General features: G+C 64.3%; 48 protein-coding genes, 1 tRNA gene, 8 pseudogenes and 1 riboswitch (2 of these 58 only partly in view). Of the genes and pseudogenes, 32 read left to right on the top strand and 25 right to left on the bottom strand.

What is annotated here, in order from left to right:
- Together ACIU1A_RS14155 and ACIU1A_RS14150 are read left to right on the top strand one after the other, a co-directional pair.
- On the top strand, window positions 1-156 hold the 3' portion of the coding sequence (locus ACIU1A_RS14155) for a hypothetical protein (protein WP_404927550.1). The gene continues 153 nt to the left of window position 1, outside the view; only the last 156 of its 309 coding nucleotides appear in the window; the start codon falls outside the window, past its left edge; the stop codon is at window positions 154-156.
- A 49-nt stretch (window positions 157-205) separates the two neighbouring features.
- Window positions 206-727 (top strand): GNAT family N-acetyltransferase, encoded by a 522-nt coding sequence (locus ACIU1A_RS14150; protein WP_404927549.1) that lies wholly within the window; start codon window positions 206-208, stop codon window positions 725-727.
- A gap of 3 nt (window positions 728-730) precedes the next feature.
- Here the strand turns inward: ACIU1A_RS14150 and ACIU1A_RS14145 are convergent, their stop codons facing one another.
- A complete protein-coding gene (locus ACIU1A_RS14145) occupies window positions 731-1,618 on the bottom strand; it encodes a LysR family transcriptional regulator (protein ID WP_404927548.1) in 888 nt (295 codons plus the stop codon).
- A gap of 118 nt (window positions 1,619-1,736) precedes the next feature.
- Between ACIU1A_RS14145 and ACIU1A_RS14140 the strand changes: the two genes are divergently transcribed.
- Together ACIU1A_RS14140 and ACIU1A_RS14135 are read left to right on the top strand one after the other, a co-directional pair.
- Window positions 1,737-2,888, top strand: coding sequence for a gamma-butyrobetaine dioxygenase (locus ACIU1A_RS14140; protein WP_224619810.1), 1,152 nt, complete (start codon window positions 1,737-1,739; stop codon window positions 2,886-2,888).
- The gene (locus tag ACIU1A_RS14135; RefSeq protein WP_140495362.1) at window positions 2,885-3,475 is read left to right on the top strand and encodes an HD domain-containing protein; all 591 of its coding nucleotides are present in this window, start codon (window positions 2,885-2,887) and stop codon (window positions 3,473-3,475) included. Before ACIU1A_RS14140 ends, ACIU1A_RS14135 begins: the two co-directional genes overlap by 4 nt.
- Before the next feature lie 73 nt (window positions 3,476-3,548).
- On the opposite strand, the pseudogene ACIU1A_RS14130 reads toward ACIU1A_RS14135, so the two are convergent.
- Window positions 3,549-5,351: pseudogene (locus ACIU1A_RS14130) on the bottom strand (NAD(P)-binding domain-containing protein).
- Window positions 5,352-5,796: 445 nt separating this feature from the next.
- On the opposite strand from ACIU1A_RS14130, the gene ACIU1A_RS14125 reads away from it, so the two are divergent.
- The 9 genes from ACIU1A_RS14125 to ACIU1A_RS14085 all read left to right on the top strand — a co-directional run bounded on the left by ACIU1A_RS14125 (window position 5,797) and on the right by ACIU1A_RS14085 (window position 16,568).
- On the top strand, window positions 5,797-7,578 hold the full coding sequence (locus ACIU1A_RS14125; protein ID WP_140656826.1) for an acetolactate synthase 3 large subunit: 1,782 nt from the start codon (window positions 5,797-5,799) through the stop codon (window positions 7,576-7,578).
- An 82-nt stretch (window positions 7,579-7,660) separates the two neighbouring features.
- Window positions 7,661-8,233 carry an acetolactate synthase small subunit gene (gene ilvN / locus ACIU1A_RS14120; RefSeq protein WP_023676680.1) on the top strand — a complete coding sequence of 191 codons (573 nt, stop codon included), beginning with the start codon at window positions 7,661-7,663 and terminating at the stop codon, window positions 8,231-8,233.
- Between the two features lie 109 nt (window positions 8,234-8,342).
- The gene (locus ACIU1A_RS14115; RefSeq protein WP_404927547.1) at window positions 8,343-8,939 is read left to right on the top strand and encodes a LysE family translocator; all 597 of its coding nucleotides are present in this window, start codon (window positions 8,343-8,345) and stop codon (window positions 8,937-8,939) included.
- A 215-nt stretch (window positions 8,940-9,154) separates the two neighbouring features.
- Window positions 9,155-10,441, top strand: coding sequence for an efflux RND transporter periplasmic adaptor subunit (locus ACIU1A_RS14110; RefSeq protein WP_404927546.1), 1,287 nt, complete (start codon window positions 9,155-9,157; stop codon window positions 10,439-10,441).
- Window positions 10,438-13,599, top strand: coding sequence for an efflux RND transporter permease subunit (locus tag ACIU1A_RS14105; RefSeq protein ID WP_404927545.1), 3,162 nt, complete (start codon window positions 10,438-10,440; stop codon window positions 13,597-13,599). Before ACIU1A_RS14110 ends, ACIU1A_RS14105 begins: the two co-directional genes overlap by 4 nt.
- 73 nt (window positions 13,600-13,672) lie before the next feature.
- A complete protein-coding gene (nthA, locus tag ACIU1A_RS14100) occupies window positions 13,673-14,296 on the top strand; it encodes a nitrile hydratase subunit alpha (RefSeq protein WP_404927917.1) in 624 nt (207 codons plus the stop codon).
- Window positions 14,293-14,952, top strand: a complete 660-nt coding sequence (nthB, locus tag ACIU1A_RS14095; protein WP_140516476.1) for a nitrile hydratase subunit beta — start codon at window positions 14,293-14,295, stop codon at window positions 14,950-14,952. Before nthA ends, nthB begins: the two co-directional genes overlap by 4 nt.
- Window positions 14,939-15,301 carry a nitrile hydratase accessory protein gene (locus ACIU1A_RS14090; protein ID WP_181172091.1) on the top strand — a complete coding sequence of 121 codons (363 nt, stop codon included), beginning with the start codon at window positions 14,939-14,941 and terminating at the stop codon, window positions 15,299-15,301. Before nthB ends, ACIU1A_RS14090 begins: the two co-directional genes overlap by 14 nt.
- A gap of 139 nt (window positions 15,302-15,440) precedes the next feature.
- Entirely contained in the window at window positions 15,441-16,568 is a 1,128-nt protein-coding gene (locus ACIU1A_RS14085) for an ATP-dependent RecD-like DNA helicase (protein ID WP_140516474.1), read from the top strand.
- Here ACIU1A_RS14085 and ACIU1A_RS14080 read toward each other — a convergent pair.
- Window positions 16,561-16,962: an STAS/SEC14 domain-containing protein gene (locus ACIU1A_RS14080; RefSeq protein WP_404927916.1), complete on the bottom strand. Its 402-nt coding sequence runs from the start codon at window positions 16,960-16,962 to the stop codon at window positions 16,561-16,563. The genes ACIU1A_RS14085 and ACIU1A_RS14080 overlap by 8 nt on opposite strands.
- Before the next feature lie 112 nt (window positions 16,963-17,074).
- On the opposite strand from ACIU1A_RS14080, the gene ACIU1A_RS14075 reads away from it, so the two are divergent.
- The 3 genes from ACIU1A_RS14075 to ACIU1A_RS14065 all read left to right on the top strand — a co-directional run bounded on the left by ACIU1A_RS14075 (window position 17,075) and on the right by ACIU1A_RS14065 (window position 20,919).
- Window positions 17,075-17,815, top strand: coding sequence for a pyridoxine 5'-phosphate synthase (locus tag ACIU1A_RS14075; RefSeq protein WP_140879874.1), 741 nt, complete (start codon window positions 17,075-17,077; stop codon window positions 17,813-17,815).
- 103 nt (window positions 17,816-17,918) lie between these two features.
- Window positions 17,919-19,838 (top strand): potassium transporter Kup, encoded by a 1,920-nt coding sequence (locus tag ACIU1A_RS14070; protein ID WP_140495382.1) that lies wholly within the window; start codon window positions 17,919-17,921, stop codon window positions 19,836-19,838.
- Between the two features lie 40 nt (window positions 19,839-19,878).
- Window positions 19,879-20,919 carry an aldehyde reductase gene (locus ACIU1A_RS14065; protein WP_140559566.1) on the top strand — a complete coding sequence of 347 codons (1,041 nt, stop codon included), beginning with the start codon at window positions 19,879-19,881 and terminating at the stop codon, window positions 20,917-20,919.
- A 38-nt stretch (window positions 20,920-20,957) separates the two neighbouring features.
- Here ACIU1A_RS14065 and ACIU1A_RS14060 read toward each other — a convergent pair whose 3' ends face one another.
- A complete protein-coding gene (locus tag ACIU1A_RS14060; RefSeq protein WP_404927544.1) occupies window positions 20,958-21,851 on the bottom strand; it encodes an SDR family oxidoreductase in 894 nt (297 codons plus the stop codon).
- A 134-nt stretch (window positions 21,852-21,985) separates the two neighbouring features.
- On the opposite strand from ACIU1A_RS14060, the gene ACIU1A_RS14055 reads away from it, so the two are divergent.
- Window positions 21,986-22,396 carry a helix-turn-helix domain-containing protein gene (locus ACIU1A_RS14055; RefSeq protein WP_140495388.1) on the top strand — a complete coding sequence of 137 codons (411 nt, stop codon included), beginning with the start codon at window positions 21,986-21,988 and terminating at the stop codon, window positions 22,394-22,396.
- A 79-nt stretch (window positions 22,397-22,475) separates the two neighbouring features.
- On the opposite strand, the gene ACIU1A_RS14050 is transcribed toward ACIU1A_RS14055, so the two are convergent.
- Complete coding sequence (locus ACIU1A_RS14050) at window positions 22,476-23,213, bottom strand: glutathione S-transferase family protein (protein WP_140554986.1); 738 nt, start codon at window positions 23,211-23,213, stop codon at window positions 22,476-22,478.
- Between the two features lie 99 nt (window positions 23,214-23,312).
- Here ACIU1A_RS14050 and ACIU1A_RS14045 point away from each other — a divergent pair, with 99 nt between their 5' ends.
- The 3 genes and pseudogenes from ACIU1A_RS14045 to ilvC all read left to right on the top strand — a co-directional run bounded on the left by ACIU1A_RS14045 (window position 23,313) and on the right by ilvC (window position 25,619).
- Window positions 23,313-23,771, top strand: a complete 459-nt coding sequence (locus ACIU1A_RS14045) for a MarR family winged helix-turn-helix transcriptional regulator (protein WP_404927915.1) — start codon at window positions 23,313-23,315, stop codon at window positions 23,769-23,771.
- 153 nt (window positions 23,772-23,924) lie between these two features.
- A pseudogene (locus tag ACIU1A_RS14040) lies at window positions 23,925-24,574 on the top strand (TetR/AcrR family transcriptional regulator).
- 25 nt (window positions 24,575-24,599) lie between these two features.
- Window positions 24,600-25,619 (top strand): ketol-acid reductoisomerase, encoded by a 1,020-nt coding sequence (ilvC, locus tag ACIU1A_RS14035; protein ID WP_404927543.1) that lies wholly within the window; start codon window positions 24,600-24,602, stop codon window positions 25,617-25,619.
- Between the two features lie 69 nt (window positions 25,620-25,688).
- Here the strand turns inward: ilvC and ACIU1A_RS14030 are convergent, their stop codons facing one another.
- A complete protein-coding gene (locus tag ACIU1A_RS14030; RefSeq protein WP_140879876.1) occupies window positions 25,689-26,273 on the bottom strand; it encodes a BA14K family protein in 585 nt (194 codons plus the stop codon).
- Between the two features lie 188 nt (window positions 26,274-26,461).
- On the opposite strand from ACIU1A_RS14030, the gene ACIU1A_RS14025 reads away from it, so the two are divergent.
- Genes ACIU1A_RS14025 through ACIU1A_RS14015 form a run of 3 tightly spaced genes read left to right on the top strand, consistent with a single transcriptional unit; the run spans window position 26,462 to window position 28,628 of the window.
- Window positions 26,462-27,574, top strand: a complete 1,113-nt coding sequence (locus ACIU1A_RS14025; protein ID WP_404927542.1) for an endonuclease/exonuclease/phosphatase family protein — start codon at window positions 26,462-26,464, stop codon at window positions 27,572-27,574.
- 3 nt (window positions 27,575-27,577) lie between these two features.
- Window positions 27,578-28,294 (top strand): hypothetical protein, encoded by a 717-nt coding sequence (locus tag ACIU1A_RS14020; RefSeq protein WP_140495404.1) that lies wholly within the window; start codon window positions 27,578-27,580, stop codon window positions 28,292-28,294.
- A gap of 25 nt (window positions 28,295-28,319) precedes the next feature.
- Window positions 28,320-28,628: a PIN domain-containing protein gene (locus ACIU1A_RS14015; protein WP_404927541.1), complete on the top strand. Its 309-nt coding sequence runs from the start codon at window positions 28,320-28,322 to the stop codon at window positions 28,626-28,628.
- A gap of 24 nt (window positions 28,629-28,652) precedes the next feature.
- On the opposite strand, the gene ACIU1A_RS14010 is transcribed toward ACIU1A_RS14015, so the two are convergent.
- The 3 genes and pseudogenes from ACIU1A_RS14010 to ACIU1A_RS14000 all read right to left on the bottom strand — a co-directional run bounded on the left by ACIU1A_RS14010 (window position 28,653) and on the right by ACIU1A_RS14000 (window position 31,873).
- Window positions 28,653-29,870 (bottom strand): ABC transporter permease, encoded by a 1,218-nt coding sequence (locus ACIU1A_RS14010; RefSeq protein ID WP_140516447.1) that lies wholly within the window; start codon window positions 29,868-29,870, stop codon window positions 28,653-28,655.
- A 1-nt stretch (window position 29,871) separates the two neighbouring features.
- Window positions 29,872-30,510: an ABC transporter ATP-binding protein gene (locus ACIU1A_RS14005; protein ID WP_404927540.1), complete on the bottom strand. Its 639-nt coding sequence runs from the start codon at window positions 30,508-30,510 to the stop codon at window positions 29,872-29,874.
- Between the two features lie 72 nt (window positions 30,511-30,582).
- Window positions 30,583-31,873, bottom strand: a pseudogene (locus tag ACIU1A_RS14000) (efflux RND transporter periplasmic adaptor subunit).
- Window positions 31,874-32,003: 130 nt separating this feature from the next.
- Between ACIU1A_RS14000 and ACIU1A_RS13995 the strand changes: the two are divergent.
- Both ACIU1A_RS13995 and ACIU1A_RS13990 read left to right on the top strand, forming a co-directional pair.
- Window positions 32,004-32,936: a PhzF family phenazine biosynthesis protein gene (locus tag ACIU1A_RS13995; protein WP_140495414.1), complete on the top strand. Its 933-nt coding sequence runs from the start codon at window positions 32,004-32,006 to the stop codon at window positions 32,934-32,936.
- 107 nt (window positions 32,937-33,043) lie between these two features.
- Window positions 33,044-33,119 (top strand) — tRNA-Lys (locus ACIU1A_RS13990).
- 129 nt (window positions 33,120-33,248) lie between these two features.
- On the opposite strand, the gene ACIU1A_RS13985 is transcribed toward ACIU1A_RS13990, so the two are convergent.
- The 8 genes and pseudogenes from ACIU1A_RS13985 to cbiE form a co-directional block, all read right to left on the bottom strand.
- Complete coding sequence (locus ACIU1A_RS13985) at window positions 33,249-33,512, bottom strand: hypothetical protein (RefSeq protein WP_404927539.1); 264 nt, start codon at window positions 33,510-33,512, stop codon at window positions 33,249-33,251.
- 39 nt (window positions 33,513-33,551) lie between these two features.
- Window positions 33,552-34,561, bottom strand: a pseudogene (gene cobT / locus ACIU1A_RS13980) (nicotinate-nucleotide--dimethylbenzimidazole phosphoribosyltransferase).
- Between the two features lie 24 nt (window positions 34,562-34,585).
- Window positions 34,586-35,362, bottom strand: coding sequence for an adenosylcobinamide-GDP ribazoletransferase (gene cobS, locus ACIU1A_RS13975; protein ID WP_140554992.1), 777 nt, complete (start codon window positions 35,360-35,362; stop codon window positions 34,586-34,588).
- Window positions 35,363-35,365: 3 nt separating this feature from the next.
- Window positions 35,366-36,680: pseudogene (locus ACIU1A_RS13970) on the bottom strand (cobyrinate a,c-diamide synthase).
- Window positions 36,677-37,495 carry a uroporphyrinogen-III C-methyltransferase gene (gene cobA, locus ACIU1A_RS13965; protein ID WP_404927538.1) on the bottom strand — a complete coding sequence of 273 codons (819 nt, stop codon included), beginning with the start codon at window positions 37,493-37,495 and terminating at the stop codon, window positions 36,677-36,679. The pseudogene ACIU1A_RS13970 and the gene cobA overlap by 4 nt, the downstream one beginning before the upstream one ends.
- Window positions 37,492-38,256 carry a precorrin-4 C(11)-methyltransferase gene (cobM, locus tag ACIU1A_RS13960; protein WP_140495563.1) on the bottom strand — a complete coding sequence of 255 codons (765 nt, stop codon included), beginning with the start codon at window positions 38,254-38,256 and terminating at the stop codon, window positions 37,492-37,494. Before cobM ends, cobA begins: the two co-directional genes overlap by 4 nt.
- Entirely contained in the window at window positions 38,253-38,639 is a 387-nt protein-coding gene (locus ACIU1A_RS13955) for a cobalamin biosynthesis protein (RefSeq protein WP_140579854.1), read from the bottom strand. The genes cobM and ACIU1A_RS13955 overlap by 4 nt, the downstream gene beginning before the upstream one ends.
- The gene (gene cbiE, locus ACIU1A_RS13950) at window positions 38,636-39,871 is read right to left on the bottom strand and encodes a precorrin-6y C5,15-methyltransferase (decarboxylating) subunit CbiE (protein WP_404927537.1); all 1,236 of its coding nucleotides are present in this window, start codon (window positions 39,869-39,871) and stop codon (window positions 38,636-38,638) included. The genes ACIU1A_RS13955 and cbiE overlap by 4 nt, the downstream gene beginning before the upstream one ends.
- 1 nt (window position 39,872) lies before the next feature.
- Here cbiE and ACIU1A_RS13945 point away from each other — a divergent pair, with 1 nt between their 5' ends.
- Window positions 39,873-40,634 (top strand): cobalt-precorrin-6A reductase, encoded by a 762-nt coding sequence (locus ACIU1A_RS13945; protein WP_140564190.1) that lies wholly within the window; start codon window positions 39,873-39,875, stop codon window positions 40,632-40,634.
- Here the strand turns inward: ACIU1A_RS13945 and ACIU1A_RS13940 are convergent.
- From ACIU1A_RS13940 to ACIU1A_RS13905, 8 genes and pseudogenes are all read right to left on the bottom strand, one after another.
- Window positions 40,598-41,362: a precorrin-3B C(17)-methyltransferase gene (locus ACIU1A_RS13940; RefSeq protein WP_404927536.1), complete on the bottom strand. Its 765-nt coding sequence runs from the start codon at window positions 41,360-41,362 to the stop codon at window positions 40,598-40,600. The genes ACIU1A_RS13945 and ACIU1A_RS13940 overlap by 37 nt on opposite strands.
- Window positions 41,359-42,129 (bottom strand): precorrin-2 C(20)-methyltransferase, encoded by a 771-nt coding sequence (locus ACIU1A_RS13935; RefSeq protein ID WP_140554997.1) that lies wholly within the window; start codon window positions 42,127-42,129, stop codon window positions 41,359-41,361. Before ACIU1A_RS13935 ends, ACIU1A_RS13940 begins: the two co-directional genes overlap by 4 nt.
- Window positions 42,126-42,758, bottom strand: coding sequence for a precorrin-8X methylmutase (locus tag ACIU1A_RS13930; RefSeq protein ID WP_140554998.1), 633 nt, complete (start codon window positions 42,756-42,758; stop codon window positions 42,126-42,128). Before ACIU1A_RS13930 ends, ACIU1A_RS13935 begins: the two co-directional genes overlap by 4 nt.
- 2 nt (window positions 42,759-42,760) lie before the next feature.
- Window positions 42,761-44,234, bottom strand: a pseudogene (gene cobG, locus ACIU1A_RS13925) (precorrin-3B synthase).
- A pseudogene (gene cobN, locus ACIU1A_RS13920) lies at window positions 44,231-47,969 on the bottom strand (cobaltochelatase subunit CobN). The pseudogenes cobG and cobN overlap by 4 nt, the downstream one beginning before the upstream one ends.
- Window positions 47,970-47,985: 16 nt before the next feature.
- Complete coding sequence (cobW, locus tag ACIU1A_RS13915) at window positions 47,986-49,038, bottom strand: cobalamin biosynthesis protein CobW (RefSeq protein ID WP_140495572.1); 1,053 nt, start codon at window positions 49,036-49,038, stop codon at window positions 47,986-47,988.
- 2 nt (window positions 49,039-49,040) lie between these two features.
- Window positions 49,041-49,469, bottom strand: a complete 429-nt coding sequence (locus ACIU1A_RS13910) for a DUF1636 family protein (protein ID WP_404927535.1) — start codon at window positions 49,467-49,469, stop codon at window positions 49,041-49,043.
- A gap of 37 nt (window positions 49,470-49,506) precedes the next feature.
- Window positions 49,507-49,711, bottom strand: a riboswitch (cobalamin riboswitch).
- A 29-nt stretch (window positions 49,712-49,740) separates the two neighbouring features.
- Complete coding sequence (locus tag ACIU1A_RS13905) at window positions 49,741-50,940, bottom strand: winged helix-turn-helix domain-containing protein (protein WP_140521144.1); 1,200 nt, start codon at window positions 50,938-50,940, stop codon at window positions 49,741-49,743.
- Between the two features lie 333 nt (window positions 50,941-51,273).
- Here ACIU1A_RS13905 and ACIU1A_RS13900 point away from each other — a divergent pair, with 333 nt between their 5' ends.
- The 6 genes and pseudogenes from ACIU1A_RS13900 to nuoF form a co-directional block, all read left to right on the top strand.
- A complete protein-coding gene (locus ACIU1A_RS13900) occupies window positions 51,274-51,639 on the top strand; it encodes an NADH-quinone oxidoreductase subunit A (RefSeq protein ID WP_140495575.1) in 366 nt (121 codons plus the stop codon).
- The gene (locus ACIU1A_RS13895; RefSeq protein ID WP_140495576.1) at window positions 51,630-52,211 is read left to right on the top strand and encodes an NADH-quinone oxidoreductase subunit B family protein; all 582 of its coding nucleotides are present in this window, start codon (window positions 51,630-51,632) and stop codon (window positions 52,209-52,211) included. Before ACIU1A_RS13900 ends, ACIU1A_RS13895 begins: the two co-directional genes overlap by 10 nt.
- A 4-nt stretch (window positions 52,212-52,215) precedes the next feature.
- Window positions 52,216-52,818, top strand: a complete 603-nt coding sequence (locus ACIU1A_RS13890) for an NADH-quinone oxidoreductase subunit C (RefSeq protein WP_404927534.1) — start codon at window positions 52,216-52,218, stop codon at window positions 52,816-52,818.
- Entirely contained in the window at window positions 52,818-54,008 is a 1,191-nt protein-coding gene (locus ACIU1A_RS13885) for an NADH-quinone oxidoreductase subunit D (RefSeq protein WP_140495578.1), read from the top strand. The genes ACIU1A_RS13890 and ACIU1A_RS13885 overlap by 1 nt, the downstream gene beginning before the upstream one ends.
- Window positions 54,009-55,284, top strand: a pseudogene (locus ACIU1A_RS13880) (NADH-quinone oxidoreductase subunit E).
- A gap of 10 nt (window positions 55,285-55,294) precedes the next feature.
- Window positions 55,295-55,394, top strand: the 5' portion of a protein-coding gene (gene nuoF / locus ACIU1A_RS13875) for an NADH-quinone oxidoreductase subunit NuoF (protein WP_140521143.1). Its footprint extends 1,205 nt past the window's final position; only the first 100 of its 1,305 coding nucleotides appear in the window; it begins with the start codon at window positions 55,295-55,297; its stop codon lies off the right edge, out of view.

The raw sequence follows: 55,394 nt of genomic DNA, 5'->3' as shown, positions 1-55,394 counted from the left end.
ATGCGCGTGGACAAGGCGGAACGGCTGGGACTTACCTATGAGGAATACACGCTCGAATTCCTCGAACGCGGACGCCACCTTCAGGAAGAGGACACCGAACGCATCGCCGCGATCAAGGCGGCGCGCAAGGGAAAGCGATTCAGCGCTTTCGATTGACGCCAGTTCGACCGTATCGATCCTTCCATCTCAGCCAGGCAGAACGAGCATGCATTCCATCGAGATCAGAATGTTGACGCAGGACGCGCGGACACAGGCGTTGCTTGGCGATCTTCTGGTCGAAACGGTTGCCGCGGGCGGGTCGGTGAGCTTCATGCATCCGCTGGCGTCGGAAACCGCCCGCAGGTTCTGGGACACGTCGCTGACGGCGGCCGCAAGAGGTGAGCGGGTGGTGCTTGGCGCGTGGGAGGCAGACACGCTGGTCGGCACGGTCACGCTGCTGCTCGACTGTCCGCCCAACCAGCCGCACCGGGCCGAGATCGCCAAGCTGATGACGCGCCTCGATCGTCGAGGCAAAGGCGTGGCGACCCGCCTGATGCAAGCGGCCGAGGCCCTTGCGGTGGAGAGGGGCCGCACGCTTCTGGTTCTGGATACGGCGACCGAAGAGGGGGCGTCCGGGCTCTATGAGAGGCTGGGCTTCACGCTCACCGGGGAAATACCGGACTATGCATTGAAGCCCCATGGCGGGCTGACCGGCACGCTCATCTACTGGAAGCGCATCGGCCGGTGAACGTCATGTCGGAGATGGCTCGCCGAGGCGCGACAGCAGCCATTGGCGGAAATCCTGCTCGGCACCGGTCAGTCGCGCGATCGGTGCCTTGGTCAGAAAATGCCCCGATGTGCTCGGGAGCTCGAAATCGGAAAGCCTGGCCAGGGCCTTGCTTTCGAGTGCCGCGTCAATCAGCGGCCGCGAGCCCAGAAGCACGCCCGCGCCGGCTCGCGCAGCCTCCATCGCAGCCACGAAGCTGTCGAAGCGATGCGAGCGCCTGGGGTGACCGACCAATCCCGCCGCGGCGAACCATTCCGCCCACATCTCGCGCGCACCGGCGACCAGGAGCAGCGGCAGGGATGTCCAGTCGGCATCACTGGCCAAGGCCGGGGCGGCCACCGGCACAAGCCGCTCGGCGGTCAGCCTGTCGGCCAGGCGTCCGGGAAAGGATCCGTTGCCGAAACGGATGTCCAGCGCTGAGCCCGGCAGGTCATAGTCGGTCGGGCGATGGATCGTCACCAGGTCGACATGGATGCGCGGCAGCGCCTTGGCAAGGTCGGGCAGCTTCGGAACGAGCACCAGCAAAGCGAAAGAGATCGGCGCCCGCAAGGTGACGGTCTCGACGGCGCGGGGCTCGAACAGTTCCGCCGTGCTGCTGCCGATGGTGGCGAAGGCTGATTGGATGTGGGGCAAGTAGGCGGCGCCCTCCGGCAACAGTGCGACGCCCCGCGCCAGCCGTGAGAACAGACGCGTCTTCAGCCGATCCTCGAGGAGCCGGACATGCTGACTGACGGCCGCCTGGGTCAGGCCGAGCTCGGCGGCGGCCGCCGTAAAATTCGAAAGCCGCGCCGCTGCCTCGAAGCTGCGCAGCCAGTCGAGTGGGGGCAAGGTGGGGATGGTTCTCGCAGGCATTACGATTTTGCAGCCATTGACCGAAAAATGATAATTTCAATTATACCTTTCGCTCGATCAACATGCAATCGAGGCCCCGCTGAGCGGACTGCGGGGCGCAATGGACAGGAACATCTCCATGTTGACCGATGCGCTGATAGGCGACGCAGGAAGAATGATCGAACTGGGCTGGAAGGACGGGACGCGCTGCCGGTTCCATGCCATGTGGCTTCGCGACAACGCACTCGACGACAAGACACGCAGCGCCGGCAACGGCCAGCGACTGATCACCATCCTCGATATTCCAGCCGAGACGCGGATCGGTGCCGCTTCGATCAAGGGCAATGCCGTGGAGATCAGATTCGTGCCCGAGAAGAAGACGGTCAGCTTTCCCGAGGCGTGGCTTCGAGCCAATGCCTATGATCGCGCCGAGGCCCGTCAGTCCGGATGGACCGCCGACGCGGTGCAGCGCTGGACAAGGGCGACGATGCAGAATTCGGTGCCGCGCGCCGGTTATCCGAAGGCAAGCCGCAGCCGCAGTGTGCTGCGGGAATGGCTCTTGGCGGTGAGGGCCTACGGTTTTGCAGTGATGGACGGACTGCCGGCCGAATCCGGCGCTCTGTGCAAGGTCTCCGACCTGTTCGGCTACATCAGGGAGACCAATTACGGGCGCTGGTTCGAAGTGCGCGCCGAGGTCAATCCGAACAATCTGGCCTACACCAATCTCGGCCTCCAGGCGCACACCGACAATCCTTATCGCGACCCGGTGCCGACGCTGCAGATCCTGTCCTGTATCGAGAACACGGTGGAGGGTGGTGAGTCCAGCGTGGTCGACGGGTTCGCCGTGGCGGCCGCCTTGCAGGCCGAGAATCCCGAAGGCTTCCGACTCCTGAGTTCGCATCCTGCCCGTTTCGAATATGCCGGATCGTCCGGCGTGCGGCTGCAGGCGAAGCGGCCTATGATCGAACTCGGGCCGGACGGCGAACTGATCTGCATCCGCTTCAACAACCGCTCGCTGGCGCCGACCATCGACGTGCCTTTCGCCGAGATGGATGCCTACTACGCCGCCTATCGCCGCTTTGCGGAGTTGATCGAGGATCCGGCTTTCGAAGTAACGTTCAAGCTCGAGCCGGGGCAGGCCTTCATCGTCGACAACACCCGCGTCATGCATGCGCGCAAGGCGTTTTCGGGAACCGGCAAACGCTGGCTGCAGGGCTGTTATGCCGACAAGGACGGCCTGCTGTCGACGTTGGCGGCGATCGAGCACGGTTTCAAGGAGGCGGCGGAATGAACGCACATGATCTGAACGCCGGCAACATCGTCGAATTCATCGCCGATATCTTCGAGCGCCGGGGAGCCGAATCCTATCTCGGCGAGCCGGTGACGATGTCCGAGCATATGCTGCAGGGCGCCTGGCTCGCAGAGCAGGATGGTGCGCCGGAAGAACTGGTGGCAGCAGCCCTGCTGCACGATATCGGCCACTACACCAGCGAGTTCGGTACCTATTCGCCCGATGACGTCGAGGACAAGCACCATGACGAGGCCGGCGGCGAGGTGCTGGCGCCGTTCTTCCCGCCGGTCATCGTCGAATGCGTCAGGCTGCATGTCTCGGCCAAGCGCTATCTCTGCGCCACCGACCCGACCTATTTCGACAAGCTGTCGCCGGCTTCGGTTCATACGCTGTCGTTGCAGGGCGGGCCGATGAGCCCGGACGAGGTGGCCGGGTTCCGCAAGAACCCGTTTCACGAAGAGGCGGTGCGCGTCCGCATCTGGGACGAGGGCGGCAAGGTCGCGGACATGAGGACGCGCACGTTTCGCGACTATGTGCCGTTGCTAGAACGCGTGGTGGCGCGGTTCGCGGCCGACCAGGCGGCGTAGCCGATCGCACCGATCAGGAAAGGGAGGCGCGGTCCAAAACCGCGCCTCCCTCGGTTTTTCGCCACGATCTGGCTTATCCCTTGTGGTGAACCTGCTGCAGCCCATAGACGGGCGTCGCAATGCCTTCCTGCCTGGCCTTCAACTGCAGCGACAGGAACTGCGAATAATGGCGCGACTGGTGCAGGTTACCGCCATGGAACCAGAGCGCCTCCTGCTGCGTCGGCTTCCACATGTTGCGCTGCTCACCTTCCCATGGGCCGGGATCCTTGGTGGTGTTCGAGCCGAGTCCCCAGCATTTGCCGACCTTGTCGGCAACCTCCTTGAGATCAGCTCCGCCGCCCAGCCATTCATCGAGCCGTATCCGGTGGCGTAGACGATGACGTCCGCCGGCAGTTCGGTGCCATCGCTGAGCAGGACGGAATGTTCTTTGATCTCGGCCACATCGACGCCGCTCTTGAGCTTGATGGCGCCATCGATGATCAGCTGCGAGGCGCCGATATCGATGTAGTAGCCGGAGCCACGCCTGAGATATTTCATGAACAGGCCGGAGCCGTCGTCGCCCCAGTCGAGCATGAACCCCGCCTTTTCCAGGCCCTTGTAGAACGCCGCGTCGCGCTCCTTCATCTTCTCATAAAGCGGAATCTGGAACTCGTGCAGGATCTTGTAGGGCAGGGAGGCGAAGATGAGGTCGGCCTTGGCGGTGGTCATACCATTCTGCACCGCCTGCTCCGAGTAGAGCGCGCCAAGCCCGATATCCATGAGCGTGTCGGATCTGACGATGTGGGTGGTCGATCGCTGCACCATGGTGACATCGACGCCGGCTTCCCACAGCGCCGCGCAAATGTCGTGCGCGGAATTGTTCGAGCCGATGACGACAACCTTCTTGCCGGCATATTGGTCGGGGCCGGGGTGCTTGGAGGAGTGGTGCTGATCCCCCTTGAAATTCTCCATGCCCTTGAACTTCGGCAGATTGGGACGGCCGGACATGCCGGTGGCCAGCACCAGCTGCTTCGGCTTCAGCGTGATGTCCTTGCCGTCGCGGTGGACGACAACCGTCCATTCCTTCTTCTCCTCGTCGTAGGAAGCGCTCTTGGCCTCGGTCGAGGACCAGTAATTCAGCTCCATCACCTTCGTGTACATTTCCAGCCAGTCGCCGATCTTGTCCTTGGGCGAGAAGACCGGCCAGTTCTGGGGGAAATCGATGTAGGGCAAATGGTCATACCAGACCGGATCATGCAGGCAGAGCGACTTGTAGCGTTTGCGCCAGCTGTCGCCGGCACGTTCATTCTTCTCAATGATGATCGTCGGCACGCCGAGCTGCCGGAGCCGCGCGCCAAGCGCGATGCCGCCCTGGCCGCCGCCGATGATGACCGTATAGGGCTGCATCTTGAAGCCAAGCTCGGCCGCTTCCTTCTCGCGCTCTTCCTTCCAGGTCGGGCGGTTCCTGCCGGAGCCGTGCTTGGCGCCCATGGGCCGGGCGAAGCCGGCCGGCTCTTCGTGCCCTTTCAGCTCGACCATCGTGGTCAGCAGCGTCCAGATCTTGCCGTCCTTCAACCTGATATGGCCGAAGCCGCGCGCCACGTCGGTCTCGAAGCTGATCCAGCCGTCGATCACCCCGTTCGCCTCGGTCGCGTCCTCACCCCCTGGCGATCGCGAAATGCGATGGCTTCGTCTTCGACAGCTGGCTTTCCAGCATGTCACGCACCTGATCGCGGCCTTCCATGGTCTTGATGTTCCAGGTGAAGGTGACGAGGTCGCGCCAATAACAATCTTCCTGGAAGCATTCGATCGCCTTGTCGATGTCGCCGGCGGCGAGGGCCGCGCCAAATCGTTCTAGAAGGTCGGAAAGCTTCCTGTTCGGGGCCTTGTCGAGCATCAGTTTCCTCCGCGTTTTTGTTGATCGGCCTCGTTGCGAGCTGCCTTTGCCGAGCTTGGGGTCCGGCCTCGGGCAGTATCGCGGCAAACCATGGGCCGCGTCACGTCGCCAAATAGTTCGCTTTGTTTTCAAGGGTTTGACAAGCGACCCGACGTCGAGCCGGGTCTAAATGACGGCGTGCGCGTGCTTCGTGCCATGCACCGGGCAAGCCGGCATGAAAGCGGAATCGACCCCATTGACGAACGGCTGCTTTCACCCTTATGGTTCGCCACCATGAAAAAGGCACTCATTCTCGTAGGAAGGCGCGTGGGCAAGGCGGTGTAACCGCCGGGCGAAAACCTCCCATGCGCAACACACAGGCTCCCTCGGGGGCCTTTTTTATTGCCCAAAACACGACTAAACGACAGCAAAATCGCCGGATGGCGGACAGTACGGGACCAAACCGATGAGCAACGGACAGAGCGAGCGGCGCGAAATGACTGGCGCCGAAATGGTGGTGCAGGCGCTGAAGGACAATGGCGTCAAGCATGTCTTCGGTTATCCGGGCGGCGCGGTTCTCCCGATCTATGACGAGATTTTCCAGCAGGACGACGTCGAGCACATCCTGGTGAGGCACGAGCAGGGCGCCGGTCACGCGGCCGAGGGCTATGCGCGCTCGACCGGCAAGGCAGGCGTCATGCTGGTGACATCGGGTCCGGGCGCGACCAACGCGGTGACGCCTTTGCAGGACGCGCTGATGGATTCGATCCCGCTGGTTTGCCTGACCGGCCAGGTGCCGACCTCGCTGATCGGTTCGGACGCTTTCCAGGAATGCGACACGGTCGGCATCACGCGTCCCTGCACCAAGCACAATTGGCTGGTCAAGGACGTCAACGAACTTGCCGCAACCATTCATGAGGCCTTCCATGTCGCCACCACCGGCCGTCCCGGTCCTGTCGTGGTCGACATCCCGAAGGACGTGCAGTTCGCCAAGGGTTTTTACGTTTCTCCGCAAACCGCGCCACGCACCAGCTATCAGCCGAAGGTGCAGGGTGATCTGGAGAAGATCAAGGCGGCGGTCGAGCTGTTGGCCGGTGCCAGGAAACCGATCATCTACAGCGGCGGCGGCGTCATCAACTCCGGTCCGGAAGCGAGCCATCTGCTGCGCGAACTGGTCGACCTCACCGGTTTCCCGATCACCTCGACGTTGATGGGGCTCGGCGCCTATCCGGCATCGGGCAAGAACTGGCTCGGCATGCTCGGCATGCACGGCACCTACGAAGCCAACATGGCCATGCATGATTGCGACGTGATGGTCTGCATCGGTGCGCGCTTCGACGACCGCATCACCGGCCGGCTCAACGCGTTCTCGCCGAACTCGAAGAAGATCCATATCGACATCGATCCGTCCTCGATCAACAAGAACGTCCACACCGACGTGCCCATTATCGGCGATGTCGGCCGGGTTCTGGAGGATCTCGTGCGGCTGTGGCGGGCAACCGCCAAGGCCGACAAGAAGGCGCTCTATCCCTGGTGGGAGCAGATCGCCAAATGGCGCGCGCGCGATTCGCTCGCCTACAAGATGAACAACGACGTGATCATGCCGCAATATGCCATCCAGCGGCTCTATGCCCTGACCAAGGACATGGACACCTACATCACGACGGAGGTCGGCCAGCACCAGATGTGGGCGGCCCAGCACTACCATTTCGAGAAGCCGAACCGCTGGATGACGTCCGGGGGGCTCGGCACGATGGGTTACGGCCTGCCGGCGGCACTGGGCGTGCAGATCGCGCATCCGAACGCGCTGGTCGTCGATATCGCCGGCGACGCTTCGGTGCAGATGACGATGCAAGAGATGAGTGCCGCGGTGCAGTTCGACGCGCCGATCAAAATCTTCATTCTCAACAACCAGTATATGGGCATGGTGCGGCAATGGCAGCAGCTGCTGCACGGCAACCGGCTGTCGCATTCCTACACCGAAGCCATGCCTGATTTCGTCAAGCTGGCCGAAGCCTATGGCGGCCACGGTATTCGCTGCGACAAGCCGGACGAGCTGGACGATGCCATCAAGGAGATGATCTCGGTCAGGAAGCCGGTGCTGTTCGACTGCCGCGTGGCGACGCTCGCCAACTGCTTCCCGATGATCCCGTCGGGCAAGGCGCACAATGAGATGCTCTTGCCGGACGAGGCGACGGACGAAGCGGTGGCCAACGCCATCGACGCCAAGGGCAGGGAACTGGTTTAGCAGCGGACAGAGGCAGGGCTGTCGCGAGAAGCCGTGCGTAAACAGAGATTAGATCCAAGAGTTTGAAGTCGAGATTCACATCATGAACGCACAGCTACAACCGACCGGCTCCGCCTATTTCATCGCCAAGGAAACGGAAAAGCCCGAGAACCACACGCTTTCCGTGCTGGTCGACAACGAGCCGGGCGTGCTTGCCCGGGTCATCGGCCTGTTTTCCGGGCGCGGCTACAACATCGAGAGCCTGACGGTCTCGGAAACCGAGCATGAGAAACATCTGTCGCGCATCACCATCGTGACGCGCGGCACGCCGCATGTGCTGGAGCAGATCAAGCACCAGCTCGAGCGCATCGTGCCGGTCCACCGCGTCGTCGACCTCACCGTGCGCTCGCAGGAGTTCGGCCAGGAGCGGCCGCTGGAGCGGGAACTGGCGCTGGTCAAGGTCGCCGGCACCGGCGAGGCCCGCGTCGAGGCGCTGCGCCTGGCGGATGCCTTCCGCGCCAGCGTCATCGACGCCAACACCGAGCATTTCATCTTCGAGATCACCGGCAAGGGCTCCAAGCTCGACCAGTTCATCGCCATCATGAAGCCGCTCGGCCTGGTAGAGATCTGCCGCACCGGCGTGGCGGCGATGAACCGTGGCCCGCAGGGGATGTAGCACCGGTAAGTTTCTCCACAGCGTGACGACGGGATCGGCCACCGGCCGAGGGTGGCATTTGTGCGGTCGTTGGAAGAGACAATAATACTGGCTTATCTGGGAGGATATCATGTCGCTCGACGCATTCCTCGCCTTGCTTGTCTACGCCTTCGTGACCTCGATCACGCCCGGGCCTAACAATCTGATGCTGCTCGCCTCAGGTGTGAATTTCGGCCTGGTGAGGAGCGTGCCGCATATGTTCGGCATCAGCATCGGGTTTCTTGTCTTGCTGCTGGCGGTCGGCCTTGGTCTTGGCGCCGTGCTGACGGCGTTCCCGGCGCTGCACACCGCGCTCAAGATCGCCGGCGCCGCCTATCTGCTCTACCTTGCCTGGAAAATCGCCATGTCACGCTCGCTCAGCGGCAAAGGCGAGACGGAGGCGCGGCCGATGCGTTTCATCGAGGCGGCGGCGTTCCAGTGGGTCAATGCCAAGGCCTGGGTGATGGCGATCACCGCCATGGCCGTCTACTCCAATCCGGAGCATCCGTTCCTGTCGGTGGCGCTGATCTCGGTGGCCTTCACCATCGTCAACCTGCCGAGCGTTTCAGTGTGGGCGGGATTCGGCACGGCGCTGCGCGGTTTCCTGTCCGATCCAGTGCGGCTGAAATGGTTCAACATCGCCATGGGCGTGTTGCTGGCCGCGACGCTTTGGCCGATGCTGCGGTGAGTTGTCCAGGTTCGCGATCCGCCTTTTGCACGCGATCATGGTGGCCAGCCCATCCATTGTGCAGTGCACATTAAATCTTCGTAATGCCGTGTTTTGGCCCTTTTCCGCCAAAGCCCTGTCCTATCTATTCAGCGAAATCGCGGCAGGGCGTCGTGATTTGAGCTAGAATACGACCACCTGGCTATGGCGTGTCGGACGGAGAGGGTCTTTTGTCGATGCGTGGAAAAGTCATTCTTTCATTGCTTGCGGTCGCCTGCGCAGGCGCGGCCTGGCTCTATCTGTCTCCCGATGCGCTGAGCAGGGCCCGGCAGATCATCGGTGTAAATCAGGTCGCGTCGGACAAGCCGGCGCCGGATAGCCAGGATCCGCAGGCAGGGGGCAAGCAGGCGGCTGGCGGCACTGGCGCCCGTTCGGCCTCGATCATCTCGGTCACGGCAACGACGGCCGATTTCCCGGTCCGGCGCTACGCCATCGGCTTCGTCTCCTCTCCCGCCGTGGTCAGCATCAACGCGCGCGTGTCCAGCCAGATCGTGTCGATCGACGTCAAGGACGGGCAGATGGTGAAAACCGGCGATCTCCTGTTTTCGCTGGATGACCGTGCCTTGAAGGCGCAGCTCGCCAAGGATCAGGCGACGCTCGCCAAGGATCAGGCGCTGCTTGCCAGTTCGAATTCCGATCTTCAGCGCGCCAAGGATCTTGTCGCCAAGCAGGCCGGTACGCAGCAGACCTACGACCAGGCCGTTGCCGCGCAGAAGGCGGCGGCAGCGACTGTCGATGCCGACAAGGCGACAATCGATGCAGACAATGTCCAGCTTGGCTTTGCCAGGATCACCGCGCCGATTTCCGGCAGGCTTGGCGCGGTCAACGTTGCCGTGGGCGATCTCGTGACCACGAGCAATGGCAGCAGCAGCACCTCGACCCCGCTCGTCACCATCACCCAGATGGATCCGCTGCAGGTGAACTTCAACCTGCCCGAAAGCAACCTTGCGCTGCTGCACAAGGCACTGGCAAAGCCACAGCAAGGGGCAGTGACCCTGACCCAGGACGGCGACCCGACACCCATTGGCAAGGGCACGCTCGATTTCGTCGATTCCAGCGTCGATACCGCTTCCGGCACCATCGCAACGCGAGCCAGCATACCCAACGCCGATCTGTCGCTGTGGCCGGGCCAATATGTGAATGTCGTGCTCGACGCCGGCATCATGCCGCAGATGACGTCCGTCCCCACGGTCGCGGTGCAGCCCAGCCAGAAGGGGCCGTTCGTCTATGTGGTCAAGCCTGACAACACAGTCGAAATGCGGCCGGTGCAAGTGGCGCTGACCGTGGGTCAGAGCGCCGCCATCAGCGATGGCCTGAAAAGCGGCGAGAAGGTTGTTATCGAAGGCCAGACGCGACTGAAGAACGGGGCTGCCGTGCACGAAGGCAAGGCATCCGCCGGATCCGGCGACCAGGCAGCACCCAAGGTCGCGCAAGCGGACAAGGCCGGCGAGGCCGCCCAATGATCTCCGAGTTCTGCATTCGCAGGCCTGTCGCCACCCTCCTGATGTCGTTCGCCCTCGTTCTGGGCGGGCTGTTCGCCTACAAGTTCCTCCCGGTGGCCGCGCTGCCCAGTGCCGAATTCCCCGTCGTCAACGTCTCGGCTCAGCTGCCCGGAGCCTCGCCGGAGACGATGGCAACGTCGGTGGCGACGCCGCTGATCAAGCAATTCGCCACCATTGCCGGCATCGACTCGATCTCGACCACCAACTCGCTCGGCCAGACCTCGATCGCCATCCAGTTCGTGCTCAACCGCGACATCGATGCCGCGGCCGCGGACGTGCAGGCAGCGATCGCGCGCACGCAAAGATCGCTGCCGCCCCAGATGACCTCGCCGCCGAGCTACCGCAAGGTCAATCCGGCCGACGCGCCGATCCTTTTGATGTCGCTGGTCAGCGATACGGTTCCGCTGACCGATCTCGATGCTTTCGCCGAAAACGTCATCTCGCCGTCGCTGTCGACCATCGACGGCGTGGCGCAGGTCTCCATCTTCGGCCAGCAGAAATATGCAGTCCGCATTCAGATCGATCCGACCGCGCTTGCCGCGCGCGGCATTTCGATCGACCAGCTGCAGGCGGCGATCGCATCCGCCAACTCCAACACCCCGCTGGGCGTTCTGAAGAACAACAAACAGCAGCTGACGATCACGGCCAATACGCAGCTGACCGACGCCGCCGGATTCTCCAACCTCATCATCGCCACCAAGAACGGTCATCCGGTGCGGCTGGGCGAGGTGACACGCGTCGTCGATTCGGTGCAGACCACGACGACTGCGAGCTGGTATGACGGCACGCGCGCGATCATCATGGCGGTGCAGCGCCAGCCCGACGCCAACACTGTCGACGTCGTCGACAAGGTCAAGGCGATGCTGCCGTCCTTCCAGGACCAGATGCCGGCCGCCGCCCAGATCAAACTGCTCAACGACCGTTCGACCTCGATCCGCCAGGCCGTGGATGACGTGCAGTTCACGCTGCTGTTGACCATCGCGCTGGTGGTCATGGTGATCTTCGTGTTCCTGCGCCGCGTTACGGCGACCATCATCCCGGCCGTGGCGGTGCCGATCTCGTTGATCGCCACGCTCGGCGCGATGTTCCTGTTCGGCTTTTCCATCGACAACATCTCGCTGATGGGCCTGACGCTTGCGGTCGGCCTCGTCGTCGACGACGCCATCGTGATGCTGGAAAACATCTTCCGCCATATGGAGGAGGATGGCTTGTCGGCGTTCGATGCTTCGCTGAAGGGCGCGCGCGAAATCGGCTTCACCATCATCTCGATTTCGATCTCGCTCGTGGCCGTGTTCATCCCGGTGCTTCTGATGGGCGGCGTGATCGGGCGCATCTTCAACGAGTTCGCCGTCGTGGTGACGGTCGCCATCCTGGCGTCAATGTTCGTGTCGCTGACGCTGACGCCGATGCTGTGCTCGCGGCTGCTGTCGGTGACCAAGGCCGACCGCGAGGCGCATGGCGATGGCCACAGGCGCGATTTCATCACCCGCGGCTACGACCGGATCCTGAGCTTCTGTCTGCGGCACACTTTCCTGGTGTTCCTGGTCTTCATAGGCACCGCGGCGGCGTCGGTGTGGCTGATCGAGGTCTCGCCGAAGGGCTTTTTCCCGCAGGAGGATATCGGCCAGATATCGGTGACGACCATCGCGCGCCAGGACATCTCGTTCGACGCCATGGCAAAGCTGCAGGGGCAGGTGGCCAGCGTCTTCTCGCATTCGCCCTATGTCGACCATGTTGCGTGGTCGGCGGGCAGCGGCAACAATGCGCTCAACCAGGGGCAGCTTTTCGTCCAGCTCAAGGGCAAGGACCAGCGGCCCAATATCGAGAAGGTGCTTGCGGATCTGCGCAAGCAACTGGCCGGCGTGGCGGGCATCGAGACCTACATGCAGCCGGTGCAGAATTTGAGGCTGGGTTCGCGCTCGTCGGCCAGCGCCTACCAACTCGTGGTTCAAGGCCTCGACACCGGCCAGACCGATATCTGGGCGCAGAAACTGAACGACGCGATGGCGGCCGACCATGCGACCTTCACCGACGTCACCAGCGACCTGCAGAACAATGCGCTGCAGGCGACGCTGGTGGTGGATCGCGACAAGGCGGCCCAGCTCGGCATCGACACCGACACGCTGCGCTCGGCGCTGTATGGCGGGTTCGGCACCGACCAGGTTTCGACCATCTTCGGCTCCGCCGACAGCTACGAAGTCATCACCGAGCTCGATCCCAAGATCGAGTGGTCGCCGGAGCGGATGCTGGCCATCCAGATGAGGACGGCGAGCGGCTCCCTGGTTCCGCTTGGCGCCTTCGCCCGGGTCGATCGCACGGCCGGCGCCTTGACGGTCAACCAGCTCGGCCAGCTTCCGGCCGTGACGATCTCCTACAATCTGCCGCAAGGCGTGGCGCTCGGCGACAGCGTGAGCCGCATCAACGCGCTCAAAGAGCAGATCGGCATGCCGGAGACGATCTCGACCAGCTTTGCCGGCACGGCCAAGACCTTCCAGGACTCGCTCGCCAACCAGGGCCTGCTGATCGGCGGCGCGATCCTGACCATCTATATCGTGCTTGGCATTCTCTATGAGAGCTTCATCCATCCGCTCACGATCCTCACAGGCTTGCCATCGGCTGTGCTGGGGGCGGTTGTCGCCTTGCGCTTCGCCGGCATGGACCTGTCCGTCATCGCGGTGATCGGCATCCTGATGCTGATCGGCATCGTCAAGAAGAACGGCATCATGATGGTCGACGTCGCGCTCGAATTGCGACGAGAAGGAATGTCGGCCACCGAGTCCATCCACAAGGCCTGCCTGATGCGGTTCCGGCCGATCATGATGACGACGCTGGCCGCCTTGATGGGCACGTTCCCGATCGCGCTCGGCACGGGCGCCAGCGCGGAGCTGCGCCAGCCGTTGGGCGTCGCCGTCGTCGGCGGCCTGCTCGCCTCGCAGGCTCTGACCCTGTTCGTCACACCGGTGATCTATGTTTACATGGAGCATTTCTCGGGTTGGCTGCTGGGGCTATTTCCGAAGCGAAAGGCCGAGTTGCACCTGGTCGAAGCGGGGGATCAGCCTTCGCTGTTCGACGGCGATGACGAGAGGCAGGGCGAACCGCAGAAAGCGGCTGCGGAGTAGTGTATCCGCGTCGCGCCCACTGGCCCAAGCCGTCATGCTTGCGGCCGGCGGATCCCAGCCGTAGTTTATGACCATGTCCCACGATCATGACCACGACAACGAACTCGATCCGTTTGCCGCCCGCGTGCGCGCGCTGGAAACCATTCTCACCCGCAAGGGATTGATCGATCCGGCCGCGATCGATGTCATCGTCGATACCTACGAGACCAAGATCGGTCCGCGCAACGGCGCGAGGGTGGTGGCCAAGGCCTGGAGCGATCCCGCTTTTGCCGAGTGGCTGAAGCGCGATGCGACGGCGGCGATCGGATCGCTGGGTTACACCGGCCGCCAAGGCGAGCACATGCAGGCGGTGTTCAACACCGAAGAGACTCACAATCTCGTCGTCTGCACGCTGTGCTCCTGCTATCCGTGGTCGGTGCTCGGCCTGCCGCCGGTCTGGTACAAGGCGCCGCCCTATCGCTCGCGCGCGGTCATCGATCCGCGCGGCGTGCTTGAGGAATTCGGGCTGACGCTGCCGGCCTCAACAAAGATACGCGTCTGGGATTCGACGGCGGAGTTGCGCCATCTCGTCGTCCCGATGCGGCCTCAAGGAACCGAAGGCTGGAGCGAGGAGCGCTTGTCCGAATTGGTAAGCCGCGATGCCATGATCGGCACTGCGCTGGCCCAAAAACCGGAAAAAACGGGGGATCCGGCATGAACGGCCCGCAGGATGTCGGCGGACAGATGGGATTCGGGCCGGTGGCGCCGGAACGGGACGAGCCGTATTTCCATACCGACTGGGAGCGGCGGGCGCTCGGCGTGACGCTCACCGCCGGCGCCATGGGCGCCTGGAATATCGATGAGAGCCGGCATGCGCGGGAATCGCTGCATCCGGCCGACTACTATGCCTCCAGCTACTACCAGATATGGATCAAGGCGCTGGAAACCCTGCTCAAGCGCCATGATTTCGTCAGCGAGCGTGATCTCAAGGCAGGCGAGGCGATCGATCCGGCGGCGACGCCCAAAAGAGTGCTGAAGGCCCATGACGTTCCGGCAGTGCTTGCCAAGGGCGCTCCGTGTAACCGGCCGGTCGAAACGGCGCCGCGGTTCAGGGCCGGCGACCGCGTGCGGACCAGGAATTTCAATCCGATCGGCCACACCAGACTGCCGCGCTACGCGCGCGGCAAGCATGGGAGGATCGAAGCGGTGCGCGACGGCTTTGTGTTCCCCGACACCAACGCGCATGGGCAGGGCGAGAACCCGCAATGGGTCTATACGGTGGTTTTCGACGGAGCCGAGATCTGGGGCGACGGGGCCGATCCGACGCTGACCGTGTCCATCGATGCCTGGGAGAGCTATCTTGAACCGGCCTGAGGCGAACGGGCCTGCCGGTCTGCCCGCCGGCCTCGATGCGCCCGTCTTCGCCGAGCCCTGGCAGGCCGAAGCCTTCGCGATGACGGTGGCGCTGCACGACAAGGGCCTGTTTTCGTGGAGCGAGTGGGCGCAGGCACTGTCGGCCGAAGTGAAGAAACCCGGCGCCGCGGCTGACGGCCATGACTATTACGAACATTGGTTGGCGGCGCTGGAAGCGCTGCTGGCGTCGAAAGGATTGGCCGCCAAGCCCGATGTCGATGCGATGGCACGGGCCTGGGAGCGCGCCGCGCACGCCACGCCGCACGGCAAGCCGATCCTGCTGGAGAACGATCCGCACGCCGTCGGGTGATCGCGCGGACATGGCGCCCGTTCCCTTTACGTTCCCGTTCTCGCCTGATAGGCTGAAGCGCAGGGAGTTCGCCACCAGGCCGCGTCGATGGCGGTGGCGCTATCTTGTCTTTCTCTCGCGAATCCGGTCACACGATCAGATGGAATTTTCACCCCAACAGGACGAGGCGCTGCAGGCGGTCGCGCGCTGGCTCAAGGCCGGCAAGCCGCAATTGTTCCGGCTGTTCGGCTATGCCGGCACCGGCAAGACGACGCTGGCGCGCTATTTCGCCGAACATGTCGACGGCCAGGTGCAGTTCGCCGCCTTCACCGGCAAGGCGGCGCAGGTGCTGCGCTCCAAGGGCGCGGTCAATGCCCGCACCATCCATTCGCTGATCTACAGGCCCAAGGGGGAGGAATCGGTCGAAGACGAGGTGACTGGCAAGACGTCGATGTCGCCGACTTTTTCGCTCAACCGGCAGAGCCCGATCTCGCGTGCGAAACTGGTCATCATCGACGAATGCTCGATGGTCGACGAGCAGCTTGGCCGTGACCTCTTGAGCTTTGGCACGCCGATCCTGGTGCTGGGCGATCCCGGCCAGTTGCCGCCGATCTCGGGCGGTGGCTTCTTCACCGACCACGAGCCGGATTTCCTGCTCACCGAAATCCACCGGCAGGCGCGCGACAATCCGATCCTGCGGCTGGCGCTCGACGTGCGCGAGGGGCGCGAATTCATGCGCGGCGACTACGGCACGGCGCAGGTGATCGGCAAGGAAGACGTCAACCAGGACCTAGTGCTGAGGGCGGACCAGGTGCTGGTCGGCACCAACCGCACGCGCCGCCGCTACAACCAGCGCCTGCGCGAGCTCAAGGGGTTCAATGCCGACTATCCGCAGGCCGGCGACAAGCTGGTGTGCCTGCGCAACGACCCGGCCAAGGGCCTGCTCAACGGTTCGCTGTGGAAGGTGATGACCTCGTCGCGCGAGACGGTGAAACCTGGCATCAACCTCCTGGTGTCGCCCGAAGAGGATGATCCGGACCGCGGTGTCGCCAAGATCAAGCTGCTCAAGGCGGCGTTCGAGGATCCCGACGCCGATATCCCGTGGCAGCAGAAGAAGCGGTTCGATGATTTCGACTATGGCTATGCGCTGACCGTGCACAAGGCGCAGGGGTCGCAGTGGAACGAGATCGTGCTGTTCGACGAGAGCTGGGCGTTCAAGGAAACGCGCCAGCGCTGGCTTTACACCGCGATCACCCGGGCGGCCGAACGGTTGACGATCGTCAGGTAGCGGAGCCCATTTGCCTGGCGCCGAGCCATTGCCAGGCATCGGCCTCGTCTTTGAAGTGCCTGAGTTCGACCGGCGGCGGGGTAGGGAGGAAGTCTCGCGCCTGCGCCGTCCAGTCCGGCTCGCCGATCGCGGCACAACGACCTATATGCTCTGCGGCCTGCACCGCGCCCTGTCGCAGCGTCTCGTCCGATATGTCGCTCCAGTCGACGCCGTCATGATCGATCACGCGCACCAGCACGTCGATTCGCGGGTGAAGCGCGTAAGCCGCTTCGAGCAGGCCGAACAGGTTTTCCGCGTCGGCCGCCGAGACATGGCCGACGATATCGATGGCGAAGAGATCCTCACGGTCCGTATCGATGCGCCGGATTGCCGGCACGGCTTCGAGGAAATTCAAGGGATCGTATCCTTTCACAAACGTCATCCGATCTTCTGGAACACCGGAAACCCCCTATCTGTTCCCGTCAAAGGCGGTATAGATGCGCCGAAATCGAGCAGGATCCGAAGCCATGCCCGCAAAGCTTTCCGTCAATCTCAACGCCATCGCCATGCTGCGCAACCGGCGCGACCTGCCGTGGCCTGATGTGATCAGGCTTGGCCGCATCGCGCTTGCGGCGGGAGCACATGGGCTGACGGTGCATCCTCGCCCGGACGAGCGCCATACCCGCCGTTCAGACCTGCCTGAGATCAGGGCCTTGATCGACGATGAGTTCCCGCGGGCCGAATTCAACATCGAGGGCCATCCGACCGAGCATTTCCTGGCGCTCGTGGAAAAGCACCAGCCGGAACAGGTGACCCTGGTGCCTGACGATCCCTCCCAGGCAACCTCGGACCATGGCTGGAACTTCATCGCCGATGCAGCGTTCCTGACACCGATCGTGAGACGCCTGAAGAAGGGCGGTTTCCGGGTCTCGTTGTTCTCCGATGCGGATCCTGCCGGCATAAACGCCGCGCGCGATACCGGCGCCGACCGTATCGAGCTTTACACGGGACCTTATGGCAGTTGCCATGCCGATTCCGCCAAGGCGGCCAAGGAGCTGGAAAGACTGGGAAAAACCGCCGATGCGGCCTTTGTCGCGGGCCTTGAGGTCAATGCCGGGCACGATCTGACGGTGAGCAACCTGCCGGCCCTGGCGCGACGCGTTCCGGCATTGGCCGAAGTGTCGATCGGACATGGGTTGACAGCCGACGCGTTGGAGTATGGCATGGCCGGCACGGTGGGCCGCTTTCTCAGGGCTTGCGGGTGGTAATGGTGGCAGCCTCGCGTGCAAAGCATGGCAGCCATAACGCGACGGTACTTGATATTGCATCGCAGCAAGCGTAGAGCACCGCCCGCTTATCGGAGTGTCGTTCATGGCCCTTGCCAACACTGGTAGTGAGGCAGAAACCGTCGAACAATCGAGCCATCCTGAAATCGAGCAGCACAGCACCAAGGTGTTGATGCTCGGCGCGCTCGGCGTTGTTTACGGCGATATCGGCACCAGCCCGATCTACGCGTTCCGCGAGGCGCTGGTGGCGTCGTCGGGCGGCGAAGTGGCCGACCGTGGCGACATTCTTGGCGTTCTCTCGCTGATCATCTGGTCACTGACGATCATCGTCACCATCAAATACATCATGTTCGTGCTGCGCGCCAACAACCGCGGCGAAGGCGGCGTGCTGTCGTTGATGGCATTGGCGCGCGGCAGTTTCCCGAAGCGCTCGGCGATCATCCTGGGCATCGGTATCGTCGGCGCCTCGCTGTTCTTCGGCGACGCCGTCATAACCCCGGCAATTTCGGTGCTCTCGGCGGTCGAGGGCATGAATGTCGTCACGCCGACCTTCCAGCCTTATGTCGTGCCGCTGACACTGGTCATCCTGGCGGTTCTGTTTTCGGTGCAGCGCTTCGGCACCGGCGGCGTGGCGCTGATCTTCGGCCCGATCACCGCGGTCTGGTTCCTGGCTATCGGCCTGTCCGGCCTCAACCATATCATCGCCGATCCGGAAATCCTGTGGGCGATCAGCCCGCACTATATCGTCGCCTTCCTGATCAATTCGCCCGATGTCGCCTTCGTCACCATCGGCGCCATCTTCCTTGCGGTCACCGGCGCCGAAGCGCTTTATGCCGATCTCGGCCATTTCGGCCGCAAGCCGATCGTGCTCGCCTGGCTGGCGATCGTGTTCCCTTGCCTGCTGCTCAACTATGCCGGCCAGGGCGCCTTCGTGCTGGCCAAGAACGGCGTGGTCGGACATCCCTTCTTCGAAATGAACGAAGGCTGGACGCTGATCCCGATGGTGGTGCTGGCGACCGCCGCGACGGTGATCGCCAGCCAGGCGGTGATTTCAGGCGCATTCTCGCTGACCAGGCAGGCGGTGCAGCTCAACATGCTGCCACGGCTGGAAATCCTGCACACGTCGGAAAAACAGTCCGGCCAGATCTACATGCCGCGCGTCAACCTGTTGCTGGCGCTGGTGGTGATGATGCTGGTGGTGGGCTTCGGCGAATCCAGCAGGCTGGCTTCGGCATACGGCATCTCGGTGACCGGCAACATGCTGGTGACCACGGTGCTGCTGTTTGTCGTCATGACCCGCATCTGGAAATGGCGGCTGTGGGTGGCTGTCGCGATGACAGCCTTGTTCGGTTTCATCGATGTCGGTTTCTTTGCTTCCAACATCGTCAAGGTGTTCGAAGGCGGCTGGGCCTCGCTGGCGGTGGCCTTCACCATCGTTCTGGCGATGTGGACCTGGGTGCGCGGCAGCCGTTATCTCTTCGACAAGACCCGCCGCAACGAGATCCCGCTCGATTTCCTGGCCGGCAATCTGTTGAAGAAGAAGCCGCAGCTGGTATCCGGCACCGCGGTGTTCCTGACCAGCGATCCGCTCAGCGCGCCGACCGCGCTGATGCACAGCCTGAAGCACTACAAGGTGCTGCACGAGCAGAATGTGATCCTCTCGGTGGTGACCGCGCCGCAACCGGTGGTGCCCGACAGCGACCGGGTCAAGATGGAGACGGTCAACGAGCTGTTCATGCGGGTGACGCTGACCTTCGGCTATATGGAGCAGCCCAACATCCCGCGCGCGCTGGCGATCTGCCGCAAGCAAGGCTGGAAGTTCGACATCATGACGACGTCCTTCTTCCTGTCCCGGCGCTCGCTGAAAGCCTCGCCCAATTCCGGCATGCCGGTGTGGCAGGACCGGCTGTTCATCGGGCTGGCGCGCACGGCGGCCGACGCCACCGAATATTTCCAGATACCGACCGGCCGTGTGGTAGAGATCGGCACGCAGGTGGCGATCTGACTGTCTCGATCGCCTTGGGCTGACGCTTCGGGGGGCGGGCATGAGCGGCGAATTGGTGCTTGTCACCGGCGGATCTGGCTTTCTCGGCGCCCACTGTATCCTTGAACTGCTGAAGGCGGACTACCGCGTGCGCACGACTGTGCGCTCGGCCAGGCGGCAAGCCGATGTCCTGGCCATGCTCAAGGCAGGTGGCGTCGAGCCGGATGACAGGCTCTCCTTTGCAATCGCCGATCTCATGAGCGATGCCGGCTGGCCGCTAGCCGCTGCGGGCTGCGACTATGTCCTGCACGTCGCCTCGCCGTTCCCGCCCGGAGTGCCCAAGCATGATGACGAGCTGATCATTCCGGCCCGTGAAGGCGCGTTGCGGGTGCTGCGGGCGGCACGAGATGCCGGCGTCAGACGCGTCGTGCTGACGTCCTCCTTCGCGGCTGTCGGCTACGGCAAGATGCCGCCCGACGGCCGTCCGTTCACCGAGGAGAGCTGGACCGATCCGATGGGAAGGGTCAGCGCCTATGTGAAGTCGAAGACGCTCGCCGAGCGCGCGGCCTGGGATTTTATCGCCGCCGAGGGGGGCGGGTTGGAGCTTGCTGCCGTCAACCCCGTCGGCATCTTCGGGCCTGTGCTTGGCCCGGACCATTCGACCTCCACCGAATTTGTCCAACGCATGATGAATGGCGCCATGCCGGGCCTGCCGCGTCTGTCCTTCGGCGTCGTCGATGCACGCGACGTGGCGGACCTGCATGTCCGCGCCATGACCGATCCAGCTGCCAACGGCGAGCGCTTCCTGGCGGTCGCCGGCGATTTCATGACCGTGCGGGAAATCGCGCAAACCTTGAGAAAGCGGCTCGGCAACGCGGCGAAGCGCGTTTCGACCAGAGAGCTTCCCGATTGGCTGGTGCGCATGGTGGGACTGTTCAATCCGGAAGTCGCGCAGCTCGTGCCTGAGTTGGGCAAGGTCAAGAATGCCACCAATGCCAAGGCGGTGCGCATGCTCGGCTGGAAGCCACGTTCGCGCGAAGACGCGCTGGCTGCGACCGGAGAGAGCCTTATTCGGCACGGCCTGATCAAAACATCGAAGTAGGGCGGAGAGTCGAGAACAGACTTCCCGCCGCGTGGATTTCAACCTGCCAGGGCAGCCTTGTTCGCCTCGAGGAATTGTCTCAACGTCCTTGGCGTCCTGCCGGAAAGCATCTCGATCGCGTCCGTCACCATGGCGATGCGGCCGGCCCGCGTGTTGACGTCGAAGGAAACGATGACGCCGGCAAAATCCTCGGGAACGCCTGATGCCTTTACCCCTTCGGTCAGGACATCATCCGAAACCTGCACGACATCGAGCGGCTTGCCGGTGACTTCGCTGACGAGGGCGGCGATCTCTGCCGTCGTGTACGCTTGCGGGCCAGTCAGCGTGTAGGTTTTGTTGTCGGTCGTGCCAGAAGCGAGACCGGCGGCGATCGCCGCTGCCATGTCTTCGCGTGCGCCATGGGCGATGCGGCCTTCGCCGGCGGACGTGTACCAGTGCCCCGAGGCGATCGCGTGCGGCAGCGCCATGAACAGGTTCTCCTGGTACCAGCCGTTGCGGAAGATCGTGTAGGGGATGCCGCTCGCCTTGATTGCCTGCTCGGTGCTGTAGTGGTCACCGGCAAACAGGACCGGCGACACCGGTTCCGGGTTGGGCATCGAGGTGTAGAGCAGGTGCAAAACGCCGGCGTTTTTGGCCGCCGCGACTGCATTCTCGTGCTGCTTCAGGCGCTTGCCGCTTTTGAGATCGAGATCGCCGGTCGAAATGATCAGCGCCTTGTCGGCGCCCTTGAATGCGGTTTCCAGCGAAATGGCGTCGTTGAAGTCTGCGGCCCTGACAACGAGGCCGCGCACCGCCAAATCTGCCAGGCTTTCGGGATTGCGCGTGGTGGCGATGATCTTTGCAGGCGGAGTTTTATGCGCGTCCAGGAGATAGCGGATGACGCCGCGGCCAAGCTGGCCGGAGGCGCCGGTGACGAGAAGGGTTTCGGTCATCGGAGATCCTGATTTGTGCCGAAGCGGCGGGTGCTCTAGTGGTCTCAGAAAGAGACCAGCACTAAAATAGGAATTGACCTGCCACCGTAAAGGAGGCAGTTTTTCGGGAGGTAGGCACATCCAGGGAACCAGCGATGGACGGCAAGGTCACCAATCTGAAATCGAAGCTGGAGACCTACAAAGCGATGAGCGGGGGCGGTAATTTTGCCGACTGTCCGGTTCGCAATGTCATCCAGGGCGTCAGCGGCAAATGGAGATCGCTGCTGGTGATGGCGCTGGCTGAAAGGCCGTATCGCTTCGGTGAGTTGCGGCGGCTGGTGCCCGACATTTCGCAGCGCATGCTGACCCAGACACTGCATGATTTGCAGCGCGACGGCTATGTGCATCGTGAAGTGTTCCCGACCAAACCACCGAGCGTTGAATACAGCCTGACCGATCTCGGGCGCTCGATGTTCGGCGCCTTTCATCAACTGATCCTATGGGCCGAACTCAACCATGATGCGGTGCGCGAAGCGCGTGCGGATTTTGATGCCGCCCAGGCATAAGCCGCGGGGTGGCGCCGCGACGCCGCGCATTCGCCGCAGTTCCTCGCCTCAATGGTGGCCGGCACGGTGGTCCATCCGTTCAGGCGAACTGGGCTGGCGGAAGCGCGCTGGCCGGATCGTTCTTGCGAATGACCGTCGAAAGATACGATCCCTTCGCCCGCAGGAAGGCATGCAGGCGCAGTGGATAGTCCTGCGCCACGGCATGCTTGACGGACGGGCGTCCACTCAATGCCTGGCGCCAGGCCTGGACGAGCGGTTTGCCGTCCAGAATGCCGAAATCGCCGATCCGGTCGAAGGTATCGATGTAGCGGAAGACAGGGCCGTAGACTGCGTCGACGAGCGAAAAGCGCCCGCCTTCGAACCATGGTCCAGTCCGGCCGGCTTCGCCCGCCAATTCGGTCTCCACACGATCGAACATTTCCGACAGCGTCCGAGACTCGGCAAGGAATCCTGCCTCGGTCGACGCCGAATAGAATCGGCCGACGGCGTTGAGGATGGCTGAGCCATACTCGATCCAGGCACGATGCCGGGCACGGGCATAGGGGTCGGCCGGGTGGAGGGGATTGGCCTCAGTTTCTTCGAGGAATTCGAGGATGACGGCGGATTCGAAGATCACCGTCTCATCGTTCCCCCGCTGCACGCGCAGCAGCGGCACCTTGCCGAGCGGCGAGACCGCCTTGAACCAGTCAGGCTTGTTGGCGAGGTCGATGTCGACGCGCTCGAACGGCACGCCTTTCTCGGTCAGCGAGATCGCCGCACGCTGGACATAGGGGCAAAGGGGATGGCTGACGAGAATGAGGGTGTTGGCATGTTTCATTGGGGTTTGCCTCTCGATCGATGCATTCGCATCTATCTAGATGCAAATGCATTTATCGTCAAGCTTGATGCAATTGCATCTATCTCGTATGCTGCCGTCATGACCGACACAGCCATGCCATCGCCGGAGGCCATCAAGACCTGGGCACGCCTGATGCGGGTATCGCGCCAACTGGTGGAACGTGCCGAAGACGCGCTGAAGGAAGGCGGCCTGCCGCCGCTTGCCTGGTATGACGTGCTGCACGAACTCGCTGAGGCGGGCGAGGGCGGCTTGCGGCCGTTCCAACTGATCGAACGAACCCTGTTCGCGCAGTACAATATTTCGCGGCTGCTGGCCCGACTTGAAGCCGATGGGTTTGTCGAGAAGCTGCCGGTGGCTGATGACGGCCGCGGCCAAACCGTCCGCATCACGGCCAAGGGACGAGAGACGCGCCGCCGTATGTGGGCCGTCTATGGCAGGTCGATCGCGGAGCTGGTTGGCGACAAGCTCTCGCCGCAAGAACTGAACACGGTATCGGCCTTGGTTGGGCGGTTGCGCGATCCGCCAGCCGGCGACTGAACATACGCGTTGCGCGGCTGCGGGGACACGGGAAAGACATTTCATCATTTTGCCCTTGCGCCGATCTTCGGATTGCGCAATATGCCGAACCGTAACGTACGGTACTGAGCTCGGGCGATCTACGGCTCTACCATCAAACGGGAACAGAGCGTGTTGCAGGCAAATGCCGATATCGACAACGGCGAAGCGCTGACGGAGCGTCAGAAGGCGGTCCTGGATGCAGCGCTCCGCCTGCTGGTCGAAGAGGGCGACAATCTGACCATGACCGCAGTGGCGCGGCGGGCGAGCTGCTCCAAGGAAACGCTCTACAAATGGTTCGGCGACCGCGACGGACTGCTGACGGCGACGGTGCAATGGCAGGCCTCGAAAGTGCGGGTGACGGCGGTCGACGGCAGGGGGCTCGACCTTGCGTCGTTGGCCGCGAGCCTGGAGCGATTTGCTTCCGACTGGCTGAAGGTCATTTCCAGCGACACTTCTGTCGCGCTCAACCGAGTGGCGGTCGGCCATGCCGGTTCGGGCAAGGATGATCTTGGCGCGGTGGTGCTGGAGAACGGGCGCTTTGCCCTCGCCAAGCGCCTGAAGCCGGTGCTGGAGGCCGGCCGCCAGGTCGGGCTGCTCGATTTTTCGGACGCCGAGACGGCGTTCCGTACCTTTTCGGGCTGGTCGCCCGCGACGTGCAGATCCGTCTCCTGCTCGGCGACCGGCTGGAATTGACTGAGGCGGCGATCGGCGGTGATGCCGTCCGCGCGACGCAGCAGTTTCTCGCTCTTTTCGGAGCAAAAACCGGGCCGCGAGGCCTCTGATCTTCAAACGGGAAGGAAGACAAAAATGCGCGTCTATTACGATCGTGATGCCGATCTCAACCTGATCAAGGGCAAGAAGGTCGCCATCATCGGCTATGGCAGCCAGGGCCGGGCGCATGCGCTCAACCTCAAGGATTCCGGCGCCAAGGAGATCGCCATCGGCCTCAAGGCCGGATCGGCGACCGCCAAGAAGGTCGAGGCCGACGGGCTCAAGGTGATGAGCGTGGCCGACGCCGCCAAATGGGCCGACCTGATGATGATGGCGACGCCCGACGAATTGCAGGCCGACATCTACAAAAACGAGATCGCGCCGAATATCCGCGACGGCGCGGCAATCGCCTTCGCGCATGGCCTCAACGTGCATTTCGGCCTGATCGAGCCGAAGTCGACGGTCGACGTCGTCATGATCGCGCCGAAGGGGCCCGGCCATACGGTGCGCGGCGAATACCAGAAGGGCGGCGGCGTGCCGTGCCTGGTCGCCGTCAACCAGGATGCTTCGGGCAACGCACTCGACCTCGCGCTCTCCTACGCCTGCGGCGTCGGCGGCGGCCGTTCGGGTATCATCGAGACCAATTTCCGGGAGGAATGCGAGACCGATCTGTTCGGCGAGCAGGTCGTGCTGTGCGGCGGCCTGGTGGAGTTGATCCGCGCCGGGTTCGAGACGCTGGTGGAAGCCGGCTATGCGCCCGAAATGGCCTATTTCGAGTGCCTGCACGAGGTCAAGCTGATCGTCGACCTGATCTATGAAGGCGGCATCGCCAACATGAATTACTCGATCTCGAACACCGCCGAATGGGGCGAATATGTCTCGGGGCCGCGCATCATCACCGCAGAGACAAAGGCCGAGATGAAGCGGGTGCTGAAGGATATCCAGACCGGCAAGTTCACCTCGGAGTGGATGCAGGAATACCGTGCCGGCCTGTCGCGTTTCAAGGGCATCCGCCGCAACAACGACAGCCATCAGATCGAGGAAGTCGGCGCCAAGCTGCGCTCGATGATGCCGTGGATCTCCAAGAACAAGCTGGTCGACAAGGCGAAGAACTGAGCGATCCACGCTCCAAAAGAAACGGCGCCGCGCGGCGCCGTTTTTTATTGCAGGATTGTGCGGCCTGGCTCAGCGATAGGGCGAGTAGCACTGCTGGCGTGGGCCGTTGTAGGGCTGGAAGGTGTTGTCGTAAGCGCGATACGAGCGGTATCTATTGTAGCACCACCGGACATGGGCGCTCGACAGCCGGCCGGCGCGATAGTAGCGGCGCGGCGGTGCATCGTAGTAATTGTAGTTGTTGTACATGCTGCCGAGGCCGAGCCCCAAGCCAAGCCCCAGGATCGCGGCGCCGGCGCTGTCATCATAGTAGCGGCCGCGATAATGGTGGCGGCGCCAACGCCAATCATCGCCGCCGTTCCAGTGACGGCCGCTCCAGTGACGACCGCTCCAGTGACGGCCGCCCCAATCGCCGCGGTTCCAATTGCCGTGGTTCCACCCGCCCGACCGGCGCCATCTCCAGTCGTTGTTGAAGCTCCGGTTGTTGCCGCCGGCCCAGCTGTCACGCACAGGCGTAACCGTCGGCGCCGCGGTGCTGGCTGGGATCGACAGCTCCGGCTGAAGGATTGGTCCGGCAGCGGATGGTGCCGTGATGCCGGAGAAGATACCGAGCGCTATCAGCCCGGATTTGACTGTGGAAGAAAAGAGCGCGTTCATTGCACTTCTCCAAGAGAACAGGCCCCACGCCGACCCTGGGATGGGCCCACTGTGGGTCTTTGCGTCTGAACGGCGGATGAACGGAAAGGTTCCCTCAACCATGGCGCGAGGCGCGCCAGGATCAATCGATTCCAGCTGGTGGTTGCCCGGCCTTGTTTTCTGTCGCGCTTGCGGGCAAAGCTCATGATATGTCGCTGCGCCTTGCAACCTTCAATGTCGAGAACCTGATGAACAGGTTCGATTTCTCCGGATACCGCAACCAGCTCAACGAGGACCGGACGCTGGCTCTCTTCGATATCCAGAGCGAGGCCGAGTACAAGATGCTGGAGCAGGCCCGCGCCATCGCGCAGTCGGACGACATGCGGCAGCTGACGGCGCTGGCCATAGCGGCCACGCGCGCGGATATCATCTGCATGCAGGAGGTCGACAATATCGAAGCCCTCAAGGCGTTCGAATATGGCTATCTTTTCAAGATGGTGGGGCAGGGCTACCGCCAGAAGTACACCGCTACCGGCAATGATTCGCGCGGCATCGACGTCGCCGTGATGATGCGCAGCGAGACCGCGCAGGGCCAGCCCATCGAATTCGTGCGCATGACCAGCCACGCCTATGTGACCTATGAACAGTTCGGGCTGCACACGCCGGAGCTGGCGGCGCTCGGCAACCAACCCAATGAACGCATCTTCCGGCGCGACTGCCTGGAAGTGGACATTACCGTGGGCGGCTCGCCGCTGACGCTCTATCTCGTGCACTTCAAGTCGATGGGCTCGCCCCGCAACGGGCTCGACGGGCGTGAAGCGACGATGCCGATCCGCATCGCGGAGGCGCAGGCGGTGCGCCGGATCATCGAGGAGCGCTTCGGGGCGGATCATGCAGCCGACAAGCGCTGGGCGATCTGCGGCGACATGAACGATTACCGCCAGCGCGTGAAGATCGCCGGCGACGAATTCGACGGCTATCGTTTCGAGGTGGTCGACGAGAACCTGTCCTGCATCAACGTGCTGACGGCTGGCGGTTTTTGCGAAAACGTGGTCGAGAGGCGGCCGGAAATGAACCGCTGGACCTTCTACCACACGCGTGGGCCGCAAGAGCGGCATTTGTGCCAGCTCGATTATATCCTGCTGTCCAAGGGATTGGCGGCTAAGAACGCCACCGCCGTCCCGGACATCATCCGCAACGGCCAGCCCTGGCGCACGATCTTCCCCGCCGGCCAGGAAGTGGAGCGCTTTCCGCGCGCCGGCTGGGACCGGCCCAAGGCATCGGACCATTGTCCGGTGGCGACCACGCTGGACATGGCCTGAGCCGTGAGCTTCGACCTGCCGCGCAACGTTATTTTGCCGGTCGACGCCGTCGACGTCAGGCTCGATCCCGGCCCGCATCCTTTCGCGCTGGACAACGCCGAGGCGATTGCCGCGAACTGGCAGCACGAGATCGCGGCCAACCCTGCGCTGTTCGACGGTCCCGTGGTGCTGCTTTCGCGACTTGCCTGGCGCGACAATCGCCTCGTCGGCCGGTGCCACGCGGTCAACTACTCCACGTTCATGCTTTGGCGTAAACGGCGCGAGAATTCCGGCGCCGAGCACGCCTATGCCCATGCCATGCTTGTGGCCGGCGACAATGCGCTGGTGGCGATCCGCATGGCAGCCCACACCGTCACTGCCGGCCGCGTCTATTTCGCCGCCGGTTCATTCGAACCGGCGGATTTTCGCGACGGCCTCGTCGATGTCGATTTCAACATGATCCGCGAGGTGCGGGAAGAAACCGGCCTCGACATTTCAGGCGCCGCACGCGGCCTGCACTACCATGCCCTGTCGACGGAAAGCGGCACGGTGATCTTCCGCCGATACAGGGTTCCCGAGCCCGCCGAGGAGATCGCGCGGCGCATCTCGGCCTTCGTCGCAACCGAGGCCGAACCGGAGATCGTCGGTCCGGTCATCATCCGCCACGCCGCCGACCTGCCGCACGGGCTGATGCCGCACATGAAGCCGCTGATCGAGTGGCATTTTGCGAACGCGGACTAAACCTTACCTTCCGTGCTGATCGCCAATGCCGGCATACGAAGGTCTGAGTGGCTGCCTGCAACCCCAAACATCGGGTGCGTGCGCGGACAATCGTCTCGATCAGGATGTGTTGCCACTGTTTGCAGGCCGCATTCTGCCTTTCGACCTCGACGCGTCGCGCGCCTATGCCGACCTCGTGGTAAAGGCGAGAGCCTCAGGCAAGGCGATCGGCAATGCGGATGGCTACATCGCGGCCACGGCCGCAGCAAACGGTCTTACGGTCGCCACCCGCGACACCAGTCCATTCGCGGCCGCCGGATTGAATACCATCAATCCCTGGGAAACAGCGTCGTAGCCGCGCCTTTGCTTTCCAATCGCCTTATTCATGCCGCAGCGCGTCGATCGGGTCGAGCCTGGCGCCGCGCAGCGCCGGGAAGAAGCCGAAGACCATGCCGATCAGCGCGGAAAAGCCGACGGCGAGCAGGATGACTGCCGGGCTCGGCGCGAAGGGAATGGTCAGCGTCGCCGAGGCGAGGCCGGCCAGCGAGAGCCCGATCAGGATGCCGATGATGCCGCCGAGCAGCGACAGCACCGTCGCCTCGACCAGGAACTGGATGAGGATGTGCTTTTCATGCGCGCCGATGGCTAGCCTGATGCCGATCTCGCGGGTGCGCTCGGTGACCGACACCAGCATGATGTTCATGATGCCGATGCCGCCGACCAGCAGGCTGACGCCGGCGACCGCGCCCAGCATGCCGGTCATCGTGGTGGTGGCGCTGGCCATGGCATCGGCGATCTGGGTCATGTCGCGGATCGCGAAATCGCTTTCGCGGTCGGGCGTGAGGCGTCTGGCGTCGCGCAGAATATCCTCGACGCGCGGCTGCAGCTCGCTGGTCGGGGTGCGGTCGTCGGCGGCGACGTAGATGTTGTCGATGTTGCGGTTGCCCGCAATGCGCCGCTGATAGGCATGCAGCGGCATCAACACGACATTGTCCTGGTCCTGGCCGAAGCCGGTATAGCCCTTCGGCTCGAGCAGGCCGATGATCTTGCAGGAGGTGCGGTTGACGCGGATGATTTCGCCCTCCGGGTCGCCGGCACCGAAGAACTGCTGGCGCACCGTCTCGCCGATCAGGCATACGCCGGTGCCCGAGCGGGTCTCGGACTCGCTGAACGAACGGCCTGAGACCAGTTTCCAGTCGCGAGCATCGAGATAGGCACTGTCGGTGCCGGTGACGCCGGAGGTCAGGCTCTCGGTACCGAAGATGACGCGGACCTGCTTCTGCGAGGCCGGCGAAATGGCGCGTGCACCTGTCAGATAGGCAATGAGCGCGGCAAGATCCTTTTCGGTGAGCGGACGGACGACCTGGTCGAGCCCGCCCGGGCCGCCGGGACCGGCCGGGCGGCCGGAGCGCACAACCAGAAGATTGCTGCCGAGCTTGGCGATGTCGTCCTTGACCTTGGCGGTGGTGCCGGCGCCAATGGTGAGCATGGCGATGACCGCGGCGACGCCGATGACGATGCCGAGCAAGGTCAGGAACGAGCGCAGCATGTTGCGGCGGATCGAGCGCAAGGAGAGGCGGACGGTTTCCCAGAGCATGTCAGGCCACCTCGACGGTCATGGTGTCGGAGGCGACATGGCCGTCGAGGAAGCGCACCGTGCGCTCGGCATATTCGGCGACGTCGGCCTCGTGGGTGACCATGGTGATGGTCAGGCCAAGCTCCTTGTTCAGTTGCGTCAGCAACTCCATGATCTCGTGCGTGCGGGCAGTGTCGAGATTGCCGGTCGGTTCGTCGGCGACGAGCAGCGTCGGCCTCGTGACGATGGCGCGCGCGATCGCCACGCGCTGTTGCTGGCCGCCGGAAAGCTCGGCCGGCGTGTGATGCTCGCGACCGACAAGGCCGACTTGCGCCAGCGCCTGCATGGCAAGATCGCGGCGCTCGCGGCCGGCCACGCCGCGATAGATCAGCGGCAGTTCGACATTTTCCGCCGCCGTGGTGCGCGCCAGCAGATTATAGCCCTGGAAGACGAAGCCGACATAGAGGTTGCGCAGCATGGCGCGGCGGTTGCGGTCGAGCCGGCCAGCATCGACGCCCATGAAGGAATAGGTGCCGGCGGTCGGCGTGTCGAGGCAGCCGATGATGTTCATCGCCGTCGATTTGCCGGAGCCGGACGGGCCCATGATGGCGACGAATTCGCCGCGCCGGATCGCCAGGTCGACGCCGGCCAGCGCGTGCACCTTGGCTTCGCCATGGCCGTAGCTCTTCCAGACCTTGTCGAAGGTGATGAGGGGGCGCCCATCGCCACGGCGTCAGCTCCGCTGCTGCGAGGCCGTGATGACCTGCGCCCCCTCTGACAGGCCCGAGGTGATCTCGGTCAGCTCGCCGTCGGTCGAGCCGATCCTGACGTTGACCGGATGCGGACGGCCTTTCTCCAGCACGTAGAGCATGCGTGAGCCGTCGGTCGGCGGCGCTGCCGCCTGGCGCTGGCGATTGCCGCCGGGACGTCCCATGCGGCCGGTGAACAGGTCGCTCAGGCTCCAGCCGCGGGCGGCCTGCTGCGCAGGACGATAGCGGAAGGCGGAGGAGGGGACGGTCAGCACGTCCTTGGCCTGCCGGGTGACGACCGAAACAGTGGCGGTCATGCCGGGGCGCAGCAACAGCTCGCTGTTGTCGACCTCGAGCCGCGCATTGTAGGTGACGACGCCGTCGGTGGTGACCGAGGCGTAGGAGATGTCGCGGATCTCGGCGTCGAACGGCCGCTCCGGGAAGGCATCCACGGTGAAGCGGGCATGCTGGCCCGGCTTCACCGCGCCGATATCGGCTTCGTCGACCGCCGCCACCAGTTCCATGTTCCTGAGATCGGCGGCGATGATGAACAGCACCGGCGCCTGCAGCGATGAGGCGACCGTCTGGCCGGGGTCGACAGAGCGCGTCAGCACGATGCCGTCGATCGGCGCATAGATGGTGCTGTTGGCAAGGTCGGTCTGCTGCGATTTCAGGTCGGCGTTGGCGATGGCGAGATTGGCCTCGGCGCTATCGAGCGCTGCCTTCGAACGGTCGCGGGTCGCGGTCGCCGCTTCGAGCGACTGGTCGGTGGCCATGCCGCGCTTGGTGAGGGCGGCGGCGCGCACGAGCGCGCTTTCATTCTCGGCCAGCGTCACGGTGGCGTCCACGACATTGGCGGCGGCCGCCTTGGCGGATGCCTCGGCGCGTTCGATCTGCACCTGCAGCTTGGCGGTGTCGAGCGCGGCCAGCACATCGCCCTTCTTGACCTGCTGGTTCTCGTTGACCGAGACTGAACGAATGATGCCCGAGAGCTGGCTGGAAATGTCGACCTGGGTGAGGGGCTGCAAGGTGCCGGTCGCCGAAACCTCGACAGTGAGGTCGGCCTTGGCGGCGGGCGCCGTCGTATAGTCGATCTTGACCGGCGAGCCGGCATACCACTGGTAGCCGGCAAAAGCCGCGACAAGGACGATCAGCGCCAGCAGCGCATAGAGCCAGCCGCGGCGGCGATTCTTGCGCCGCCCCGTCTGGTCGAGCCCGAGCGCGGTCTCGATGGCGGAATCCGATTCCGTCTGGCAGATTGACAATCTGGTCCACGCCGGACCCCCTGAAGCGCAATATGTCCCTATGAGTGCACAGATCAGTGCTAATGGTTCGAATATCAAATTAAATTTCGCTCATGTTGGGATTGAGGCAGAAATTCGGATCAAAGCGGAAGGTTTCCTCCATGAGACGCGATTACTTGCTTTACGATGTGTTTACGACCGATCGGCTGGCCGGCAACCCGCTGGCGGTGGTGTTGGACAGCGGCGGACTGGACACGGCTGCGATGCAGGCTATCGCGCGCGAGTTCAACCTGTCGGAATCGGTGTTCGTGCTGCCGCCGGATAATCCCAAGCACCGCGCCCGTATCCGCATCTTCACGCCCGATTATGAAATGCCTTTCGCCGGCCACCCGACCGTGGGCTCGGCGATCGCGCTGGCCGAACTGGCCGATATCGCGCTCGCTGAAATGGCCGACAATGACGGCGCTGCAAGCATTTTCGTGCTGGAGGAAAACATCGGCCCGGTGCGCTGCGCCGTCAGCAAGCATGATGGCGCGACATTCGCCGAATTCGACCTGGCGAAGTTGCCGGAGCCGCTGAAGCTCGAAGCCGACCCGGTGGCGATCGGCGCCGCCCTTGGCCTGGCGCCGCACGAGATCGGTTTCGAGAATCACCGCGTCGCGTTCTGGTCGGCGGGCGTGCCCTATGTGACCATACCGGTGGCCAATCTGGAGGCGGCCGGCCGGATCCGGCTCGACAATCAGGCCTGGTCGGAACTGGCGCCGCGCAAGAGCGAATGGGCCTTTGCCAGTCCCTATGTCTATTGCCGAGAGACGGTGAACCACGAGAGCGCCTTCCATGTGCGCATGATCGTGCCCGGCACGCCTTCCTACGAGGACCCGGCGACCGGCTCGGCGGCGGCGGCTTTCGCCGGCGCCGTCATGCATTTCGACGCTCCGACGGATGGCGTTTCGCAGCTGTGGATCGAACAGGGGCTGGAGATGGGGCGGCCCTCGCGTATCCGCCTGGAACTAAGTGTACAGGGCGGAAAACTGGTCTCGGCGCGCATCGGTGGCAACGCGGTCAAGGTGGCGGAAGGCAAGCTGTTCGTCTGACCATCTGCGTCACTTCGGCGATTTGTCGGGAAATGATTCCGGCAGGGCTGGACAGGACCGGCATCGGCGGCTATATGCCCGCCAACGCCGGTTTTTGCCGGCCGAGTGGGTGCGTAGCTCAGTTGGTAGAGCAGCTGACTCTTAATCAGCGGGTCCACAGTTCAATCCTGTGCGCACCCACCAAATTCTTCAAAGACTTGGTGGAAAGACCTGAATAGGCCGGTTCAATTGCCGCGCTCGTTCATCGGCTGCTTTCGCCGCCGGGCCGCCTTTGGCCAGGAGAGATGTAGGATTTTGTAGCTTGGTCAAAGACTACGATTGGCCGCGCCGAAAAACGCGGCTCAGAAACCTGCCGAACCGAAAAGCCATGCCGTTGTCCGCGCTCCGACCGTCGTCGGCATCAATGGCGGCCTTTCCGCCTGAGAAATCGCTGATGAGCCACCAGAAGAAAACCAGAAAAACAACGAGAATTGCGGTGTCGATCGGGCCGTAAGTTGAATATCCACTGTGCCGAAGCACACCAGCAAGCAGCACGGCGATAGTCATAGCAGCGGCAGCCGAGTGAAGCTTTTTCATCCACCAGATCTATTCGAGAATCGCTACAACCGGAAGATGTTACTTCTCCGACACGCCGGCCTCGGCAAAGCTCGCCATCCTCGCATGGCACTCCAGCGCCGAGCGGACGATGTTGACGGCGAGGCAAGCGCCGGAGCCTTCGCCGAGCCGCATGCCGAGGTCGAGCAGCGGCGGCAGGTCGAGCGCTTCGAGCAGGCCGCGGTGACCCGATTCAGCCGAGACGTGGGCGGCGATCGTATGAGCAAGGCCTGTGGAGTGCAGCTTTGCCAAAGGTGCTGCGGCTGCGGTGCAGACGAAGCCGTCAAGCAGCACCGGTATGCCCATGTGACGGGCGGCAAGCGTGGCGCCGAAGATGGCGGCGAGTTCGCGGCCGCCGAGCGCCGCGGCAACCCCCAGGGGTCGGCAAGAATGGCGGCGTGGCGCTTCAAGCCCGATTCGATGGCAACCACCTTGCGCTCGAGGCCGGCATCGTCGACGCCGGTGCCGCGTCCGGTCCATTTTTCCGCACCGCCGCCGAACAGCGCCGCCGAGATCGCGGCGGCCGGCGTGGTGTTGCCGATGCCCATCTCGCCGAAGCAGACGAGATCGAGATCATCAGTCACCGCATCGTAGCCGGCCGAGACCGCGGCAAGAAACGTCTTGTCGTCCATCGCCGGCGTTTGCGTGAAATCGCCGGTCGGATGGTCAAGATCGAGCGGAATGACATCGAGTTCGGCGCCCGCGATGCGGGCGAGCTGGTTGATGGCCGCACCGCCGCCGGCGAAATTCGCCACCATCTGCACCGTGACTTCCGAAGGATAAGCCGACACGCCTTGCGCGGTAACGCCGTGGTTGCCGGCGAAGACGAAAACTTTCACCCGCTCGAGCCTAGGCATGTCGCGGGCCTGCCAGCGCGCCAGCCACGCGGCGATGGACTCAAGCCGGCCGAGGCTGCCCTGCGGCTTGGTCAACGTGTCCTGGCGGCGAGCGACCGCGCTCGCGGCGGCGTCATCGCCATCAGGCAGGTCGAGGCAAGCAGCGCGCAATTCATCTAGGGATTTGAAAGGCATGGAAGGAAATTCTCCGAAACAGAGTCAGGAAAGGGCTACGGAAGCGACGAGCAGCACCGCGATTTCGCTCACCTGTTGCATAGCGCCGATCGTGTCGCCGGTCTGGCCACCGATCTGGTTGAGGCAAAGCGCGTGGAAGGCGGCAAACAGCAGTCCGAGCAGGATAAGCGCCGCGATGGCGCCGCCAAGCCCGAGCAGGAGGAGCGGGATGGCGCCGAGCACGGCGCCGGCGAGGGCAATTTCCCGCGAGACGGTGCCGGCGCCGGCCGAGAGGCCATCGTCGCGCGCCGGGGGCAAGAGATGCATGAAGGCGCCGAATACGCCGCGCGAGGCCGCATGGGCGGCCAGGAGCGCGAAGAGAGCTTGTGTGGGATCGACGAATTCCGACAGCGCGCTCCAGCGGATGAGCAGCGACAGCGCCAGCGCCATGGCGCCGTAGGCGCCGATTCGGCTGTCGCGCATGATCTCCAGCTTTCGACCGCGCGTGTTGCCGCCGCCAAAACCGTCGGCGACATCGGACAGCCCGTCCTCGTGCAGGCAGCCGGTGGTGACCGCGGTTGCAACCAGGGCAAGGGCTGCCGCCGACCCGATGGCAAGGCCAAACCGTTCCGCCGTGGCAAAGACGATGGCGCCGATCAGGCCGACGACGAGGCCGGCGACCGGGGCGGCCCAGATCGCGGCGGCAAGGCTGCGGCCGCGAAAGTCGATGACGGGCAAGGGCAGCCTGGTGAAGAAGACCAGGCAGAGGGCAACATCGCTGGGGATTTGCCGGGGCGAAAGGGTGACCTTCGGGAACTTCATGCCTCAGCCCCTTGCGATGGCATGGAAGAAGGTGCCGCTGACCTGGCCACGCCGGTAGCCCGAGGCGCCGATCGGATTGCCTTGCCCGTCTGCGAGGTCGGCCAGGGGCTCGTCATCGCCGGTCGCTGTCATCTGCGCATAGTGGAATTCGTGCCCACGGATCAACGCGCCCCGCGGGCCGAGCGGACAGTCGGCGCGCAGCCGTGCTTCGCGATAACCGAGGTTCATCTTGCGCCTGGCGAAGCTGGTTGAATGGCCGAGCAGGCCGAGCATTTTGTGTGTTTCGCCAGATGCATCTTCCAAAGCTTCGCCAAGCACCATGAAGCCACCGCACTCACCATGGATGGGCTTCGTCCCGGCAAACCTTGCCATTCCTCTCCGAAAATTCGCAGCAGCGGCGAGACGGCCGGCGTGAAGCTCGGGATAACCGCCGGGCAGCCAGCAGACGTCGCAGCTGTTGTCGGGCGCCTCGTCCGCGAGCGGCGAGAACGGAACCATCTCCGCGCCGGCCTTGCGCCAGTAGGCCGCGACGTGCGGATAGAGGAAGGTGAAGGCGGTATCCCCGGCAAGTGCGATGCGCTGGCCGGGCGGCTTGCAGCGCATCGTCGAAGCTGCCGGGCTCCGGGGCGAGAGGTGTTGCCAGCGCCATGACCGCGTCGAGGTCGAGCGACTTTTCCGCCATGTCGGCCAACCGGTCGAGATGCGCCATCAGGTCATCATATTCACCGGCCTGGACGAGGCCGAGATGGCGCTCGGGCAGGTTCAAGGTGGGATCGCGCAGGATGGCGCCGACGACCGGCAGGCCGATCGCCTCGATGGCGTCGCCGGACAGCCGGCGGTGACGCTCGCTGCCCAGCCGGTTGAGCACGACGCCCGCCATGCGAACCTCCGGATCATAGGTAGCGAACCCCTTGGCGACGGCCGCCGCCGTGGTCGACTGGCCGGAAACGTCCAGCACCAGCAGCACCGGCAGGCCGTAGAGCCGCGCGAGATCGGCCGCCGAACCGCTGCGGCCCGGCGCGGCCGGAATGCCGTCGAACAGGCCCATGGCGCTTTCGAGGATGACAAAATCGGCGTCGTCGGCGGCATTTACGGCCAGTGCGTTGAGCAGCGACGGCGACATCGCCCAGCTGTCAAGATTGACGCCGGACAGGCCGGTGGCGGCGGTGTGGAAGCCGGGATCGATGTAATCGGGGCCGGACTTGGCGCCGCGTACTTTCAGGCCGCGCCGAGTGAGTGCGCGTAAAATGCCGATGGTGACGCTGGTCTTGCCCGAGCCGGAGCGCGGCGCGCCGACGATGATCGCGCGGGCGCTCACGATGCACCCGCCAGCGCCGCGCGCATGGCGACGATGCCGCCGACGACGATCAGCGCCGGTGCGGACAGGCCGGCGGCGGCGGCTTCCTCGGCGATGGTGGCCAGCGTGGCGACGACGATGCGTTCCTGCGGCGTCGTCGCGGCGACGATCACCGCCGCCGGCGTCGATGGGGCCAACCCGCCGTCGAGCAATGCGGCCGATATCACAGGCAGATTGGCCATGCCCATGTAGACCACGACAGGCTGGCCGGTGCGCGCGATCGCGGCCCAGTCGAGATCGTCATCGGTGCCGGCGGCATGGCCGGTCGCCAGAATCACCGCCTTGTTGATGCCGCGCATGGTGGCGGGAATGCCGGTGGCGGCCAGCGCGCTGAACCCTGAGGTGAGGCCGGGCAGGACGCGAAACGGGATGCTTTCTCGCGCCAGCGCCAGCGCCTCTTCGCCGCCACGGCCGAAAATATAGGGATCGCCGCCCTTCAGCCTGACGACGCGGCGGCCCTGGAGCGCCAGCCGGACCAGCAGGGCGGTTATGTCGTCCTGTTTCATCGAGGGTTTTCCGCCGCGCTTGCCGGCAAAGAAAAGCTCGGCGTTTTCGGCAACCGCGACGACGTCCGAGGAGACCAGCGCGTCATAGACCAGCGCATCCGCCTCATTCAGCGCCGCCAGCACTTCCAGCGTCAGGCAGCCGGGATCGCCGGGGCCGGCGCCGGCGAGCCAGACATGGCCGGGCTCAAGCGTCCGCGGCTTGAAGTTTAGCCGGGCAAGCGCCTGTTGGAGCGCGGCGTTCTCGCCCTTATTTTTGGTGCTGTCGCTCACAATCCGTCCCGTCCGCGAAAACGCCGCTGGTAATGCGCGTCGTACAATGAACTCTCGCCAAAGCCTTCCGCCGCCAGCGAGCGGCCGACGAAGATGATGGCCGTACGCTCCATCGGGTCGGCGGCCAGTTGTGCCTCGATGGTTTCCAGCGTGCCGGTCAGCACGCGCTCGTCCGGCCAGGAGGCACGGAAGACGACCGCCACCGGGCAATCGCGGCCATAGAGCGGCGTCAGCTCGGCGACGATGCGATCGATGGCGTGGATGGCAAGATGAATGGCAAGCGTGGCGCCGGTGCGGCCGAAGCCGGCCAGCGTTTCGCCAGGCGGCATTTTTGAAGCGCGGCCGGAGACGCGGGTCAGCACCAGGCTCTGCGCAACTTCAGGGATGGTCAGTTCGCGCCGCAGAGCAGCCGCCGCGGCAGCGAAAGAGGGAACGCCCGGCGTCAGCGTGTAGGGAATGCCGTGCCTTTCCAGCCGGCGGATCTGTTCGGCAACCGCGCTCCATACCGACAGGTCACCGGAATGCAGCCGCGCGACATCATGGCCGGCCTTGTGGGCGGCCAGATATTCGGCCTCGATCTCGTCGAGCGACATCGGCGCGGTGTCGATCAGCTTCGTTCCCGGGGCGCAATGCTGCAGCAATTCCGGCGCCACGATCGAGCCGGCATGGAGGCAGACCGGGCAGCTTGCCAGCAGCCGCGCGCCGCGCAGGGTAATGAGGTCGGCGGCGCCCGGACCGGCGCCGATGAAATGCACGGTCATGCCGCGTCTCCGCTGATGGCGATGGCGCAGGTGACCGGGCCGAGTACGATGCGTGGTCCCAGCAGCCTGGCGCCTTCGCCGGCGACGGCCAGCGCCGATGCTTCGGACACCGATGCTGTGCCGGCCAGATCCTGCGAGAGGCTGGAGTTGCTGAGCGCCTTCGTCGACGCTGCTTTAAGCGCTGCCTCATCGACGACAATGACGGGAAGGTTGAGTGTGCGACCTGCGGCAGCGATCGCCTGTTCATCTTTCTTGAGCGTGGCGGTGGCGAGCGACGAGAGCGCCGTCATCGCCAGCCCGTGCGCTTCGAGCGTGGTTTCTATCGCGGCAAGCACGTCCTCGACGCTCACGCCCTTTCGGCTGCCGATGCCCGCGACCATCATGGCTTGATCCAACTCCATTGGGTAACCGGCATCGCCGGCCGCCATGCCTGCATCGAACCGACAGGCGCGGCGCGGGATATGGCGATGCGGGTGAGATCGCCCCCGAGTTCGGTATGACGGGCAAGAAGCAGCGTCTCCATTTCCAGCGTCACCGCATTGGCGACAAGGCGGCCGCCGGTGCGCAGCGCCTTGATGGCGGCGGCCAGCACGCCGGCGTCGCTGCCGCCGCCGCCAATGAAAATCGCGTCTGGCGTCTCGAGCCTTGCAAGCGCCTTGGGTGCGCTGCCTTCGACCACGATGAGGCCGGGAACGCCACAGGCAGCAGCGTTGTGGCCGATGCGGGCGGCGCGGATCGGGTCGGCTTCGATGGCAACAGCGCGCATCGAACGGTGGGTGAGCATCCATTCGATGCCGATGGAACCGGAGCCGGCGCCAATATCCCACAGCAGTTCGCCGCGCCTCGGCGCCAGCGCCGACAGCGTGATGGCGCGGATGTCATGTTTGGTGATCTGGCCGTCATGGTCGAACAGATGATCGGCGAGGCCTGATGTCAAAGGCAGGATACGCGCATCCGGACCAGATTGAATTTCGAGCGCCAGTACATTGAGCGGATTGATGTTTTCGAGGTTGAACGCATCGGCGCGGGCCGAGCGCAGGTTCTCCTTTGGCCCGCCAAGCGCCTCCAGAACCGTCAGCCGCGAGGCGCCGAAATCAAGCTCGGTGAGCAGGCGGGCGATCGCCGCCGGTGCATCGGCATCGGATGTCAGGGCCAGGATGCGTGCGTTGGGTTGCAGCAATGGCCGGATCAGGTCGATGGGGCGGCCATGCAGCGAGACGGTTTCGATGTCCTGCAGCGCCCAGCCAAGGCGAGCGGCCGCCAGCGAAATGGCCGACGGCGCGGGAATGACATGCATCTCCCGCGGCATGACCTTGCGGGCGAGGGTGACGCCGACGCCGTGGAAAAAGGGATCGCCGGAGGCAAGAACGCAAACGCGCTTGCCGGCGAGCGACAGCACGTCGTGCATCTTGGCATCGAAGGGAACCGGCCATGGGCGCGGATCGCCCTTGGCGAATGATGAGACGAGCGCCAGATGCCGCTTGCCGCCAAAGATGATTTCAGCGTCGGCGATCCGCTGCTTGGCCTCGTCGCCGAGACCGGCTACACCGTCCTCGCCTATGCCGACGATGGTGAGCCATTTTTGGTTGGCGCCGCGTAGACTCTTAGCAGGCATGATGACCCACCGCATTCTGATCCTCGGCGGAACCACCGAAGCCCGGCAACTGGCTGGAAAACTGGCAGCCGGTTACTCGGTGATGCTGTCGCTGGCGGGCCGCACCGAAAGCCCGGTGACGCAGGGCGTGCCGGTACGCAGTGGAGGGTTTGGCGGCGCCGATGGTCTGGCCGCCTATCTCAAGGAGACAAGCATCGAGCTGCTGATCGACGCCACGCATCCCTACGCGGCGCGAATTTCCGCCAATGCGGCGCAGGCCGCGCGCATGGCCGGGGTGCCGATCGTCGCTCTGCGCCGTCCCGGCTGGGAGCCTGTCGAGGGCGATCGCTGGACGCAGGTCTATACGACAGGCGATGCCGTGCAGGCGCTTGGACCGGCGCCGCGCCGTGTATTCCTGGCTCTCGGCCGGCAGGAGGTCGCGGCTTTCGAAGCCGCGCCCCAGCACCATTATCTCATCCGCAGCGTCGATCCGGTCGAGCCGAAGCTGGCAGTGCCCGATGCCACCTATCTCCTGGCGCGCGGGCCGTTTCGCGAGGCGGAGGAACGCACGCTGCTCCAGCGGCACGGCATCGACATCGTCGTATCCAAGAACAGCGGCGGCGCGGCGACTTATGGCAAGATCGCCGCGGCGCGGGCGCTTGGCCTCGACGTCGTCATGGTGCGCAGGCCTGTGCTGCCGGAGGTTCCTTCGGCTGCGACCGTCGATCAGCTTGCCGACATGGTCGATCATCTTGTCGAGCCTGCCGCGGAGCGCGGCGTGTAAACCAGCGAAGACTTCTCGCCGCGCCTGATGATCCGGGTTTCCGGCGAGCCGATGATGATGCAGGTTGCCATGTCCGCCTTATCGGCATCGGCATCCGCCAGCAGGAACACCTCGATGCGCTCGTCGGGCCGGCCTGCGGCACGGCCGAAGATGACGGGTGTGGTGCCCGGCAGAATGGCCTTCAGACATTCGAAGGCGCGGCCAAGCTGCCAGGGGCGCGCCTTGCTGATGGGATTGTAAAGCGCGATGACGAAGCCGGCGCCGGCGGCCGCCAGCAGGCGCAGTTCGATCAGGTCCCATGGCTTCAGATTGTCGGACAGCGAGATGGCGCAGAAATCATGGCCGAGCGGTGCCCCGATGCGGGCAGCGACAGCGAGCATGGCGGTGACGCCAGGCACGATTGCGAGGTCGATGGCGCGCCATTCGGAGGGGCCGGCTTCGATCGCCTCGCAGACGGCCGCCGCCATGGCGAAGACGCCTGGATCGCCCCCGGAGACGACGGCGACATTGTGACCTTCGGCCGCCTTCGCCAGCGCCTCGTTGGAGCGGGCAAGCTCTTCGCGATTGTTGGAGGCGATGCGGGTCTGGTCCGGGCGCAATTCCAGCCGGTCGAGATAGGGCTTGTAGCCGTAGAAGAAGCTTGCCTCGGCGACGGCGTGGCTCGCCTGCGGCGTCACCTGATCGGCGTTGCCGGGTCCGAGCCCGATGACCGTGAGGCGGCCGCTCATGCGCCACCCGCCGACGCGACAGGGCGTCCGGACCAGCCGGCGACGAGCACGATAGCGAAATAGGGCGCCTTGTCGTCCGGCTTGTCGGTGAGCCGCATCGAGACGCTGCCCGGCATGGTGCCGCGCTCGACATAGACGGCGCGTGTCAGCTTGCCGGTGGCCTCCAGCGCCCGCCGGATTTTGGGCAGGTTGCGGCCGACCTTCATGATAACGGCGGCATCGGTGTCGGCGAGGCGCCGGGTCAGTTCGAACTCGCTCATCGTGCCCGGCAGCACGGTCAGCACGTCGTCGCCCTGAACGATCGGCAGGCCGGTCGCCGACCAGCAGCCCGACATGGCGGTAACGCCGGCAATGACCTCGGTCGGAAAACGATGGGCGAGGCGCACATGCAGATGCATGTAGGAGCCGTAGAAGAGCGGATCGCCTTCCGACAGCACGGCGACCATCCTACCGGCATCCAGATGACCGGCAACGGTCTCGGCGGACTCCTCGTAGAAGGCCGATATCTGCGCGCGGTAATCGTCGTGATCCTTGTCGATCTCCGTGGTCACGGGATAGAGCAACGGCAGCTCCAGCATGTCGGGCCGGAAGCGCGTCTCGACGATGGCGCGCGCATTGCTGTTGTTGCCGCGCTTGGCGAAATACGCCACCACATCGGCCTCGGCCAGCGCACGCGCGGCCTTCAGCGTCAACAGTTCTGGGTCGCCGGGACCGGTACCGACGCCGACCAGGCGGCCCCTTGAGCCGGTTTTGGGAAGCGCGTTCATAGGCCGGGCCTCGCCAGGGAATTGAGGGTTGCCGCGGTCATGGCGCTGCCGCCAAGCCTGCCGCGCACGATTGCATAGGGTACGCCGTAGGAATTCTGCGCCAGCGCATCCTTCGATTCGGCGGCACCGACGAAGCCCACCGGCATGCCGATGATGGCGGCCGGTTTCGGCGCACCGTCGCGCAGCTTCTCCAGGAGGTAGAAGAGTGCGGTCGGCGCATTGCCGATGGCTACCACCGAACCGGCGATGCGCTCGCCCCACAGGTCGATCGCGGCGGCAGAACGTGTGTTGCCGATCGTCCTGGCGATTTCATGCGTGCGCGGATCGCGCAGCGTGCAGATCACCTCGTTGCCGGCAGGCAAGCGGGCGCGGGTGACGCCGTGCGAGACCATTTCGGCGTCGCAGAAGATCGGCGCGCCGGCGGCAAGCGCGGCCCGTGCGGCGGCAACGAAATCGCTGGAGAAGACAAAATCCTTGGCGGCTTCCACTTGGCCGCAGGCATGGATCATACGGACCGCGACATCGGCCTCTGCTTCGGAAAAGCGCGCGAGATCAGCCTCGGCGCGGATGATGGCAAAGGAGCGTTCGTAGATCGCCGTGCCGTCGTGGATGTAGTCGTAGGCGACCATTGTCATTCCTGTCGATAAGCCTCTGCGATGCCGGCCGGCCCCAGCCTTGTCAGGCAGGCGGCGGCGGTCTCGCCCTGATAGCGTGCGCTGCGGATTGCCGCCGCGACGCGGCCGATGCCGCGCGCGGCGTCATAGCCCGGCCTGTAACCGGCAGGAAGGGCCTTTGCCGTCGCGTTCACGACAAGTCCGGCTCCATTTTCGCCGCCGACCACAGTCAGCGCCGCTGGGCCGGGATGCGCGCAGCCCTTGGCGCAGCCCGAAACATGCAAGGTGAAGTCGAGACTATCGGCGTTTTCGGTGGCAATCGCCTCGGCGATGTCGCGCGTGGCGACGCGACCCGAGGCGCAAGCCGGCGCGCCGGGACAAGCAGCGATGCGCGTGCGCGGGTCGGTGGGGGAGGTGACGAAGCCGAGGGTGGCGGCTGTTTGCTGGAGGGAAGGATTGGCGGCTGGTGGCTGGCCGAGGAAGAGCAGGGCGCGGCCCGGGGCGAGGCGGATTTCCGACGTCCCGAGGGTGAGAGCGCTTTGAGCGAGGGCGATGAGCCTTTCGGCGGGCATGCTGCCGTAGGGGAGACCGATGCCGAGAGTGTGGACGTCGCCGGCTAAGGGGAAAAGGCCGATAGGTTTGCGCGAGGCGCCCCCCTCTGTCCTGCCGGACATCTCCCCCTCGAGGGGGAGATCGGCGGCTTCGACGTCGGCTTTTCTTTAGCAGCACCGGAAATTGGCGAAACCGTCGGTGACCACGTAATCTCCCCCTTGAGGGGGAGATGTCCGGCAGGACAGAGGGGGGCGCCTCGCGCAAACTTGTCAGGCATAGCCAACCCGCCAGGGACACCAACTGCCGCTCCGACAAATCCCTTGCGTGAGCATCGCGGCCTTTCTCGGCGATCATCCTTAGAGCCGCGACGGCTATATCACGAGCCACACCTTCATCAGCAACCGCGAGCAGCCTTGCATTCCGCCCGTCACCGGCAACCGACACCCGCCAGCGGATTCCCGCCTCGGTGCTCGCCGCCTTCAGCCGCACGTCGGCCGTCACAGCATCCATCGTGAGTTGCCCGCCACCGTCGACAACGACCGAAACCTTCGGCCCGAGCCGCTGCGTCAGCCCGGCGTCCTCGACCGCTTCCCTGATCCGATCAGCCAGCGGCCTGGGGTCGGCGATCTCCTGCGGATCGATGCCGGCCAGTGGTCCGGTCTCCACTGGTACGCCAGTGCGGACCACAATGCCCAGCGCATCGACTTCCTTCGCCAGCAGGGTTGCACTTTGCGTGGTCAATCCGCGTATTTGCAAGCTGCCGCGCGCTGTCACTTCCATGATGCCGTTGCCGTGCCGCAGGGCGGATTCTGCCAGCCCGATCAGAAGCTTCGGCGACAATCCTCCGGCGACCGGGTTGAGCCGCACCAGCAGGCCGTCGCCGGTCTGCATCGGCGCCGAAAGAGCCGGGCAGGCGCCGCGGCGCGAGTAGGCGTTCATGCCGCCAACTCCCGTGCCTCGGCAATCAGTGCCGCGAGATCGTCGTCGATCGAATTGCGCAAGGGATGCCACAGGCCCCGCCGGCGCGCCGACAGGAGGCGTTCGGCAATGGCTTTCGCGGCGGCTGGGTTTTCGCGCAGGATGAAGGCGCGGACGTCCGCATCGCCGAGATAGGCATCGTGCACGGCGTCTATCAGCGCGCCCGGTATGGCCTGCGTGGTTTCGGCGAAGCCAACCAGCCGGTCGACCGTTTCGGCGAATTCCGAGGCGCCGCGCGGGCCGTGGCGCATCTGGCCCGCTATGAAGCGGGCGTTGACGGCGCGGGCGCGCACGACGCGCGTCACGGCCTCACTAAGTGAACGCGGCTTCGGCCTCTGCGGATCGGTCGTGTCGAGCACGATGACGTCGGCATTCCTGCCAAGCGCTGCAAGGGCGGCCGAGAAGCCGCCGATGAAAGCGACATCGGCCGAGCCTTCGAGGATGTCGCGGCCGGGATCGTCGCCGGTGTGGACGAGAAGATCGGCTTCGGCGATGCGGTTCTCGAATGCGCCGGGCGCGGCGATCCCCTCACCGCCGGCGCCGCCATAGGAATGCGACGTGGCATCGAGATAGGCGCGGCCGATTTCCTCGCGCGCCGCCCAGTCGCCGCTCGACAGGATTTCCTCGACGCCAGCGCCGTAAGTGCCAGGCGAGGTGCCAAAGATGCGCGGGCTGATCTTGCCCTCGGCGCGGGTCCTTGCGGCGAGCGGATTTTCCGAATCGTCCTCGTCGCGCGCGGCAACGGCGTTGGCAGCGGCATCGATCAGCGCGATCTGGGTCGGGAACATGTCGCGGAACAGGCCCGATATGCGCCAGGTGACGTCGACGCGCGGATGGCCAAGCGCTGCCGGTGCCAACACCTCGATGCCGGTGACGCGGTCTGTGGCGGCATCCCATTGCGGGCGGCAGCCCATCAGCGAAAGCCCCTGCGCGATCTCCTCGCCGCCGGTGCGCAAAGACGCCGAACCCCAGAGGTCGATGATCAGCGAGCGCGGCCAGTCGCCATGCGACTGCATATAGGCACGCACCACTTCCTCGGCGGCAGCCTTGCCGATGTCGTAAGCCGTCGGCGTCGGCATGGCGCGCGGGTCCGACGTGAACAGGTTGCGGCCGGTGGGCAGAACGTCGGAACGCCCGCGCGCGGGCGCGCCGGCCGGGCCCGCGGTGACATGACGACCGTCGAGCGCGGCAAGAAGGGCGGCCTTTTCGGCCTCGGCGCTTTGCCGGCGCATAAGGTCGGGCTCTTCGTCGGGCGCGCGGCCGTAGACATGCAGCCCATCCTTCATAGCGAAATCCTTCAGGTCGCAGAGCCAGGCATCGATGCGGCGCAGGGCCTCGTCCGGCGCGTCGGTGCGGGCAACGCCGGCCTCCGCGGCGAGGCCCGTCGTCTGCGCGGTTTCGACGATCAGACTGGCCAGACGGTCGCGGCGGCGGCGGTCGAGACCGTCAGCCTGGGCGTATTCGTCGACCAGCCGTTCGAGCCTGTGCTGGTTCTTGTCCAATCCGGCGCCGGTGAGCGGCGGCGGCAGATGGCCGAGCGTGACGGCGGCGATCCGCCGCTTCGCCTGCGCCGCCTCGCCGGGATTGGAGACGATAAAGGGATAGATGACGGGCAGGGGACCGGTGACGATCTCGGGGAAGCAGCTTTGCGAAAGCGCAACCGTCTTGCCCGGCAGCCATTCCAGCGTGCCATGCGCGCCAACATGGATGAGCGCATGGGCGCCAAGCAATTTGCGCAGCCACAGGCCGAAGGCGAGCAACGCATGGCGCGGCGGCAGCGTCGGGTCGTGATAGTCGGCGCGGCGGTCGGCCGAGCGGCCGCGGTCTGGAGCCAGCGCCACGGTGATGTTGCCGAAGGTCGCGGCGCGGAAGGGGAATTTGGCGGCGGGCAGCGCTTGAACACCCCCTCTGTCCTGCCGGACATCTCCCCCGCAAGGGGGAGATTGGCAGTTTCGACGCTGGAGCTACTCTTGCAACGTTGGAGATTGGCGAAGACAGAGATGACGGCGTAATCTCCCCCTTGCGGGGAAGATGTCCGGCAGGACAGAGGGGGTGCCTCGCGCAAACCTGTCTCGCCTTCGGCTTTGCCCCAAGCTGCTTCTACGGCAGCAATTGCTGCGCCCGGCAATTCCGTTGAGAAGGCAAGGTACTCATCCAACTCCAACCCAGCCTTGCTGCGCTCCAGCAAATCCAGCAACGCACGCGACGTTTGGGGAATTCCCTCAACTACATAGCCCTGTTCCTGGAGGTCGTGCAGCATCGCCAGCACGCTCGATGGCACATCCAACCCGACCGCATAGCCGGTGCGGCCGGGAGCGCTCGGATAATCAGGGATCAGAATGGCGAGCTTGCGTTCCGCGCGCGGCGTTTCCCGAAGGCTGATGAAGGCCGCGACCCGGTCCGCCACCTGTTCGACGCGATCGGGCTCCGGCCGGTTGGCAAAGGCGCGGTGGCCGAGCGCCGGGTCGGTCTCGCTTTCGCCCTTGAACGAAACGGCGCCGGCGAGGATGCGGCCGTCCAGTTCGGGCAGAACGACATGCATGGCGAGGTCGGCGGGCGCCAGCCCGCGCTGGTTCTTCTCCCATACGTCGCGGCGGGTGGTGGCGACGATGACCTGGAAGACGGGAACGCCGGCGCGGTCGAACAGGGTTTCGACGCCGGGTTCGGCGCCGGACGCGAAAGCGGTCGCGGTGATGATGGCGGCGGGCTTGAGCTGGGCAATCGCGGTTTCAACAAACGCCAGGGATGCCGGGTCTTTCAGGCTGGAGACGAAGATGGGGACGGGGAGCATGTCGCGCTGCCGTAGCGCCTCGAAAAGCGCGTCGATCGGCGCGACATCGGCGGCGAGCAGCATCGAGCGGTAGAAGAGGACGGGAATGGTGCGAGCATTGATGTTGTCAACGTCGAGTCCCGTCACACCCCCTCTGTCCTGCCGGACATCTCCCCCGCAAGGGGGGAGATTGCCCCGTCATCGACGCTCTCGCCCCTTTCAGATGGTGCAAACACATCCTTTTCTGACGCAACAAAAGAGGAGCCGGCTTTGATGACAGCTGATCTCCCCCCTCGCAGGCGAGATGTCCGGTATGACAGAGGGGGGTGTGACGGAATGCCGACATTCGATAAGTCCGGCTTCTCCACGACTCCGCGCCCCGGCTCATAAAACCCGGCTTTCGGCACGCTAATCGGTTCGGCAGTCGTCACATCCCGCCCCGCCAACCGCGCCAGCCTGCGCACCAGCGCGCTCATATTGGCCGGGCCGCCCTGGCGGAAATAATTGAGCAGCCCGTCCAGTTCCTCGCGCGGCAGCGTCGAGGCTTCGATCAGCCTGATGTCCTCGTCGTGGCTTTCACCGGGAAGCAGTGCCAGCTTTATGCCGCGCTCACGGGCAACCACGGCCAACTGGTCGCAGCCGTAGCGCCACCACTCGTAACCGCCGAGAATACGCACCAGAATGACTTTGGCGTGACGGGCGACGCTGTCGATCCAGAGGTCGACGGACATGGGGTGGCGCAGGTCGCGCAGCGCGGCCAGCCGCATCGTGGGCAGCCGATCGGCGTCGCCTTTCCAGGCCGCTGCCAGTCCGGCCAGGTCGCTGTCCGTGAACGACAGCGCCACCATTTCCGCCGGCGTCTGCCGCAGATCGACCGGCTCGGCGAGATCGTCGAGCGAGGCGGATGTGGTGGTGAGGATGTGCATCGCGGTCGGTGTTGCCTCAGCCGGCGAGGATATGCTCGATCGCCGGGCGGTTCAGCCCCTTGAGGCCGATGACGACCAGGCGCGAGCGGCGGTCGTCGTCAGCCGTCCAAGCGCGGTCATAATAATGATTGACGCGCGGACCGACCGCCTGCAGCAACAGCCGCATCGGCTTGCCGCCGACCTCGACGAAGCCTTTCACCCGCAGCACGTTCTCCTGTTCGGCGGCGGTGGCGACGCGCTTTGCCAGGTCGTCCGGGTTGGCGATCGAGGGGATGTCGACGATGAACGTATCGAAGTCGTCGTGCTCGTGGTCGAAGGCGCCGTCATGATGGGACTTGCGGTTCTCGATGTCGTCCTCGACGGCGAGGCCTAGCCCGAGCAGCACGGACGGATCGACCTTGCCATGAGCCGTCGGCACGACCTTCACGGCGCGGGCGGAGTGTTCGCCAATGATGGCGTTGGCGCGAGCCGAACCTGCGGCATCCATCAGGTCGCTCTTCGACAGGATGATGAGGTCGGCGCAGGCGATCTGGTCCTCGAACACCTCCTCGACGGGGTCGTCATGGTCCAGTGTCTGGTCCTGCGCGCGTTGCGCCTGTAGGGCGTCCATGTCGTTGGCGACGCGCCCCTCGGCGAGTGCCGGACCGTCGACCACGGCGATCACGCCGTCGACTGTCACCCGGCTCTTCACCGTCGGCCACTGGAAGGCCTGGACCAGCGGCTTGGGCAGAGCCAAGCCCGAGGTTTCGATCAGGATATGGTCGACCTTCGGCGTCAGCGACAGGATCTGGTCGAGCGCCGGGACGAAATCGTCGGCGACGGTGCAGCAGATGCAGCCATTGGCCAGTTCGACGATGTTTTCTTCCGGGCAGGTGTCGATGCCGCAGCCCTTGAGGATCTCGCCGTCGATGCCGATGTCGCCGAATTCGTTGACGATGATGGCGATACGCTTGCCGCCCGCGTTTTCCAGGAGATGGCGGACCAGCGTGGTCTTGCCGGCACCCAGGAAGCCGGTGACGACGGTACAGGGGACGCGGGAGAGAGTGGCGGCGGAAACTGCGGCGGTCATGATCAGTCCTTCAGCATGTCGAGGGGAGGAATGCGGGCAACGAGGCCGCGCTTGAGGGAATCCGGACGGCCGCGCCACGGAATGAGGCCGTCGGTCGAAGCGGCGAAGAGTTTCGCGCCGGTGACGAGATCGGCGCCGCTGGCGATGTTCAGGTCGCCGAAGACATAACTCCAGCAGCCGTCGCGAAGAATCGCGGCACTGAGGCGGCGCTTGCAGTTGCCGAGGCATTCGACGGTGCGGACGCGGACATTGTCGGCCATTGCGGCTTGGCGCGTATCTTGAGCCAAAACTTCGCCGGCGCGGGGATTGGCATCGGAACCGGTCTCGTCGCGGCAGGAAGCGCAGATGATGACAGTGACACCGGCCAAGGCGTCGCTATCGCCAGACAAAATGTCCGCTGTTTCAGCCGGGAAACTGCTGTCGCGTTCCAAATCGGGCTCCTTGCCCGGAAAACCCGCCGGGCGATCGGATTCTTAAGTCTCAGACGGCAGGTCTCCTGGCTCGCGGGTCATCGCCTTCGTGCCGCCTTCCCGGGACCGTCCCAGTGGTTTTCGGCCTTGGCTCGTCGCTTACAGTTGCGGGGACAGCCGCGGATTTGAAATCGAGATTTCGCACCGCATTCCCTCTTGGCTCCTCCCTTTGCCGAGAGGAGACCGTCTGGATTGGATTTAGGCTCTTGCAGGCGGCGGTGTCAACGCGCGTCTACGACACGGCAATGTCGGCGAGCGGCTGCCCAAGGTCGCCGGCGGGCGTAACCTCGATCCGTTCGAGGCCGAGCCAGCGCTGCATCTGCGTCAATTCCTGGAAGAGTTGCGCGGCGGTTTCAGGCGGCGCGCTGGGCTCGGCATAGGCCGCGTGGACGCGTAGCACGCTGGCCGGCCGGTCGGCCTTGAGGTCGACGCGCGCCACGATCCTGTCGCCGAGCAGGAACGGCAGGACGTAATAGCCGTATTGCCGCTTTTCGGCAGGGGTGTAGATTTCTATGCGGTAGTGGAAATCGAACAGCCGCTCCGTGCGCGAGCGCTCGAAAACGACCGGATCGAACGGCGCCAGCAAGGCGCGGGCCTCGATTTTTCGTGGAATACGGGCCTCCTTATGGAGGTAAGCCGGTTTGTTCCAGCCCTCGACACGCATCGGCACCAGCTCGCCTGTTTCAACCAGCTCCTCCAGCCGGCCCTTCATGTCGGCCGGCGACAGGCGGAAATAGTCGCGCAGGTCGCTTGCTGTCGCGACGCCATGAGCGCGGGCGGATATCCGCAGCAATTCCCGATGCGCGTCCTCGGCAGACGGCACCGGCAGATCGAGGATCGCCTGCGGCAGTACGCGCTCGGGCAAATCATAGAAGCGTTCGAAGCCACGGCGGTGCGCGGTGGTGATGCGTCCTGCCCAGAACAGCCATTCGAAGGCATGCTTGGCGTGGCTCCAGCCCCACCAGCCGCCGGATCCTTTCTGGCCTTCGAGCGCGGAGGCGGCGATCGGGCCGCGCTCCGCGACCTCGCGGTAGATCTCTTCTATATAGGCGGCGTGCTCGCGGCCCCATTTGGCCAGGCCCAGATACATTTCATCGCCACGCTCGGCGCGCTGCATGCGCCAACGCATCAACGGATAGGTCTCGACCGGCAGGAAGGAAGCCTCGTGCGCCCAGTATTCGAAAACCGTGCGCTTGCGCGTGACGGCGGCGTTGTCGAGCAAGGCGAACGGGTAGGGACCAAGGCGCGAATAGAGCGGCATGTAATGAGCGCGCACCACCGCGCTGACGGAATCGATCTGCAGCAGGCCGGTACGCGAGAGCACGCGGGCGAAGTGGCGTCGGTCGGGCGTGCCGGCGGGGCGGGGATCAGTGAACCCTTGGGCGGCGAGCGCGATACGCCGGGCCGTGGCAAGCGAGATCTTTTCCTTCATTCGGATGCGACTCTGATGGCTTGTTGAGCGTCGTTCGGACAGTTGATTCCGGCCATGCTAGCAGGGTTTTGGCGGCAACTCTGTCAGGAGAGAAAAGTGGAGTAAAAAGCGAAGGAAATCAAACAGGAGCGGATCGGACCAGTTTCTTCCCTTATGCCGTCCAGGCCAGTGTTTTGAACAAGGTTTGACTTGCTTCGCCGGAAGCGCTGCGCTAACCCTCGCCGCGTTGCAGCAAAGGCCCCTTAAAACGGTTCAGCGGTTAAACTGTCACGCTTCCGCAATAGGGTCTGGTGCTGTAATCAAAATGGATTGGCGCCAACGGAAAGCCGCAGCATGAACGCACTTCTCAGTTCGTACCTGCCCATCGTCCTGTTTATCGCAGTGGCGGCGGCTGTCGGCGTCGCGCTTATCGTGGCGCCGTTCCTGGTGGCCTATCGCAATCCCGACCCGGAAAAGCTTTCCGCCTACGAATGCGGGTTCAACTCGTTCGATGACGCCCGTATGAAGTTCGACATCCGCTTCTACCTGGTGTCGATCCTGTTCATCATCTTCGACCTGGAAGTGGCCTTCCTGTTTCCGTGGGCGGTGTCGTTCTCGAAAATCGGCATGCTCGGTTTCTGGTCGATGATGGTGTTTTTGGCGGTGCTGACCATCGGCTTTGCCTATGAATGGAAAAAAGGAGCGCTCGAATGGGATTGAGCGACAGTTCCGGCACGCTCGTCGCGCCGAAGCCCAAGGGTCTGATCGATCCCAATACCGGCAGGCCGGTTGGGTCCGATGATCCGTTCTTCCTCGAAATCAACAACGAACTCGCCGACAAGGGCTTTCTCGTCACCTCGACCGAGGCGCTGATCACCTGGGCGCGCAGCGGCTCGCTGATGTTCATGACCTTCGGCCTCGCCTGCTGCGCCGTCGAGATGATCCACACCTCGATGCCGCGCTACGATTCGGAGCGGTTCGGTGTTGCTCCTCGCGCGTCTCCGCGCCAGTCCGACATCATGATCGTTGCCGGCACGCTGACCAACAAGATGGCCCCGGCGCTGCGCAAGGTCTACGACCAGATGCCGGAGCCGCGCTACGTCATCTCGATGGGCTCCTGCGCCAATGGCGGCGGCTATTACCACTATTCCTATTCGGTGGTGCGCGGCTGCGACCGCATCGTGCCGGTCGACATCTATGTGCCCGGCTGTCCGCCGAGCGCCGAAGCGCTGCTCTATGGCATTCTTCTGCTCCAGAAGAAGATCCGCCGCACCGGCACGATCGAACGGTAAATCCATGGCCGCATCCCTGAGCGAACTGTCGACCTATCTCGGCGAAAAATTGATTGGCCGCGTCAATGAAGCAGTGTTCGCCTATGGCGAACTCACCATCCATATCGAACCGCGCGATCTGATCGAAGTGGTGACTTTCCTGCGTGACGATCCGCGCTGCCAATTCATCTCGGTCATCGATGTCTGCGGCGCCGATTATCCGTCGCGGGCCAAGCGCTTCGACGTCGTCTATCACCTGTTGTCGCCGAAGCAGAACGTGCGTATCCGCATCAAGGTGCAGGCCGACGAGGAGACGATGGTGCCGTCGATCACCGGCGTCTATCCCGGCGCCGACTGGTTCGAGCGCGAGACCTACGATCTCTATGGCGTGCTGTTTTCGGGCCACCCCGATCTGCGGCGCATCCTCACCGACTACGGTTTCGACGGTCACCCGCTGCGCAAGGATTTCCCGCTGACCGGCTTCGTCGAGGTGCGCTACGACGACGAAGCCAAGCGCGTCATCTACGAGCCGGTGGAACTGAAGCAGGAATTCCGCAATTTCGATTTTCTGTCCCCGTGGGAAGGCACCGATTACGTGCTGCCAGGGGATGAGAAGGCAAAGCAGTAATGGCTGAAACCTCCGTCCGCAATTTTAACATCAACTTCGGACCGCAACACCCTGCCGCGCATGGTGTTTTGAGATTGGTTCTGGAGTTGGACGGCGAAGTGGTCGATCGTGTCGATCCGCATATCGGGCTCTTGCATCGCGGCACCGAAAAGCTGATCGAGCACAAAACCTACCTGCAGGCAGTGCCTTATCTCGACCGGCTCGACTATTGCGCGCCGATGAACCAGGAGCATGCCTTCGCACTGGCCGCCGAGCGCCTGCTCGGCATCGAGGTGCCGAAGCGCGGTCAGCTGATCCGCGTGCTTTACTGCGAGATCGGCCGCATCATGTCGCACATCCTCAATGTGACGACGCAGGCGCTGGACGTCGGCGCGCTGACGCCGCCTCTGTGGGGCTTCGTCGAGCGCGAAAAGCTGATGGTGTTCTATGAGCGCGCCTCGGGTTCGCGCATGCATGCCGCCTATTTCCGTCCGGGCGGCGTTCACCAGGACCTGCCGCAGAAGCTGCTCGAGGACATCGGCAAGTGGATCGATCCGTTCCTGAAGTCGATCGACGACCTCGATCAGTTGCTGACCGGCAATCGCATCTTCAAGCAGCGCAATGTCGATATCGGCACGGTTTCGCTGGCCGACGCCTGGGCCTGGGGCTTTTCCGGCGTCATGGTGCGTGGCTCGGGCGCTGCCTGGGACCTGCGCAGATCGCAGCCCTATGAATGCTATTCGGAGCTCGATTTCGATATTCCGATCGGCAAGAACGGCGACTGTTTCGACCGCTACCTCGTGCGCATGGAAGAGATGCGCCAGTCGGCGAAGATCATGCGCCAGTGCATCGATCTCCTGCTCGGCAAGGAAAGCGCCGGGCCGGTGTCGAACCTCGACGGCAAGGTCGTGCCGCCAAAGCGCCAGGCGATGAAGCGCTCGATGGAAGCGCTGATCCACCACTTCAAGCTCTACACCGAGGGCTACCGCGTGCCGGCCGGCGAGGTCTATGCGGCGGTCGAGGCGCCCAAGGGCGAGTTCGGCGTCTATTTGGTCTCCGACGGCACCAACAAGCCTTATCGCTGCAAGCTGCGCGCGCCCGGTTTCGCGCATCTCCAGGCCATGGATTTCCTGTGCCGCGGTCACATGCTGGCCGACGTCACCGCCGTCCTCGGCTCCCTCGACATCGTGTTTGGTGAGGTCGATCGCTAAATGTCAGTCCGTCGTCTCGCAGAAGCCAGCGTCCAGCCAGCATCCTTCGCCTTCAACCGGGCGAACGCGGCCGCGGCCAAGCAATGGATCAAGAAGTACCCGAAGGGCCGGGAACAGTCTGCGATCATTCCACTGCTGATGCTGGCGCAGGAACAGGAAGGCTGGGTCACCAAGGCCGCGATCGAGACGATTTCGGACATGCTCGGCATGCCGCGCATCCGCGGGCTCGAGGTCGCGACCTTCTACACGCAGTACCAGCTGAATCCTGTCGGCACGCGGGCGCACATCCAGGTTTGCGGCACCACGCCCTGCATGCTGCGCGGCTCGGAAGCGCTGATGGACGTGTGCCGCTCCAAGATCCACCATGACCAGTTCCACACCAACGACAGGGGAACGCTGTCGTGGGAAGAGGTCGAATGCCTCGGCGCCTGCGTCAACGCGCCGATGGTCATGATCTTCAAGGACACGTTCGAAGACCTGACGCCGGAACGGCTGGCCGAAATCATAGATCTCTACGATGCGGGCAAGGGCGCCTCGGTGACGCCGGGGCCGCAGAACGGCCGCACCGGCTCGGAGCCGGCCGCCGGCCTCACGACGCTGAAGAGCGAGAAGGCGATCCTCAAGTCGACCCGTGACAGGGACGCCAGGAAGCCGCCAAGGCCGCCAAGGCGGCACCCGACGCGATCATCGCGGCGCCGGTGCCAACGCCGGCCGCCACCCCTGTCGCGCCGTCCAATGCCAGCAAGCCGAAAACCGATGCGGCTGAAACCAGCCCGGCGCTGAAAACGCCGTCGCCGGCCAAGGTCGCGTCGGCAACGGAAAAAGCGGCGAGCGTCGCGGCTCCCCGCCACTCGGCGACAAACGCCAACAAGGCGGCGCCCGAGGTCGAGAAAGTTTTGAAGCCGCGCAGCGGCCCCTGAACAAGGCTGAGCCGGCTTCCGCGTTCAAGTCGCCGGAAACCAAGCTTCCCGCCAAAGCGGCCAAGCCTTCGTTGGAAGACAAGAACCGGCCGGCCGGCATCGCCAGGCCGGCGCTGGTCGACGATCTCAAGCTGATCTCCGGCGTCGGCCCGAGGACCGAGAGCATCCTGCATTCGCTCGGCATCTTCACCTTCGCCCAGGTTGCGTCTTGGAAGAAGGCCGAACGGGAGTGGGTGGACAGCTATCTCTCCTTCCGCGGCCGCATCGAGCGAGACGACTGGGTCAAGCAGGCCAAGGCGCTCGCCAAGGGCGGCGTCGCCGAATATATCCGCGTCTTCGGCAAGAAGCCGGTCTGAGGGACGAACAATGCTTCAGGACAAAGACCGCATCTTCACCAACATCTACGGCCTCTTCGACAAGTCGCTGGCCGGCGCAATGGCGCGCGGCGCCTGGGACAACACGCCCG

The organism is Mesorhizobium maamorense (genome assembly GCF_044998965.1).
Taxonomy (GTDB): Bacteria; Pseudomonadota; Alphaproteobacteria; order Rhizobiales; family Rhizobiaceae; genus Mesorhizobium.
Note: the sequence above shows the minus strand (reverse complement) of the source record. Positions and strands in the feature narration are given on the sequence as shown.

Excerpts from the sequence above, each read along its gene's own strand:
- ACIU1A_RS14150 (WP_404927549.1), top strand. The coding sequence starts at position 206 with ATGCATTCCATCGAGATCAGAATGTTGACGCAGGACGCGCGGACACAG.
- ACIU1A_RS14145 (WP_404927548.1), bottom strand. The coding sequence starts at position 1,618 with ATGCCTGCGAGAACCATCCCCACCTTGCCCCCACTCGACTGGCTGCGC.
- ACIU1A_RS14140 (WP_224619810.1), top strand. The coding sequence starts at position 1,737 with ATGTTGACCGATGCGCTGATAGGCGACGCAGGAAGAATGATCGAACTG.
- ACIU1A_RS14135 (WP_140495362.1), top strand. The coding sequence starts at position 2,885 with ATGAACGCACATGATCTGAACGCCGGCAACATCGTCGAATTCATCGCC.
- ACIU1A_RS14125 (WP_140656826.1), top strand. The coding sequence starts at position 5,797 with ATGAGCAACGGACAGAGCGAGCGGCGCGAAATGACTGGCGCCGAAATG.
- ilvN (WP_023676680.1), top strand. The coding sequence starts at position 7,661 with ATGAACGCACAGCTACAACCGACCGGCTCCGCCTATTTCATCGCCAAG.
- ACIU1A_RS14115 (WP_404927547.1), top strand. The coding sequence starts at position 8,343 with ATGTCGCTCGACGCATTCCTCGCCTTGCTTGTCTACGCCTTCGTGACC.
- ACIU1A_RS14110 (WP_404927546.1), top strand. The coding sequence starts at position 9,155 with ATGCGTGGAAAAGTCATTCTTTCATTGCTTGCGGTCGCCTGCGCAGGC.
- ACIU1A_RS14105 (WP_404927545.1), top strand. The coding sequence starts at position 10,438 with ATGATCTCCGAGTTCTGCATTCGCAGGCCTGTCGCCACCCTCCTGATG.
- nthA (WP_404927917.1), top strand. The coding sequence starts at position 13,673 with ATGTCCCACGATCATGACCACGACAACGAACTCGATCCGTTTGCCGCC.
- nthB (WP_140516476.1), top strand. The coding sequence starts at position 14,293 with ATGAACGGCCCGCAGGATGTCGGCGGACAGATGGGATTCGGGCCGGTG.
- ACIU1A_RS14085 (WP_140516474.1), top strand. The coding sequence starts at position 15,441 with ATGGAATTTTCACCCCAACAGGACGAGGCGCTGCAGGCGGTCGCGCGC.
- ACIU1A_RS14075 (WP_140879874.1), top strand. The coding sequence starts at position 17,075 with ATGCCCGCAAAGCTTTCCGTCAATCTCAACGCCATCGCCATGCTGCGC.
- ACIU1A_RS14070 (WP_140495382.1), top strand. The coding sequence starts at position 17,919 with ATGGCCCTTGCCAACACTGGTAGTGAGGCAGAAACCGTCGAACAATCG.
- ACIU1A_RS14065 (WP_140559566.1), top strand. The coding sequence starts at position 19,879 with ATGAGCGGCGAATTGGTGCTTGTCACCGGCGGATCTGGCTTTCTCGGC.
- ACIU1A_RS14060 (WP_404927544.1), bottom strand. The coding sequence starts at position 21,851 with ATGACCGAAACCCTTCTCGTCACCGGCGCCTCCGGCCAGCTTGGCCGC.
- ACIU1A_RS14055 (WP_140495388.1), top strand. The coding sequence starts at position 21,986 with ATGGACGGCAAGGTCACCAATCTGAAATCGAAGCTGGAGACCTACAAA.
- ACIU1A_RS14050 (WP_140554986.1), bottom strand. The coding sequence starts at position 23,213 with ATGAAACATGCCAACACCCTCATTCTCGTCAGCCATCCCCTTTGCCCC.
- ACIU1A_RS14045 (WP_404927915.1), top strand. The coding sequence starts at position 23,313 with ATGACCGACACAGCCATGCCATCGCCGGAGGCCATCAAGACCTGGGCA.
- ilvC (WP_404927543.1), top strand. The coding sequence starts at position 24,600 with ATGCGCGTCTATTACGATCGTGATGCCGATCTCAACCTGATCAAGGGC.
- ACIU1A_RS14030 (WP_140879876.1), bottom strand. The coding sequence starts at position 26,273 with ATGAACGCGCTCTTTTCTTCCACAGTCAAATCCGGGCTGATAGCGCTC.
- ACIU1A_RS14025 (WP_404927542.1), top strand. The coding sequence starts at position 26,462 with ATGTCGCTGCGCCTTGCAACCTTCAATGTCGAGAACCTGATGAACAGG.
- ACIU1A_RS14015 (WP_404927541.1), top strand. The coding sequence starts at position 28,320 with ATGCCGGCATACGAAGGTCTGAGTGGCTGCCTGCAACCCCAAACATCG.
- ACIU1A_RS14010 (WP_140516447.1), bottom strand. The coding sequence starts at position 29,870 with ATGCTCTGGGAAACCGTCCGCCTCTCCTTGCGCTCGATCCGCCGCAAC.
- ACIU1A_RS13995 (WP_140495414.1), top strand. The coding sequence starts at position 32,004 with ATGAGACGCGATTACTTGCTTTACGATGTGTTTACGACCGATCGGCTG.
- ACIU1A_RS13985 (WP_404927539.1), bottom strand. The coding sequence starts at position 33,512 with ATGAAAAAGCTTCACTCGGCTGCCGCTGCTATGACTATCGCCGTGCTG.
- cobS (WP_140554992.1), bottom strand. The coding sequence starts at position 35,362 with ATGAAGTTCCCGAAGGTCACCCTTTCGCCCCGGCAAATCCCCAGCGAT.
- cobM (WP_140495563.1), bottom strand. The coding sequence starts at position 38,256 with ATGACCGTGCATTTCATCGGCGCCGGTCCGGGCGCCGCCGACCTCATT.
- ACIU1A_RS13955 (WP_140579854.1), bottom strand. The coding sequence starts at position 38,639 with ATGATGGTCGCGGGCATCGGCAGCCGAAAGGGCGTGAGCGTCGAGGAC.
- cbiE (WP_404927537.1), bottom strand. The coding sequence starts at position 39,871 with ATGCCTGCTAAGAGTCTACGCGGCGCCAACCAAAAATGGCTCACCATC.
- ACIU1A_RS13945 (WP_140564190.1), top strand. The coding sequence starts at position 39,873 with ATGACCCACCGCATTCTGATCCTCGGCGGAACCACCGAAGCCCGGCAA.
- ACIU1A_RS13940 (WP_404927536.1), bottom strand. The coding sequence starts at position 41,362 with ATGAGCGGCCGCCTCACGGTCATCGGGCTCGGACCCGGCAACGCCGAT.
- ACIU1A_RS13935 (WP_140554997.1), bottom strand. The coding sequence starts at position 42,129 with ATGAACGCGCTTCCCAAAACCGGCTCAAGGGGCCGCCTGGTCGGCGTC.
- ACIU1A_RS13930 (WP_140554998.1), bottom strand. The coding sequence starts at position 42,758 with ATGGTCGCCTACGACTACATCCACGACGGCACGGCGATCTACGAACGC.
- cobW (WP_140495572.1), bottom strand. The coding sequence starts at position 49,038 with ATGACCGCCGCAGTTTCCGCCGCCACTCTCTCCCGCGTCCCCTGTACC.
- ACIU1A_RS13905 (WP_140521144.1), bottom strand. The coding sequence starts at position 50,940 with ATGAAGGAAAAGATCTCGCTTGCCACGGCCCGGCGTATCGCGCTCGCC.
- ACIU1A_RS13900 (WP_140495575.1), top strand. The coding sequence starts at position 51,274 with ATGAACGCACTTCTCAGTTCGTACCTGCCCATCGTCCTGTTTATCGCA.
- ACIU1A_RS13895 (WP_140495576.1), top strand. The coding sequence starts at position 51,630 with ATGGGATTGAGCGACAGTTCCGGCACGCTCGTCGCGCCGAAGCCCAAG.
- ACIU1A_RS13890 (WP_404927534.1), top strand. The coding sequence starts at position 52,216 with ATGGCCGCATCCCTGAGCGAACTGTCGACCTATCTCGGCGAAAAATTG.
- ACIU1A_RS13885 (WP_140495578.1), top strand. The coding sequence starts at position 52,818 with ATGGCTGAAACCTCCGTCCGCAATTTTAACATCAACTTCGGACCGCAA.